Source organism: Leptolyngbya sp. PCC 6406, assembly GCF_000332095.2.
GTDB lineage: Bacteria > Cyanobacteriota > Cyanobacteriia > Phormidesmidales > Phormidesmidaceae > PCC-6406.
The window spans coordinates 2,324,094-2,381,764 of record NZ_KI913949.1 but is presented as its reverse complement, the minus strand read 5'-3'; the positions used below and the strand labels follow the sequence as shown (position 1 = coordinate 2,381,764).

The 57,671-nt window shown below is 55.6% G+C and carries 49 protein-coding genes (2 of these 49 cut by a window edge); 34 read left to right on the top strand and 15 right to left on the bottom strand.

Translation table 11 applies throughout. The features are described from left to right. Both LEP6406_RS0210640 and htpG read left to right on the top strand, forming a co-directional pair. Positions 1-272 carry the 3' portion of a hypothetical protein gene (locus tag LEP6406_RS0210640; RefSeq protein ID WP_008310360.1) on the top strand. It extends 208 nt beyond the left edge of the window, so the window shows 272 of its 480 coding nt (coding positions 209-480); its start codon lies off the left edge, out of view; it ends in the stop codon at positions 270-272. Between the two features lie 121 nt (positions 273-393). Next, positions 394-2,382: a molecular chaperone HtpG gene (htpG, locus tag LEP6406_RS0210635; RefSeq protein ID WP_008310359.1), complete on the top strand. Its 1,989-nt coding sequence runs from the start codon at positions 394-396 to the stop codon at positions 2,380-2,382. Between the two features lie 172 nt (positions 2,383-2,554). On the opposite strand, the gene LEP6406_RS0210630 is transcribed toward htpG, so the two are convergent. Together LEP6406_RS0210630 and LEP6406_RS0210625 are read right to left on the bottom strand one after the other, a co-directional pair. Then, on the bottom strand, positions 2,555-3,040 hold the full coding sequence (locus LEP6406_RS0210630) for a YraN family protein (protein ID WP_008314355.1): 486 nt from the start codon (positions 3,038-3,040) through the stop codon (positions 2,555-2,557). A 95-nt stretch (positions 3,041-3,135) separates the two neighbouring features. Then, the gene (locus tag LEP6406_RS0210625; RefSeq protein ID WP_155834672.1) at positions 3,136-3,921 is read right to left on the bottom strand and encodes a hypothetical protein; all 786 of its coding nucleotides are present in this window, start codon (positions 3,919-3,921) and stop codon (positions 3,136-3,138) included. A 748-nt stretch (positions 3,922-4,669) separates the two neighbouring features. Here LEP6406_RS0210625 and LEP6406_RS0210620 point away from each other — a divergent pair. The 3 genes from LEP6406_RS0210620 to LEP6406_RS0210610 are packed head-to-tail and all read left to right on the top strand — an operon-like array spanning position 4,670 to position 8,582. After that, on the top strand, positions 4,670-5,680 hold the full coding sequence (locus tag LEP6406_RS0210620) for an iron ABC transporter substrate-binding protein (protein ID WP_008314359.1): 1,011 nt from the start codon (positions 4,670-4,672) through the stop codon (positions 5,678-5,680). A 44-nt stretch (positions 5,681-5,724) separates the two neighbouring features. Further along, positions 5,725-7,422 (top strand): ABC transporter permease, encoded by a 1,698-nt coding sequence (locus tag LEP6406_RS0210615; protein WP_008314361.1) that lies wholly within the window; start codon positions 5,725-5,727, stop codon positions 7,420-7,422. A 5-nt stretch (positions 7,423-7,427) separates the two neighbouring features. Continuing rightward, positions 7,428-8,582, top strand: a complete 1,155-nt coding sequence (locus tag LEP6406_RS0210610; protein WP_008314363.1) for an ABC transporter ATP-binding protein — start codon at positions 7,428-7,430, stop codon at positions 8,580-8,582. Between the two features lie 72 nt (positions 8,583-8,654). On the opposite strand, the gene LEP6406_RS0210605 is transcribed toward LEP6406_RS0210610, so the two are convergent. After that, positions 8,655-8,891 carry a DUF6737 family protein gene (locus LEP6406_RS0210605; RefSeq protein WP_008314365.1) on the bottom strand — a complete coding sequence of 79 codons (237 nt, stop codon included), beginning with the start codon at positions 8,889-8,891 and terminating at the stop codon, positions 8,655-8,657. Between the two features lie 351 nt (positions 8,892-9,242). On the opposite strand from LEP6406_RS0210605, the gene LEP6406_RS0210600 reads away from it, so the two are divergent. From LEP6406_RS0210600 to LEP6406_RS0210590, 3 genes are all read left to right on the top strand, one after another. Further along, positions 9,243-10,001 carry a MinD/ParA family ATP-binding protein gene (locus LEP6406_RS0210600; RefSeq protein WP_008314367.1) on the top strand — a complete coding sequence of 253 codons (759 nt, stop codon included), beginning with the start codon at positions 9,243-9,245 and terminating at the stop codon, positions 9,999-10,001. Positions 10,002-10,007: 6 nt separating this feature from the next. Beyond that, positions 10,008-11,039: a glutaminase A gene (gene glsA, locus LEP6406_RS0210595; protein WP_008314369.1), complete on the top strand. Its 1,032-nt coding sequence runs from the start codon at positions 10,008-10,010 to the stop codon at positions 11,037-11,039. 119 nt (positions 11,040-11,158) lie between these two features. Then, complete coding sequence (locus tag LEP6406_RS0210590) at positions 11,159-12,322, top strand: HAMP domain-containing protein (RefSeq protein WP_008314372.1); 1,164 nt, start codon at positions 11,159-11,161, stop codon at positions 12,320-12,322. A 355-nt stretch (positions 12,323-12,677) separates the two neighbouring features. On the opposite strand, the gene LEP6406_RS0210585 is transcribed toward LEP6406_RS0210590, so the two are convergent. The 3 genes from LEP6406_RS0210585 to LEP6406_RS0210575 form a co-directional block, all read right to left on the bottom strand. Beyond that, a complete protein-coding gene (locus LEP6406_RS0210585; RefSeq protein WP_008314374.1) occupies positions 12,678-13,295 on the bottom strand; it encodes a PEP-CTERM sorting domain-containing protein in 618 nt (205 codons plus the stop codon). 516 nt (positions 13,296-13,811) lie between these two features. Next, positions 13,812-14,984 carry a hypothetical protein gene (locus tag LEP6406_RS0210580; RefSeq protein ID WP_008314376.1) on the bottom strand — a complete coding sequence of 391 codons (1,173 nt, stop codon included), beginning with the start codon at positions 14,982-14,984 and terminating at the stop codon, positions 13,812-13,814. A 91-nt stretch (positions 14,985-15,075) separates the two neighbouring features. After that, the gene (locus LEP6406_RS0210575) at positions 15,076-15,855 is read right to left on the bottom strand and encodes a precorrin-2 C(20)-methyltransferase (protein WP_008314378.1); all 780 of its coding nucleotides are present in this window, start codon (positions 15,853-15,855) and stop codon (positions 15,076-15,078) included. A gap of 145 nt (positions 15,856-16,000) precedes the next feature. Here LEP6406_RS0210575 and LEP6406_RS0210570 point away from each other — a divergent pair, with 145 nt between their 5' ends. Further along, positions 16,001-16,699: an esterase/lipase family protein gene (locus LEP6406_RS0210570; protein ID WP_008314380.1), complete on the top strand. Its 699-nt coding sequence runs from the start codon at positions 16,001-16,003 to the stop codon at positions 16,697-16,699. A 100-nt stretch (positions 16,700-16,799) separates the two neighbouring features. On the opposite strand, the gene LEP6406_RS33570 is transcribed toward LEP6406_RS0210570, so the two are convergent. The 6 genes from LEP6406_RS33570 to mfd all read right to left on the bottom strand — a co-directional run bounded on the left by LEP6406_RS33570 (position 16,800) and on the right by mfd (position 28,617). After that, the gene (locus LEP6406_RS33570) at positions 16,800-18,599 is read right to left on the bottom strand and encodes a hypothetical protein (RefSeq protein WP_008314382.1); all 1,800 of its coding nucleotides are present in this window, start codon (positions 18,597-18,599) and stop codon (positions 16,800-16,802) included. Between the two features lie 148 nt (positions 18,600-18,747). Further along, positions 18,748-20,628 (bottom strand): iron uptake porin, encoded by a 1,881-nt coding sequence (locus LEP6406_RS0210560; protein ID WP_008314384.1) that lies wholly within the window; start codon positions 20,626-20,628, stop codon positions 18,748-18,750. Between the two features lie 416 nt (positions 20,629-21,044). Beyond that, on the bottom strand, positions 21,045-22,625 hold the full coding sequence (locus LEP6406_RS27485; RefSeq protein ID WP_008314385.1) for a hypothetical protein: 1,581 nt from the start codon (positions 22,623-22,625) through the stop codon (positions 21,045-21,047). Beyond that, on the bottom strand, positions 22,615-23,361 hold the full coding sequence (locus LEP6406_RS0210550; protein ID WP_008314386.1) for a TIGR03943 family putative permease subunit: 747 nt from the start codon (positions 23,359-23,361) through the stop codon (positions 22,615-22,617). The genes LEP6406_RS27485 and LEP6406_RS0210550 overlap by 11 nt, the downstream gene beginning before the upstream one ends. A 237-nt stretch (positions 23,362-23,598) precedes the next feature. Continuing rightward, positions 23,599-24,615, bottom strand: a complete 1,017-nt coding sequence (locus LEP6406_RS0210545) for a permease (RefSeq protein WP_008314388.1) — start codon at positions 24,613-24,615, stop codon at positions 23,599-23,601. Between the two features lie 414 nt (positions 24,616-25,029). Continuing rightward, positions 25,030-28,617, bottom strand: coding sequence for a transcription-repair coupling factor (gene mfd, locus LEP6406_RS0210540; protein WP_008314390.1), 3,588 nt, complete (start codon positions 28,615-28,617; stop codon positions 25,030-25,032). A 651-nt stretch (positions 28,618-29,268) separates the two neighbouring features. Here mfd and LEP6406_RS0210530 point away from each other — a divergent pair. The 14 genes from LEP6406_RS0210530 to LEP6406_RS0210465 all read left to right on the top strand — a co-directional run bounded on the left by LEP6406_RS0210530 (position 29,269) and on the right by LEP6406_RS0210465 (position 43,582). Beyond that, a complete protein-coding gene (locus tag LEP6406_RS0210530) occupies positions 29,269-30,543 on the top strand; it encodes an esterase-like activity of phytase family protein (protein ID WP_051463665.1) in 1,275 nt (424 codons plus the stop codon). A 239-nt stretch (positions 30,544-30,782) separates the two neighbouring features. After that, on the top strand, positions 30,783-31,934 hold the full coding sequence (locus LEP6406_RS0210525) for an NAD-dependent epimerase/dehydratase family protein (RefSeq protein WP_008314393.1): 1,152 nt from the start codon (positions 30,783-30,785) through the stop codon (positions 31,932-31,934). Between the two features lie 97 nt (positions 31,935-32,031). Continuing rightward, on the top strand, positions 32,032-33,165 hold the full coding sequence (locus LEP6406_RS0210520; RefSeq protein ID WP_008314395.1) for a glycosyltransferase family 4 protein: 1,134 nt from the start codon (positions 32,032-32,034) through the stop codon (positions 33,163-33,165). 225 nt (positions 33,166-33,390) lie between these two features. Next, positions 33,391-35,118 (top strand): mechanosensitive ion channel family protein, encoded by a 1,728-nt coding sequence (locus tag LEP6406_RS0210515; RefSeq protein ID WP_008314396.1) that lies wholly within the window; start codon positions 33,391-33,393, stop codon positions 35,116-35,118. A 512-nt stretch (positions 35,119-35,630) separates the two neighbouring features. Continuing rightward, on the top strand, positions 35,631-36,101 hold the full coding sequence (locus tag LEP6406_RS0210510; RefSeq protein ID WP_008314399.1) for a Rieske 2Fe-2S domain-containing protein: 471 nt from the start codon (positions 35,631-35,633) through the stop codon (positions 36,099-36,101). Between the two features lie 244 nt (positions 36,102-36,345). Continuing rightward, positions 36,346-36,537, top strand: coding sequence for a heavy-metal-associated domain-containing protein (locus LEP6406_RS0210505; protein ID WP_008314401.1), 192 nt, complete (start codon positions 36,346-36,348; stop codon positions 36,535-36,537). 131 nt (positions 36,538-36,668) lie between these two features. Continuing rightward, the gene (locus LEP6406_RS30200; protein ID WP_008314403.1) at positions 36,669-37,166 is read left to right on the top strand and encodes a type IV pilin-like G/H family protein; all 498 of its coding nucleotides are present in this window, start codon (positions 36,669-36,671) and stop codon (positions 37,164-37,166) included. A 324-nt stretch (positions 37,167-37,490) separates the two neighbouring features. Further along, positions 37,491-37,856, top strand: coding sequence for a translation initiation factor (locus LEP6406_RS0210495; protein ID WP_008314404.1), 366 nt, complete (start codon positions 37,491-37,493; stop codon positions 37,854-37,856). Beyond that, entirely contained in the window at positions 37,856-39,799 is a 1,944-nt protein-coding gene (locus LEP6406_RS27475) for a glycoside hydrolase family 10-like protein (protein ID WP_008314406.1), read from the top strand. Before LEP6406_RS0210495 ends, LEP6406_RS27475 begins: the two co-directional genes overlap by 1 nt. An 822-nt stretch (positions 39,800-40,621) precedes the next feature. Then, positions 40,622-42,019, top strand: a complete 1,398-nt coding sequence (locus tag LEP6406_RS0210485) for an ammonium transporter (protein ID WP_008308721.1) — start codon at positions 40,622-40,624, stop codon at positions 42,017-42,019. Positions 42,020-42,368: 349 nt separating this feature from the next. Next, entirely contained in the window at positions 42,369-42,803 is a 435-nt protein-coding gene (locus tag LEP6406_RS0210480) for a hypothetical protein (RefSeq protein WP_008308720.1), read from the top strand. A 19-nt stretch (positions 42,804-42,822) separates the two neighbouring features. Further along, on the top strand, positions 42,823-43,089 hold the full coding sequence (locus LEP6406_RS31095; RefSeq protein WP_081748057.1) for a DUF433 domain-containing protein: 267 nt from the start codon (positions 42,823-42,825) through the stop codon (positions 43,087-43,089). Next, the gene (locus LEP6406_RS27465; RefSeq protein ID WP_008308719.1) at positions 43,076-43,258 is read left to right on the top strand and encodes a DUF4160 domain-containing protein; all 183 of its coding nucleotides are present in this window, start codon (positions 43,076-43,078) and stop codon (positions 43,256-43,258) included. The genes LEP6406_RS31095 and LEP6406_RS27465 overlap by 14 nt, the downstream gene beginning before the upstream one ends. 27 nt (positions 43,259-43,285) lie before the next feature. Next, a complete protein-coding gene (locus LEP6406_RS0210465; RefSeq protein WP_008308718.1) occupies positions 43,286-43,582 on the top strand; it encodes a DUF2442 domain-containing protein in 297 nt (98 codons plus the stop codon). A 119-nt stretch (positions 43,583-43,701) separates the two neighbouring features. Here the strand turns inward: LEP6406_RS0210465 and LEP6406_RS0210460 are convergent, their stop codons facing one another. Both LEP6406_RS0210460 and LEP6406_RS0210455 read right to left on the bottom strand, forming a co-directional pair. Further along, positions 43,702-44,385 carry an urease accessory protein UreF gene (locus tag LEP6406_RS0210460; protein ID WP_008308717.1) on the bottom strand — a complete coding sequence of 228 codons (684 nt, stop codon included), beginning with the start codon at positions 44,383-44,385 and terminating at the stop codon, positions 43,702-43,704. A 91-nt stretch (positions 44,386-44,476) separates the two neighbouring features. Continuing rightward, entirely contained in the window at positions 44,477-44,908 is a 432-nt protein-coding gene (locus tag LEP6406_RS0210455; RefSeq protein ID WP_008308716.1) for an acyl-CoA thioesterase, read from the bottom strand. 116 nt (positions 44,909-45,024) lie between these two features. On the opposite strand from LEP6406_RS0210455, the gene LEP6406_RS32805 reads away from it, so the two are divergent. The 5 genes from LEP6406_RS32805 to LEP6406_RS0210435 all read left to right on the top strand — a co-directional run bounded on the left by LEP6406_RS32805 (position 45,025) and on the right by LEP6406_RS0210435 (position 49,292). After that, positions 45,025-45,306, top strand: a complete 282-nt coding sequence (locus LEP6406_RS32805) for a hypothetical protein (RefSeq protein ID WP_008308715.1) — start codon at positions 45,025-45,027, stop codon at positions 45,304-45,306. Between the two features lie 196 nt (positions 45,307-45,502). Then, positions 45,503-46,357 carry a universal stress protein gene (locus tag LEP6406_RS0210450; RefSeq protein ID WP_008308714.1) on the top strand — a complete coding sequence of 285 codons (855 nt, stop codon included), beginning with the start codon at positions 45,503-45,505 and terminating at the stop codon, positions 46,355-46,357. Beyond that, positions 46,358-46,717 (top strand): nucleotidyltransferase family protein, encoded by a 360-nt coding sequence (locus LEP6406_RS0210445; RefSeq protein WP_008308713.1) that lies wholly within the window; start codon positions 46,358-46,360, stop codon positions 46,715-46,717. Continuing rightward, on the top strand, positions 46,690-47,157 hold the full coding sequence (locus tag LEP6406_RS0210440) for a ribonuclease toxin HepT-like protein (RefSeq protein ID WP_008308712.1): 468 nt from the start codon (positions 46,690-46,692) through the stop codon (positions 47,155-47,157). The genes LEP6406_RS0210445 and LEP6406_RS0210440 overlap by 28 nt, the downstream gene beginning before the upstream one ends. Positions 47,158-47,402: 245 nt before the next feature. Continuing rightward, on the top strand, positions 47,403-49,292 hold the full coding sequence (locus tag LEP6406_RS0210435) for an ABC transporter ATP-binding protein (RefSeq protein ID WP_008308711.1): 1,890 nt from the start codon (positions 47,403-47,405) through the stop codon (positions 49,290-49,292). Positions 49,293-49,299: 7 nt separating this feature from the next. Here the strand turns inward: LEP6406_RS0210435 and LEP6406_RS27455 are convergent, their stop codons facing one another. Beyond that, positions 49,300-50,958 (bottom strand): L-lactate permease, encoded by a 1,659-nt coding sequence (locus tag LEP6406_RS27455; protein ID WP_008308710.1) that lies wholly within the window; start codon positions 50,956-50,958, stop codon positions 49,300-49,302. A 200-nt stretch (positions 50,959-51,158) separates the two neighbouring features. On the opposite strand from LEP6406_RS27455, the gene LEP6406_RS0210425 reads away from it, so the two are divergent. From LEP6406_RS0210425 to LEP6406_RS27445, 6 genes are all read left to right on the top strand, one after another. Continuing rightward, a complete protein-coding gene (locus LEP6406_RS0210425; protein WP_027268720.1) occupies positions 51,159-51,737 on the top strand; it encodes a helix-turn-helix domain-containing protein in 579 nt (192 codons plus the stop codon). 17 nt (positions 51,738-51,754) lie between these two features. Next, entirely contained in the window at positions 51,755-52,360 is a 606-nt protein-coding gene (locus tag LEP6406_RS0210420; protein ID WP_027269029.1) for a transposase, read from the top strand. Positions 52,361-52,653: 293 nt separating this feature from the next. Then, on the top strand, positions 52,654-53,367 hold the full coding sequence (locus LEP6406_RS30195) for a hypothetical protein (RefSeq protein WP_155834670.1): 714 nt from the start codon (positions 52,654-52,656) through the stop codon (positions 53,365-53,367). Further along, positions 53,354-54,418, top strand: coding sequence for a DUF1822 family protein (locus tag LEP6406_RS0210410; protein ID WP_081748056.1), 1,065 nt, complete (start codon positions 53,354-53,356; stop codon positions 54,416-54,418). Before LEP6406_RS30195 ends, LEP6406_RS0210410 begins: the two co-directional genes overlap by 14 nt. 49 nt (positions 54,419-54,467) lie before the next feature. Then, a complete protein-coding gene (locus LEP6406_RS0210405) occupies positions 54,468-56,909 on the top strand; it encodes a CHASE2 domain-containing protein (RefSeq protein WP_008308670.1) in 2,442 nt (813 codons plus the stop codon). A gap of 304 nt (positions 56,910-57,213) precedes the next feature. Continuing rightward, positions 57,214-57,671, top strand: partial view of a DUF928 domain-containing protein gene (locus LEP6406_RS27445; RefSeq protein ID WP_162160861.1) — the 5' portion only. 112 nt of this gene lie beyond the right edge of the window; only the first 458 of its 570 coding nucleotides appear in the window; its start codon is at positions 57,214-57,216; its stop codon lies beyond the right edge, outside the window.

Below are 57,671 nucleotides of genomic sequence, written 5' to 3'. Positions count from 1 at the left end.
ACCCCAGCATTAATCGCGAAGGGGATATCGTCCGCTTCACCCTACTGTCGCGCCGCACCCCCATCAGCGACAACGGCACCGCTGCCGGAGTTTTCGACTACATTGCCAACTGCGAAGCCCTCAGCTACGCCGTAGAGCAAATGACCTTCCTAGATACGGCGGATCAGCCCCTCCAGAGCCAAACCCAGCAAACCCCTCTGCGGGACGCAGAGGCAAGCAACCCCCTCTATCCCCATCTTCAGGATATCTGTGCCGGGGTTTACGGATCCTAGAATCAAATGGCAGGGTGGGGTAAACCGCACCTGCCAAGCCTAGGTTCTTCTATTGTAGGAACCCCCATTGATCGTCGAGCATAGAGCTGACAAGCGCACAGTTTATGCACGGGTCTTGACTATGGCAACGATTCTGGAAAAGGGCAACATCAGTATTCATACTGAGAATATTTTCCCCATCATCAAAAAGTGGCTCTACTCAGAGCACGAAATTTTTCTCAGAGAGTTGGTGTCCAATGCCGTAGACGCCATCCAAAAACTCTCCCTCCTGACCCGTTCCGGCGAATATTCAGGTGATGTTAGCAACCCAGAAATCACCATCGCCATCGACAAAGAGGCCAAAACCCTCAGTATTTCTGATACGGGCTTGGGCATGACCGCCGAAGAGGTCAAAAAGTACATCAACCAAGTTGCCTTCTCCAGCGCCGAAGAATTCATCACTAAATTTAAAGATAGCGGCGACGCCAATATCATCGGTCACTTCGGCCTAGGCTTTTACTCCTCCTTCATGGTGTCCAGCCAAGTGGAGATCGACACCCTCTCCTACCAGGCGGGTGCAGAGGCTGTCCACTGGAGTTGCGACGGTACCACAGAATTTGAACTCTCCCCCTCCGAACGCGCCACCGTCGGCACCACCATCACACTGCATCTGCTGGAGGAGGAGCATGAGTACCTAGAAACAGCCCGTGTTCAGCAGTTGGTGAAAACCTACTGTGACTTCATGCCCGTCCCCATCAAGCTAGACGATGAGGTCATCAACAAACACGAAGCGCCTTGGAAGCAGCCTCCCAACAGCCTTTCGGACGAGGACTACCTGGAGTTCTACCGCTACCTCTACCCCTTCCAGGAAGAACCCTTGCTGTGGGTGCATTTGAACACAGACTATCCCTTTGTGGTCAATGGCATTCTCTATTTCCCTAAGCTGAAGCCGGATATTGATGTCACTAAGAGCCACATCAAGCTTTTCTGCAATCAGGTCTTTGTCAGTGATAACTGCGAGGAAGTCATTCCTCGCTTCCTGATGCCGCTGCGGGGGGTGATCGATAGTACCGATATTCCCCTCAACGTGTCCCGCAGTTTTTTGCAGAACGACCGCACCGTTCGTAAGATCGCCGACTATATCGCCCGCAAGGTGGGAGATAGCCTCAAGGGACTGTATCGAGAAGACCGGGCTAAATACATTGCTTCCTGGCAAGACCTGGGTACCTTCATCAAGTTTGGCTCCCTCAACGACGATAAGTTCAAAGAACAGGTCAAGGATTTTGTCATCTTCCGCACTACGGCTAAGTTGGGGTCCGCCAGTGACAGCGACGCTGCCAAGGTGGAGGTGCAGGCCGACGGTGAAGATGCTTGGTCTCAAGTAGAGCACCCGCCCGAATCCGCCACAGATGCCGATGGCTATTCCTACACCACCCTGAAGGAGTATTTGGAGCGTAATCAAGAACACCACGAAAACCGCGTGTTCTACGCCACCGATGCTGTTTCCCAGGCAACCTACATTGCCCTACACGAATCCCAGGGGCTAGAGGTGCTGTTCCTCGATACCTTCATCGATACCCACTTTGTCTCTTTCCTGGAGCAGGAGTATACCGATGTCAAGTTCTCTCGGGTGGATGCGGATCTAGATGACACGCTACTGGACAAGGAAAAGCCCAGCGAGATCGTTGACCCTACCACTAACCAGACCCGCAGCGACCAGATCAAGGCGCTGTTTGAAAAGGCGCTGAACAAGCCCCAGGTCAATATCCGTACCGAGGCTCTAAAGGCAGACAGCCCGGATACGCCCCCCGCCATGGTGCTCTTGCCGGAAGCCACTCGCCGAATGCAAGAAATGATGGCCATGATGCAGCAACAGACAATGGAGTTTCCCGAAGCCCATGTGCTGTTGGTGAATACGGCCCATCCTATGATTCAAAATCTGGTGGGCCTGAGTCAAAGCAGTATTGTCCAAGCGGATGGTTCTAGCTCTCCTGCTGGGGAAATGGCGACGCTGATTTGCCAGCATGTCTACGATCTGGCGTTGATGGCCCAGAAGGGCTTTGACGCTGAGGGGATGAAGTCCTTTGTGACCCGATCTAACCACCTGCTAACTCAGCTTACGGAGCGTTAGATACTAAGGGACTTGCAGGAAAATTAAGGTACCCATTGCCACCTTGCCTATTGGTGCATTGCTGCGCGTTTCGCAAGCGACATAAAAGGCGAAGCCGCGCCTTAGCGCTATGCACCCTACAGTGATCAACGCTTCCGGTACTTTATTTAGACGCAAGTCCCTAACTACCAGCCTAACTCCCATCAAAGGCGTTGACGATGTAGTCTACCAACGTCAGGGTATAGCCTCCATCTGCGATCGCACGTTGCATTAACCCAGTGGATCGCCCTAGTGGGCCTTGCTCCACCAGGGCCACATCAAACCGACAGGGCAATTCGGCATATTGGGGCATCTGAGCCAAAAAGACCTCGGCACTACGCCAGAGCTTTTGCTGCTTCTGCGGGGTAATTGCTAGTCTGCCTATGCGGTCCAGGCTACCTTGACGGCGACTTTTAACCTCTACAAAGGCAAGATTAGGATCGGGATCGGACGCGATGGTCTCCGACCGGCCAAAGGCCATCGCAATAATGTCCAATTCTCCCCAGCGGCAATGCCAGCGCTGGGCGACTACGCGCCAACCCTGCTGCCGCAGCCAATCCGCGACCAATGCTTCCCCCAATTCTCCGAGACGCTGGGCGGCTTCTAGACGGTCGTTGGAGTCGGCGTTACGGCGAGCCATGGATGGAGCAATCCTGAAGGAATACGGGCGATGGAGATTGAGAACTCCGTATTTTTATAGTACCTCTGTTCAGAAACCGAGTGCCCATTACAGCGCTACAGCGGGAATTCGCGCCAAATCGTGATGAGAACCTGATTGCGATTGCGCACCGGATCCAGCGTCAATAATCTCTCTTCCCCCGTCGTCGTCGTGACCTTGAAGCGGTATGACTGAGGCAGATTATCTCGTGTCTGGCGTGCCCCTCTAGGAATCGAGTCTGTAATGCCGAGTTCATTAGCAAAGTGCTCCACTACATCCCGTGGATCTTCATTCGCCGCTAACGCCACGAGAAACTGCCCCTCAATATTCGGATCCGTATTTCCATCCCGGCGATAGCGGTCCAAGTGCGCTCCCGACAGAATATCCGTCGGGTCATTCACCATTTCTCCCCCCGACGGCAGCGTTAGCCCTCCAACACGTTGAGGGTCAGGGTCAGGGAGCGATTCGGCGATCGGGTCAGGGGGCACCGGATCGGGATTCTGAGCATCCTCTGCGTCTGCCTGTGCCTCAGGTGCAGAGGGAGCAGAGGGGGCTGGAGCGGTGGCCTCCGGTCTCACTGGAGCTTGGGGCTTGGGGGCTGGAGGATCTGATGGCGTCGGGGGCGAAACCTCTTCAGCCAGATCCGGCTGGGGCAGCTCCCTAGGGACAGGCAAAACCGCCACATCCATCACATCTACCACCGCTTCTTCTTCGACGACAACCTCGTCCGGGGGAGCGGTTTCCACCATGGGCAACGACAAGACAATGCCATGGAGCAGCACCGATACCAGCAGCATACTCCCCATCTTGATCCCGCCCCGGTTCCAGGGACGGCGTTTTTGGGTGACTGAGGCTGTCGCCACAGAGCGAGGGCGAGAAGGCTGGGGCCTTTCTCTAGAATCCTGAAGGCAAGACTCTGGCTGAGATCTCGGCTGCTCCCCAATTTGGCTATCACCTGAGGCAACGACAAGATCAGCATCCGGCTCACCAAGAGGGGCAGAATTCAACCTGGGGTGATAGAAGCCTTGCAGAAAAGGGGCAGCCTTGCCGATCGGATCGCACTCGAGGGTCATCCCAAAATATTGCTAATAGTTTTTAGTAAGCTAACAAATTCATAGTACGCCATGGACCCGAACCCACGCTAATTAGTCTTATTTACCCTCAGGGTAAAACCATGCCCTCGACAGCTCTGGAGGCAGGCTGACCGACTGGGGAATGGCGATGTAAAGGGAATGACCCCAGCCCGATTCACCCTGTTAGTGACCCTATTCACCCATGCTAGTTACGTTACCAGCGCTGAAAAGTGAGGTTCTGAAGGAGAAAGGATAGCGCCTGTGATTACCCCTTCGAGATCGCCTACAGAGGGCTAAAGACTTGCTCTAGAAACTGATTTGGCAGATAGCGATGGCCTTTGGCCGGTCGGAGCCATTGCGCCCATAGGGACAAACGGAGCACTAGTTTATCGGGAATCCTTCTTGTCTGGGATCAGCTCCAGTGTTATATTCACCTCTAGAGTATTGCGAATAGTTCTTGATAACTGCCACAGGTGTATTGTGACAGAGGTTCGCAGTCCAAATTTAATTTGAGTTCGATTTAGGAGAGCAATTATCCATGGTTAAGCGTCGGTATTTTCTGGCTGGGGCCGCCGCCCTCGCCCTCAGTATGGGTGCGGGTTTAACCTTTACCAGCAACGCCCAGTCCAATACCCTCACCATCTACTCGGGACGCGGGGAATCTCTGATTGGTCCCCTGATCGAGCAGGCAGAACAGGAATTGGGCTTGGATATCCGGGTCCGCTACGGTGACACCGCTGAACTTGCGATCGCCATCATTGAAGAAGGCCGCAACAGTCCCGCCGACATCTACTTTGGTCAAGACGCCGGAGCCCTGGGAGCCCTTGCCGATGCTCGCCGCACCCGCACGATTCCGGCTCGCCTGATTGCCCGTGTAGACCGGCGGTTCCGCTCCAATTCCGCTCAGTGGATTGGAATCACCGGACGGGCTCGAGTCATCGCCTACAACACGAATATGGTCCAAGCAAACGAGCTTCCCAGCTCTATGTGGGCGTTGACGGAAGCCCAATGGCGCGGCAAGGTAGGCTGGGCTCCCACCAACGGTTCCTTCCAATCCTTCGTCACCGCCATGCGGTTGTTGGAGGGAAATGACCGCACCCTGGAGTGGCTAGAGGCTATGAAAGCCAATGGCACCGTCGTCTACCGCAACAACAGCACCATCGTCGAAGCAGTGGGACGCGGTGAGGTCGAACTGGGTCTAACCAACAACTACTACCTCTATCGCTTCCTTGCTGAGGATCCCAACTTCCCCGTAGCCCACCACTACACTCGAGGGAATGTGGGCTCCTTGATCAACATCGCTGGGGTGGCGATCATCAACACCGCCGCCAACCGCACCGGTGCTGAGCGGTTCGTCGAATTTCTCCTCAGCGATACGGCCCAAAACTTCTTTGCGGAGGAAACTAAGGAGTATCCCTTGGTTGAGGGGATTGCTGCCCCCGAGGAGCAGTTGCCCATCGAGGATATTAACCCCCCCAATATCGACCTTGGAGATCTTGCCGACCTCCAAGGCACCATCGAACTCCTACAGCGGGCGGGCTTGTTGTAGTAGCGTTGAATAAGGGCTAGGGGCGAGTAGATCTCCTAGCCCCGATGCGAACCTCCTCCTTTGTGACAAAACACCCTTCTCCTTCCCTACCCACCCATGCCCTGAAATGGCTCGGGGGCTCGGGGCGCTCGGCCCGCCCCCCCTGGTTCTTGGTGCTGATGGCACTAGTGACCGCCGCCGCCATGGTGCTGCCCCTAAGCCACTTGGTGGTGCGTGCTGCTGGGGCCGGGGTACTAGAACTGTGGGCCATCATTGCTCGCCCCCTTACCCTAGAGGTCATCTTCAACACCTTGGGTCTAGGGCTAGCAGCAACTTTCTTTTCGGCTCTAATTGCTATCCCCTTAGCCTTTTTGACGGTGCGGACAGACCTGCCGGGGCGACGATTTTGGCTGATTGCCACAACCCTCCCCCTAGCGGTGCCCACCTATGTCGGTAGCTTTGCCCTGATTTCTGCCTTTGGCCCCCGAGGCAGCATTGTCCAAATGCTATTGCAGCCCTTGGGCATAGAGAGACTTCCCTCGATCTACGGTTGGTTTGGCGTTATTACTGCCACCACCCTGTTTACCTTTCCCTACCTACTGTTGAGTGTGCGTGCGGGTCTCATCGGCATGGATCCCAGCACCGAGGAAGCCGCCCGTAGCCTGGGCCATAGTCCCTATTCCACCTTTTTGCGGGTGACGCTGCCTCAGTTGCGACCCTCGATTGCTGCTGGGTCACTGCTAGTAGCCCTCTACGCGATTCAAGACTTTGGCACCCCGGCTCTGATGCAATTTGACTCCTTCACGAGGGTCATTTTTACCCAGTATCGATCTGGCTTTAACCGCAATTTGGCGGCAGCTCTCGCCCTGGTACTGGTGGCCATTGTGCTGGGAATTCTGTGGCTGGAGTATCGCACCCGCACCCGCGCCGCTTACTATACCCGCCGCAGTGGCAGTGGCTTGTTAACGCCCCCCGTTGCTCTGGGGCGGTGGCGGTGGCCTGCCCTGTTTTTTTGTACCATTGTGGTGCTGTTGAGCTTGGTCATGCCCGTGGGGGTGATTTTATTCTGGCTGTTTCGCAGTACCCTCTTTGGCGGCTTGGGCTACACCACCTATCAATCCGTTCCCCTATGGCAAATTTGCCTAAACTCGCTCTACGGGGCGGGGTTGGCGGCCCTAGTGGCGACGGTGTTTGCCCTCCCCATCGCGATTTTGTCGGTTCGGTTTCCGGGGCGATGGACCACCCTATTGGAGCGGTGTTCCTACATTGGCTTTGGCACACCGGGAATTGTGGTGGCCTTGGCTTTGGTGTTTTTCGGAGCCAACTATACCCCCTGGATTTATCAACAAATGCCGATGCTGGTGTTTGCCTACATGGTGCTGTTTCTCCCCCAGGCGGTGGGGACGGTACGGGGATCGCTGTTGCAGGTGAACCCCAATCTAGAGGAGTCGGCCCGCAGTTTGGGCCGCACCCCCTGGCAAACCCTGAGGCAAATTACCTTGCCCTTGGTGCAACCGGGGGTGTTAAGTGGAGCAATGCTGATCTTTTTGACCGCGATTAAGGAGCTGCCCGCAACATTGCTCCTAGCCCCCATTGGCTTTCGGACCCTGGCGATGCAGATCTGGCAGGCGACGGCGGAGGATGCGGCCTTTGCGGATGCGGCGGCGGCGGCACTGCTGATTTTGCTGGTATCGGCGGGGTCTACGCTGATCATTCTGTCCCAAGAGCGGCGGACTGTGACCCAGGCCCGTCCTAACTCCTGAAATTTATGGTTGAGGCGATGCATTCGGCTCCAGTTCTACGGCTCCAAGACGTGACAAAACAATACCCCCACACTTCTGCCCCAGCGGTGGCAGGGGTAAGCCTATCTTTGGTAGCGGGGGAAATCCTGGGACTTTTGGGGCCATCGGGTTGTGGCAAGACAACCCTACTGCGGCTGATTGGCGGCTTTGAACGGCCCGATGGCGGTGAGATTCACCTTGCAACGCAGCCCATAGCGACGGCCCACCGTTGGGTGCCACCAGAGCAGCGGTCCATTGGCATGGTATTTCAGGATTTTGCCCTGTTTCCCCACCTGACGGTGAGACAGAATGTGGCCTTTGGCTTGCAATCGTTACAGCGGCAAGATCCTAAATCCAGTCGCGATGGCCAGAGACCGACCCACCAAGGCAGCCGCACCCAGGAAGCCTTGGCCCTGGTAGGGCTAGCGAAGTTTGCTGACCGCTATCCCCACGAACTTTCTGGGGGACAACAGCAGCGGGTGGCCTTGGCGCGGGCGCTAGCGCCCCGGCCCACAATTATTTTGCTGGATGAGCCTCTGAGTAACCTGGATGTGCAAGTGCGCCTTTATCTCCGCCAGGAGGTGAGAGAGATTCTGAAGCGCACAGGTATTTCGGCGGTTTTTGTCACCCACGATCAAGAGGAAGCGCTGTCGATCTCTGACAAGGTAGCGGTGATGCGCCGGGGTCATCTGGAGCAGGTGGGGGCTCCAGAGGAGATTTATGCCAATCCGGCCTCTCAGTTTGTGGCGGAATTTGTCACCCAAGCTAATTTTCTCACGGCCCAGCGCCGGGGGGAGAGCTGGGAGACGGAGGCGGGGACGTTTTATCTGCCAATGGCGAACGCTCTAGGTACCCTGGAGGGGGGAATGCTGATGATTCGTCAGGAAGATTTGCTGCTGGAACCGGACGAGGCGGGAACGGTGTGGATTCGCGATCGCCAGTTTCTAGGACGGGAATATAACTACTGTTTGCAAACGCCGTCGGGGCAAACCCTCCATGCCCGGATGGCAACGGGGGCAACTCTCCCTACGGGCAGCCGGGTCCGCCTCAAGGTAGACCCTCAAGCTTTGAGGATTTTTCCCGGTCATGATGAGGCCGGTCATGATACGGAAGAAGTCATGAGATCAACCCTAGTGATCTGAGGCTATGTTCCATCCCTGCCCTGGATAGAATGCCGAGCTGAGAGCTGAGATGGGGCCGATATGAAGTTCCTGTTACTTTTGCGGCGATTGCTGATGTTGCATGGCATCGGCATACTGACGGGGGGCGAGATACAAAAATAGCGTCCACCAGCCCAAAACAACCCCTACCACAGGCAGGGTGAGCCAAAGGCGATGGGTGAAGCCCCACGCGATCGCGGGCAGGGCCAGCCCCGTCAGCACAATAGACCAAGGCTGGCACCACCAGGGTTTGTGCTGCCATAGGGAATTGGAATCAGCAGGATCGGTCATGGAAAAAGTAGAAGCCTGTGAGGTGTTCCGAGCTCGATTTTATCCATGTAACGACGATATATCCACCTAGAGCTTTGCGAGAAGCCCATAACCGCTAAATTTGATGCTATGCCAGGGGAGTTCATCGGCTATACCCACCATATTTGATCGGCTATACTCACCATATTTGATGGAGGCGGCACCATTAATACCAATTCTCTGAATTGCCGCTACACATCCTAGCTTCGACTCCGCTCAGCTAGCGTCCCCTGAGCGAAGTCGTTGACTTTGCCGTCCCAGCGGGCTAGGTGACATCTGTAGTCTTATTTCGGGGAATTGGCATAACTCAGGGTTGAGATGAGGTCATAGCGTATGCCCAGGGTCATTTCCATTCACTCCTATCGGGGAGGAACAGGAAAATCTAATTTCACCGCCAACATCGCTGCCGCCATAGCACTCCAGGGTCACCGAGTTGCAGTGGTGGATACTGATGTGCCTTCCCCCGGTATTCATAATATTTTCGGTCTAGAGCCCGACATGACCACCCATACCCTCAACAGCTATCTGTGGGGTGAATGTCCCATTGAAGCGGCGGCCTACGATATTGGGGAATCCCTTGGGGTCAGTGCTCAAGGGGGGCAGCTTTTTCTCGTGCCCGCCAGTATTAAAACCGATGATATCGCTCGCATCTTGAGGGATAGCTACGATGTACGCCTACTCAACGATGGGTTTCGCAAACTGGTCAAGGCTCTGGAACTAGATTATTTGTTCATTGACACCCATCCCGGTCTATCCAAACAAGCCTTTTTAACCATTGCCATTTCCCATCACCTACTCTTGATTCTGCGCCCAGATAAGCAGGACTACCAGGGCACGGCGGTCACGATGGATGTGGCCCGTCAACTGAATGTGCGTAATGTGTTGTTGGTGATCAACAAAGCCCTGTCCACCATGAATCTAGACCTACTGCGGAAAAAGGTGGAGGAAACCTATGAGACCCCTGTGGCGGGGGTGTTTCCGCTCTCGGAGGATATTGCGGCGCTGGCCAGTGAAGGGGTATTTTGTGTGAACTATCCCGATCATGCCATTGCTCAGGAGTTCAAAGCTGTTGCCCATCGGATTATGGAGTAGGCGACCATGGCAAATACTGGGGATTTGAAGTCATTAGCGGACTCCATTTCATCGGTCACGTCTCCGTTTCGCAACTACCTGAGTGATCTGCACGAGAAGTATCAATCCCTCACGGAGGGAGCGGTTGCTGATTACATTCCAGAACTGGCTTTGGCGGATCCTAACTGGTTTGGCATTTGTGTGGCCACTGTGGATGGTCAGGTCTTTGAGGTGGGTAACTGCACCCAGACCTTTACGATTCAGTCTATTTCTAAAGCCTTTGTCTATGGATTGGCTTTGGAGGATCGGGGTCGGGACTACGTCAATAGCAAGGTGGGGGTGGAACCGACGGGGGAGGCGTTTAATGCCATTGTGTTGGATGAAGGCACGAATCGCCCCTATAACCCCATGGTTAATGCGGGCGCGATCGCAACTGCTGACCTAATTTCTGGCCAGGACGGGACGGAACGCCTGAAGCGGATGCTGGATATGTTTCAGCGCTACACCGGGAGAGGGCACGATATCAGCGTTCCCGTCTTTATGTCGGAAAAATCTACGGGCAATCGCAACCGGGCGATCGCCTACCTGATGCTCAACTTTGGCATGGTCGGGGAAAAGCTGGAGGAGACCCTGGATTTGTACTTTCAGCAATGTTCGATCTTGGTCAATGCCCGTGACCTAGCAATGATGGCGGCGACGTTGGCCAATGGCGGTGTCAATCCCTGTACCGGCGATCGCGCTTTAGATGAGCGCTATGTGCAGGATGTCATCAGCGTCATGCTCACCTGTGGCATGTATGACTACTCGGGGGAATGGGCCTATAGGGTAGGTATGCCCGCTAAAAGTGGTGTTGGGGGCGGCATTACTGCCGTCTCACCGGGCAAGCTGGGGATTGGGATCTTTTCGCCCCCCCTGGATGCCAAGGGAAACAGTGTACGCGGCGTTAAGGTGTGCGAAGAATTGTCTAGCGAGTTTGGGCTGCACCCCTTTAGTGTGGGCAAGGCCAAGCGAGACTTGGCAGAGTGGATCGCGGGGAGTGCAGATATCGACAGTTGGTGATTCGGGGGAACCAGGGTTATTTGCTGCTGAGTGCAGGATGAACCTTGGTTCCCTAAGCTTTTATTTAGCCCATTCTCATCTACTGCTTTTAGGATTGCCGAAAGTACAGAGATTTTGAGATGGTCAAGCATCTATCGACCCGATTTTCCACCAAGATGAAAGAAGGGAAGCGGTTGTTCAAATCGCCCCTTTCCCTCCGCATTGTTCTGGGTATCTTTGTCAGCCTTGTGGTGATTGAAGGCATTGTCCTCGTGCCTTCGGTGCAACGGCGTAAGCAGGAAATCCTGAGCCAAATCGAGGAGGTGTCCTTCGGGAAGATTAACTGGATTTTGATGACCTACCCTACTGCATCGGGGCCAGAACTCTTGGCACAACTAGAGCAGTTGCAACGGGAGCCGATGATGCAGATCATCCTCGGCGGGGCGGTTTACGAGGCTAACGGCAGGGTGGTGGGCACCTTTGGGGAAGTGCCTGCCCTACCGCCCGAGGAGGCCCGTCAAGGCAATCAACGCTATCTGGAAACGGATCAGGGGAGTCGTTACGATGTTGCTTGGCTGGCATCGCAATCGGACGGTGGCGATGAATATGTGTTGCTGCTGCGCCATGATGCCGACGGGACGCGGATGGCGCTAGTCTTTTACATTCTTAGAATTACCGGCATTGTCTTGTTAATTTCCGCTTTTATCACCTTGGTGATGATGGTGCTCCTGAGTCGGCAACTGATTACCCCGGTGTTGATCCTACGGCGAGATTTAATCCTGGCGGGGGATGCGTTAGCGAAGCTCACCGAAGGTATTGCAACTGACCAACCCGCTCCCCCCTTTCAGTCCGATCAGTTTCAGCGCCGTGATGAGCTGGGGGAGGTAATTGCGGCCTTTCAACAGATGTATCAACAAATCTGTCAGGCCATCCGCGATCGCAAACAGGCTGAAGCCGAACTGCGCCACAGCAACGAACAAATGCAGAAATACCTTCAACAGGTAGACCGTGTCACCGATGCCGCCACCGCCGTTGATGAAGGCACCTTTATCCCGGAGAGTTTAGACGAGGTAGCGGCCCGCTCGGATGAACTGGGGAAGCTAGCCCAGATGTTTCAAATGATGGCCTCCCACGTGAAACAGCGAGAAGCCCGATTGCAACAGCAATTAGCAGACCTCACCATCGAAATTGACCAAGCCAAGCGCCTGAAACAGGTGGCCCAAATCACCAAAAGCGATTACTTTCAGGAAGTGCAGAAAGAGCTTCAAACCTATCAAGCTGACCAATTCTGGGGTGAACTCTAAGCTCCACCACCCGGCATGACCTTTGAGCAAGCATCTTCGTGGGTTTTCTCCTAGAGCGTGTGGACAATTAACGAGGAAACCCTTGCGGGGTAGGCATGACCACGCCCGCCCTACGGAATCAAGCTAGGGGCTGTAACCGCCCCATAGCAAGGAATCTGGCTTTGATTGTCCACAGCCCCTAGTGGAGACACCGCGCGAACGCGGCTCAACCCACGCTACGACGGTCTTCTGTAATCAAGTGAGATCGTTAGATTTAATTAGATACTGCTTGAAATGACCCCGCATTGGGTACACAATTGCACAATGAATGCGGGATATTGCTAGGCTAGGTGAAAGTTCCTGCGGCAGAAATCACCTATGCTTCCTGCTCCGTCCGCCGCCGTTGTGCCAGCATCCCTAAGCCCAGCAATCCCAATCCCAGCAGCGCCGTTGGTTCTGGTACATCAACGTGGTCAGACACTAACTTAAAGGTGGCATGGATCTTAGCACCATGCTTTTCCCCTTCATTGAGACCGAAGAGTCCTTTATTAAAGATCGTATCCGATAGGGTAACCTCCAAAAGGCCACCGTTGCCAAAGGCAAACACCGACGGACCATCCCAGATTACTTGGCCTCCTTGGATCACCCCAAAAAGAGATCGAAAGCCCTTAGTTTCACCACCGACAGTGCCTCCAAATACTTTGGGTAGGGAGAAAGTGAAATCCACAGAGATAGGCTTGGAGGCAAGATCATCCAGGTTGACCGCAGTTTCATCGGTCCAGAGGGTGAACAACTTGGTAGAGGTTGACTCCCCAACCTCTAGATCTGCTGTCGCTGGTGTACCCAGAATAGGTGCCCAATCTAAAACCAAGCCGGGATCCTGATCATTTAGGTTGACGTTGTAGCTATCTAGCTTAAAGGTCGTTGCTTCAGCAACGGTACCCATTACCAAGACAGCAGCTCCGGCAGTACAGGTCGCAAGTAAGGCTTTCATAACCATTGGCTCCTGAAGGATATTGCAGATATCTTGTGGCACCAGCGGTTGATCAATAACTGGCAGCCACAGAGACGATGCATTCCCCCTATCTGCCCCTTCCTCAACTTGGTATATACGAGGATATCCTTAATATCGAAAATGGCAGTTATAGGGAATCTCTCTGGTAGTAAGACTACTGGAGTGCAAGTGAAGCCTTATGCAATTTGGCCGGGATTTACTGAAGCTTGACAGTAGTGTGAGGTCAAGATAAAGCTTTGGCAGCAAAGAATTCATAATGGGGTAAACGGGTTTACCTTAACTTTACAAATCAGTTTTAGGGCATCTTGATGTATTGCCTTGTAGGGCATATTGATGGCTGAAACCCGTGGAATTACGTTGCTGTTTGAAGGTGAATCCGCTTTTTTGAGATGTTCCTTACAAACTTAATACATTGAGGAAAAAATTTTCAAGCTAAGTTGAACCGTTAGAAGCGGCCCTATCCCTACCCAAATTTTGGCGAAATGCGACCAAATGTTATTCCAATGTATTTTCAGCAGATGGTGTCTCTTCTTTATCGACAGGGGTTGAGGTTTCGGGAGCAGGGGAATTGGCTTTGAGATTCACACAGATTTCTTTCCGGTATTCCACCTGCACCACAAACTGATAGGCGGTAGTCTGCTGCACGCTGCCAAAATTGAGGGCCTTGACCCGATCAATGGCGCGATGGTTGAGAAATGGGTAGCCCGTGCTAATCAGAACCTGTGGATCCCGAGTTAATTTACCATCGGCACCTACGAGGGCGGCTATGAGACCCTCGTGGGGCTCGGGGGACAAACAGGGCTGTTGACCATTAATCAGAGCGAGTAGGGGAAAGTTCACTTGCTCAAGGGGTAACGCGGCGACTTCCGCTAGATCCTTACTCTCTGCCAGCCAGATTTCTTGAGCTGCGGTTGCCTCCTCTTCCGAGGTGCCGCCGTCGTAGGTGAGTGCCTGTTGCTGAGCTGCGGATAGGGCAATAGGGCTATCGGTCCCCGCCGCTGGGGCAGGATTTTGGGGCTGGCGTTCTAACTCCGATGCCGTAGGGGAGTCTGTTTCTGTTGGGGAGGAGGGCTGTGTCCCTTGAGTTGGGGCACCAGCATTACCGCTGTTGCGAGTGCCTCTGTCGGAGGATGAACTAGGGGAATTTCCATTGGCTGAGGTGCCGGTATTGCCCGTGGCTCTGTTGCCAGTGCCACTATTGGCCGTGCCACTAGTGCTGCCCCGAGAGCGATTGGCGGTATTACCACCGGGAATTACGGTGCCGGGGAGTTGATAGGGAACAACGTAGCCTTGACGGGGGGAAGTGTTAGGTTTGGGATTGGCGTTGCCCCCGGAGGCGATGGGGGGCAGTAGACCATTATTAGGAATGGGCTCGATGCTGCCCAGGTTGCCGAGGGGGTCGTCTAGGGGTGAAAGACTATAGAAGGAGTTGGAAAAGTCCGGTAGACGCTGCCGCTCTGCCGGAGTGAGTTCCACTAAGGGGACTCGACGGGCTTCGGCCCCGAGGTCCGGCTCCGTGAGGGCATTTAGGTTCAAATTAGACAGGGTGGGGCTGGCGGCAAAAAGCACCCCATGGAATCCTACTGAAATGGCTCCTGCCAACCAAGTGGGCTGGAGTAGCCAGGTCCGCCATTGGGGCGACAGTTTTGGAAATCGAGGGGAAGCCATAGGAGAACTGCGGTGATGAAAGATGGTGTTGGGTATCCTCTAGCCCCAGACGTTTGTCAGGTTTTAGGGTGCCCCGAGGGCTGGCTATAGCCTAGCTGATGCCCGTGGATCTGTGGATAATCATCAGGGAGAAATAGGGCAGTTGCAGGTGGGGATGATCGGATAGGTCAGGGTACAGGCGTTGATCGGGGCGGCTGGCATGGACGACAACGGCGCTGTGGGCTAGGAGTCCCCGTTGTTTCAGGATGGTCCAGACTTGATGATAGACGGCGGCGACTTTCATTAATACCACGACCTCGGCTTGATCCAGGGCTCTTTCTAAATCGTCTAGGGTGTGCATGGCGGGGAGGATGGTGAGGCGCTGGTCTTGGATGGTGAGGGGTTGACCGAGGGCCGCGATCGCGGCTAGGGGTGAGCAGATGCCGGGAATGGTGTGGAGGGTTAAATCCGGTAGTTGCTGCTGGAGGGTTTGGGCTAGATAGGTAAAGGTGCTGTAGAAGCTGGCGTCTCCCTCGGTGGCAAATACGACGTCTTGTCCTTGCTGAAGATGGGGGATGACGGCGGCGGCGGCGGCTTGCCAAGCTGTCTCTAGGGTGGCGGTATCTTGGACGTAGGGAAAGTACAGGGGCAGTAAGGTTTGCTCCGGTTGTAGCCAAGGGGCCAGGATTTGCTGAGCCATACCGGGTTGGCCATTGCGGCCAGCGGGGAAGGCGACAACGGGGCACTGTCGTAATCGATTCAGGGCTTTGACGGTGATCAGCTCTGGATCTCCTGGCCCCACACCGATGCCCCAAAGGTGACCGAGGGCAGGGGACTCGATGGCCCCTTGGGGTCGATCTAGCGCCTTGGGGGCGGCTACGCCCATGACCATCGCATTTATCACGCCAGACCTCTATCTATACAATCCTGATAATCCTGGACTTTGGGAGGGGATAAGACCGGATAATAGGTACTGTTATCCAGCTCAGGAATTCCAACCTGGAGTTCCAATCTGGGATTCAGAGCCTTGGGAGTCTATGCCTCTACCGACGGTGATCATACCGGGTTATCTGGCTGGAGCCGCCCCCTATCGTCCCCTAGAAACCTATCTTCAGCAGCAGGGCATCCCCGCGATGACGGTGCCCCTGATTCGCCGGGATTGGATACCGACCCTGGGGGGGCGATCGGTACAGCCGATCTTGACCGCGATCGCGGCTACGGTGACCCGTCTTCAGTCAGAAACAGGGTGTGATGGTGTCAATATTGTGGGCCACTCCGCTGGTGGCTGGATTGCCCGTATCTATCTGGGGGAGCAGCCCTATGCGGTGCATAACTGCGATCGCGATCGCCCCAACTGCTGGAGCGGCCACAAACAGGTTCACACGTTACTGACCCTCGGCACTCCCCATATAAGCCAGGAGCGCTGGACCCGCCGCAATCTCGACTTTGTGAACCAGACCTACCCCGGCGCGTTCTACAATTCGGTGCGCTATGTCTGTGTGGCGGGCAAGGCGATCTACGGTAAGCGCTGGGGTACTTGGTTTACCTACAACAGTTACCAACTCACCTGTGGTCAGGGAGACTGTTGGGGTGACGGCATCACCCCCATTACCGCAGCGCATTTGGACAACGCCCAAAATCTATTGCTGGAGAATGTTTACCACTCTCCCCGACCTGATGGGGATTGGTATGGCAATGCCGCGATCGCGGCCCAATGGTTGCCCTACCTGACCTAATACCCAGGCTGGATAGATGCCCATAATGGGCGCAGCACAAAAAAAGGGCGGAGGCATGATGCCTCCCGCCCTTTTTGAGCTATCCCCGCTTCAGGTGAGCCTAGTCAGTTGCTTGGGAGATGCGGGTGAGTTCCCCCGTGGGGTCAGCCTCCAAGGCCCGCATTTCAAAGCTAGCGGTATCAGTATTGAAGTCCAGTTGCAGTGGGAAAGCCACTGGATTCAAGGTGTTCACCGCCGGATTGATCTCGCTAATGGTGAACTTGCGGACACCCCCATTCACCAGCAGATCCCCAATCTGGTCGCGGTAGTCGCTGAACCGCAGGGTATCACCAGGGCCAAAGCGACCCAGGATGCGCCCTTCCACCGACACCACGAAAGAGTCATCCACATCCACACCCGTGGGGAAGCCACTGATGCGGGTGAAGACGGAATCATCCGCTTGACCCACGCCAGTCATACCAGGGAAGACGCGACTAGCCACACCCACTGGGACATTGCGGGGAGTCATCTCATACTCGAAACCATCGGCAGAGGGGGGATCAACCCAGCGGCCAGAGGGCACGTTGTTGAAGATAAAGATGCCAATAAACACGAAGCGAGGCAGGATAGGCCGGAACTGGCTACCACCATCATTGGGATTGGCAACAACACCGTTACCACCACCAGCACTGCCGTCATCGTCATCGTCGTCGTCACCGTCATCATCATCGCTGTCATCACTGCCATCGTCGTCGTTGTCGTCGCCGCTATCAGCAGTGTCGTCACCCGGTGTGTCTGTACCACCATCGCCAGCATCGGGCAAGGCACCAATTAAGCCGCCATCACCGCCGCCCGCAGTGTCATCGTCGTCGTCATCATCATCGTCGTCATCATCGTTGTCGGCGACATCGTCGTTGTCGTCATCATCGTCGTCGTCGTCGGCAGTATCATCCCCAGGGGTATCTGTATCGTCATCCCCTGCATCAGGGATTGCCCCGATGAGACCATCGTCATCAGTGGCATCATCACCGGCAGTGGCATCATCATCAACGTCAAAAATGATGTCGTCGAAGGAGGGTAGGTTGATAATTGCGACCCGATTGAAAATGCTGATGGCCGAAACCTGGCTCACACCCTGCCGGAATTGGCGGATAATCACGCCAGGACCCTGCCCTTGGCCTTGGCCGGGTTGGGGTGTGCCCAAGGCGAACCCCGGCGGTGTAAACACCGTGCCACTGTTAAAACTCAGATCGATACCAGGAACAATGGTAGTGTTACCATCCCGTGTCTGAGTGAATGCACTAGCTGGTACAGCAGTTCCTAAGACGTTGATTCCCGTAGCCCCAGTCCCCACAGGCTGCTGATATTGAACCACCGTGACGGGGGTCTGTCGCTGAACGACTCCAACGCCCTGGGCTCCAGCCACAAACCCAGTTTCTTGCAGAATGTAGCCAACCGCCCGATGCTCTGTGGTGTTAGCAGCACCACCAACAGCAACAGGGTTGGGGTTGCTAACGGTGAAATTAATCGTTGTCGGAATATTAAAGAAGCGGGCTCCGAGAGGGCCGACGCTACGGAAAGATACAGTTCCTAAAACCGTTCCAGTTGCGTTCTGCAGATTGCCACCAAGGGTTGTCCCGTTATTAATAGTGGGCAAGGTGTTAGCCCGAAAAATAGCGGAACTGGGCAGATTACCCTGGTTCGTTTCAATCGTGACGGAGTTGAACTGGCCACCAGTAATCACCGCCCGAGTGTCATTGGTGGTACCTGCTCCACCTGGAACAAAGACACTAGCGTCATTAATGGTGGCACCGCCCCCGGTGACATTCAGTTGAGCCTGGGCTGGCGCTGCGAGCATGGATAGGGCCAGACTGCTCGTCAAGCCGATCAGGGTGTACCTGTTCTTCAAAAAGGAAGTCATAGGGTCGTTGCTCCTCGATTGATTGAGACTAAGAATGCCCGTAGGGGGGGTAGCTACTGATCACTGAAGACGGGGAGATTCCGGACGGGTTCCCCGTTTTTTAACCAAAAATCACACGAAAATCATCAGGATTTCATATCACAGCCGTCTAGAAGGTAAAGGTGGTCCGTAGAGCACCGATGCCGATGGTGTCACTGCCGGGGGTATTGGCGGGGTTAAAGATCACAATGAAACCGGGGGTGATGCTGATGGAGTCGCTGATCTGGTGACGGTAGAACGCCTCTAGATGAATGGTTCGCCCTGGTTGTCCGCCTGGGTCACCCAATCCTCCTGCCAGAGCATTGGGCACGTTTTGCCCCTGGCGCAGATTACTGCTAACGATACGGGGCGGCTGACCAATATAGATACCTCCGAGGTTCCCCGGCCTAAATAAATCAGGGAAGTTGGCAAAGAGCATCCAGTTAACCGTGTTCACATTTCCCGATTCTCCAGGAATGGCGGAGATGGTGTAGCCTCCCCAAGTCCCTAGCGTCAACCTGGGATTCACATCCCAGGTGACGGTGGCACCAAAGGCATTGGTTTTTGCGGGGGTTCCCAACCCGGTGATCTGGTCGCCAATCGTCAACTGATCATCCCCAATCCCCGTCCCTAGACTGCCAATAGAGGAGTAGCTGTGGAGGTAATTCAAGGCTAGGTTGAGGCTGTCGTTGGGGGCAGAGGTAAGTTGAAAGCCTAGAACATAGTCATTGGCGAGGGGAGAGATTGGCCCTGGGCCATTGGGGTTTCTGCGATCTGCGAGGGAATACACCCCTTGAAGACTGAGGCGATCGCTGATTTGCCAGTCAAAGCCCACGCCACTACGGCCATTACCCACGCTGGTCACAGGGTTACGCTGGGCAAACAGGGATAGGGGGCCTTGGCCTGCACTTTCATAGCGATTCGGTCCCCGGAAGACGCCGACCGGATCTACGCCGGAGGCTCCTACAATCAGGGCCAAATTATCCCCTACGAGGTGGCGGTAGGTGAGATCGCTCAGGCGAACACTAAAGTTGGTGTCGGACTCGTAGGCAAGGCGAATGTTATTGGTGAGACCCAGAACACTGTTACTAGCGGTATCAAATAGACTATTGCCGGATCCAGATTGGAGCCCAAAGAGGAGCAAGCTCCGGGGGCTGAGTTGAGTGAGAAAGCTTAACTGGGCATTGGAGTAGAAGGTGGTCAAACCGCCGCCCGGATCGTTGGTTTCAGCGACTCCATCCACCGGGAAAAAGTCGGCTCGGTTAACACTACGGGCCTGGAGGCCAAAGATGACTTGGCCAAAAAGGCGAGTGTTGCTGGAGAACTGATTGCCCCGAAGTTCTTCGACGCGGGCTTCGAGGGCTTCGACACTGGTGGTGAGTTCAGCGGCGAACTCGCGCTGGAGGCGGGAGATAGTGCCGATATCGTTGGGGCTGACGTTGACGCTGGTGATCACGTCGAGGCAGGCGGAGAGGCCAGCGGCAAACTCAAAGCGGGAGACGGGGCGATCGCCCCGGAAGGTGCCGTCGGGAAAGCCGCTGAGACACCCGTAGTTGTCGATCAGGTTTCGCAAGGCTTGGAAGGCCCAGTCGGTGGGCTGGACATCGGATAGGCCCACTACCGACGGGGTTTGGGCAAGCTGGTCGGTATCGGGAAGGCTGGGTTGACCGCCGAGGTCGGCATCTGCGAGGGGTTCAAATTCTAGAAGAGAATTGGGATCTGAAGGTTGGGCATTGGCTACTGAAACGGAGTCTGGGGCTGGGTCTGAATCTGTGATGGCCCCTTTGGGCAGGTCTCTGACTATCGCATCCCCTGTCCCCTCTGCTTCGGTAGCCTCTGGGGCGGGAGGTACAGTTTCAGTAGCCTGATCTGTCTCTACGGGGATTAAAGCCTGACTTGGATTAGCGCTATTGGTAACGCTAGTTTCAGAATCTTGCGCCCAGGCCGGCAAGCCGATGGCATTCACTGCCGCTAGGGTCGCTAGCACCGTCCAGCGATATTGAAAGTTCACAGTAGATCTCCTCACACATCAACCACATACCAGAGGCTTGGAAGACAATAACCCCTCTGACTAAGAGGGGGAATTCGCAAAAAATTGTTCCCGGAGAAGTCTCGATTGCGGTCTCTAAGAGCGCTTCAGCCTCTGGATAAACCTATTGACTAGATTTATGCGCTTTTTAAGCAGTTTGTAAAGCCAAAGGCGCTAAATCAAGGTTTCTAACCCCCAAACTCCAAGCTCCCCTGTCGTTGCGCAGGATAGGAGAGAACCTATAGCGATCCTGCATAAGCTTTGAGTAAGCCTTTTCGTGGGTTACGCTTTGCTTCACCCACGCTACGACGGCCTTCAGGAATCAAATAGGATTGCTGCATTGGGGCATCAGGTTTTACACTCTTTGCAGAGTTGGGGGGAATCAACCGAACATCCTCTTAGGGCAACCAAGTTAGGGCTAGCCCCTGGTAGGGCAAAGGTTCTGGATTTAGGGGAGTGGGGGTGGCGGCTTGGCGCTGGGCAGCGGTGGAAAACACCGGTAACAGCCAAGTTTGGGGTACTTGAGGAGTAGTGCCTTGGCCGTCCTCGGGAGTGAGCACCGCCGACAGGAGTAGGGCCAATCCATCGGGGGCAACGCTCATGGTGACCTGGGCTTGGGGCGGAAACGTCACCAGGGGTTGGGGCGTTTGGGATTCGAGATTGATGGCGGTGATGGTGGGTTGCTCTTGATAGATCTCCCCCGGCAACACGTCGCTGGAGAGGACATAGAGAATGCGATCGCTGGGGTCAAACTGGGCATCCAGGATCGATCCGGGCACATTCAGCAGTTCCACTTCATCCCCTCGGCTGCTGACCAACACCAGGGATTGGGTGAAGCGCAGGTCGGGATTATTTTGGTTGAAATCCACCATAGCGGCGGAGAGTCCGTTACGGGTGAGGCCAAAGACCCGCCCGTATTCCGGCAAGAAGTCCAAGGGTTCCCTAGTCTCTGTGCCCTCTGCATCTAGGGGAATGATGGCGGTGCCCTGGCCCTGGAGCATCAGCAGGGTGGCATTGTCTGGCGCAATTAGAAACTCGCCTCCCGGTTCCGTATCCAGGGGGGTGGCCTCTTGCCCCTGCCGCAGGACCCAAGGCCCAAAGTCAGCGGGGTTGGTGGTGTTAACCCGCTGTATCACGATGGTACGGCCATCGGACGAGAGGTCAAAGGCCAGATTCTGGAAGGTATCTCCCGCCAATACTTCGGTCACTGTGCCCGCTGTATCTGGAGCCAAGGAGGGGGTGGGCATTTCCCCCAAGGCTACTTCTGGCGGTTGGGGAGCCAGTCCGGTAGTCACGGTGTAGAGGGTAGGGTTGAGACTCGTGTTGAGGCTGTCGCTGGAGGTGCGATCTAGAGCGGAGAATAGCAGGCGATCGCCGAGGGGATAGGGCTGAAAATCCAGCACGGTCAGGTTGGGGGGGGTCAGCAGGGTGACGTCAGCGTTCTGGGACAGGTTGACCAAGACCAAGCGCCCCTCTTCTTCCCCCTGGGTGCCCAGGTAAACAAAGGCGCGATCGCGGCTGCGAAAGTTGGCCTGAAAGGGTTCAAAGCGGGACTCTTCATCCTCCTGAGCCATGCGATCGCGGGCCGACGAGAGGGTTATCTCAAAGGATTCGCCGTAGGGAATGGGGACATCCAGGGTGTAGGCCAGACGGCGACCCGCCCAACTGATGCGCCCCGGCAAGGGGGGTGACAGAGTGAGATTGGCCTCCACGCTCTGGGTATCCACCGGGCGATTGAAGGTGAGGAGAAAGGCCCGATCCTCCGCTCCCACAGCGGCCCCCTGCCAAGAGAATTTCTGGACCCGCAGGGTGGCGTGGTCCCCCAGCAGGATCAGCGTCGCCGCCGCGATCGCAAGAATGACCATGAGCCCTTGGGCCACCCGATCCAGGGGATGGCGCGGGGGCCGATCTTTTCGCTGATCTTTCCGAGGGAAGACTTTAGGATTGGGGTGAGCGGAATCCACGGACTTAAAACTCATAGGGATTGGCAGGTTCGGGCACCGTTTCCAGGGTATCGGCCTGAATTATCAGTCGCCGCTGATCCTGAATCGTATCTGTGGCCATTGTGCCAGTGATGGCGATCCAACTGTCGGGAGCATAGTCGCTGCGGCTGCCCACAACTTGCACCGGCAGACCAATGGGGTAGGCATCCGCCGCACAACAGGTCATCACAAAGCGGGCCACCATGAAGTAGTCGTCTGCCCAATCGGGGGGATGGATGACAAACCCTGTCACATTCACCGGGTCACCGCTGTAGGCGTCTGGCTCCGGATACACGTTCAGGGTGCGGTACCAATCCGTCAGGGTCCGAGACTCCGGCGGTGTATTGCGCTGGAAGCGCTGGGGTTGCGATCGCGTCATTCCCACCGGCTCCGCAATCCCCCGTGCCAGGGCCGTATCGCTAGTAAAGGGCCGGGGCACATAGACCAGCCCCAGCACCGCTACCCCCAGCAAAATCGCCACGCTCCACTGACGGGGCAGGAGGGCAATGTGCTGTCCGGAGTTAAGCTCCTGGGTGGCCCTGACTAGGTCTATCACCCGTCCCAGGGCCATCGCCAGCAACACCCACCCTGCCCCAATGGCCAGCCAGTGGTAGTCCGGGTGCAGCAAGACCGCCAGTCGCCCTGTCCACTGGTAGCGCAGCAGCATCAACCCCCACAGCAACAGAGCGAGGGTATCGATAATCAAGGGCCAAGGTAAGGTGGAACGCTTCATAGGTCTTGGAACATTTCAAAAAAATTTCATCCCCGGATTCACCGGCACCGGGCGGGGCGAGGCGGATTTTGAGCGGTTGTATCGGAATTCCCCAGCAGACACGAGCTAAACCCGCACCAATATCCCAACACGGATCATCCGGCGACAAGGGCAACCACAAGGGATTGCCCCTACACCTCCCCCACACCCCCACACCCCAATACCCCAATACCCCCACTCCCCCACTCCCCCACTCCCCTACCAACTCGTATACAAACTCACCCCCAGCGTCAGAACAAAGGTCAACTGGGCCGCCAATATAAAGAGATACATCACCGTGCGTCCTTTGAAGGTGGTCAGCAGCAGGGAAATGTTTTTCAAGTCGATCATGGGGCCAAAGACGAGGAAGGCGAGTAGGGAGCCGCTGGTAAACACTGAGGCAAAGGAGAGGGCAAAGAAGGAATCCACCGTGGAGCAAATGGACACGACCCAGGCTAGGGTCATCATCGCCAGGATGGAGGTAATCGGTCCCTGGCCCAGGGTCAGGATCCATTCCCGAGGGATGGCGACTTGGACGGTGGCCGCGATCGCACTTCCCAGCACCAGCACCGCCCCCAGTTCTCGGAACTCCTGCAACATCATGGCTAGGACGGCGCGGAACTTGGTGTTCCAGGGTGCTTTCTCTAGGGCGGCGGCGCTTAGGGTTTCAAACATGGGCACATCCAGGCGTAGGGCTCCCTCCGACTGCAACAGATAGGTGCCCCCCGCCAGGAGATTACTGTCGGAGGTCGCCAAGGCTGGCTCAGGGGTGGGGCTGGGCAAATAGCGGGCCACCGTCGGTTGTAAAAAGGGCCGCAGATCCTTTTGGGCACTAAAGACCCAGCCGATCACCACCGCAATCAAGACCGTCAAGCCCACGCGCCAAAACACCATGGCGGGCTGGTCGCGAAAGGCTACCCAGGTCGCCCAAAATACAATCGGGTTCACCGTGGGAGCCGCTAGCAAAAAGCCGATTGCCAGTGCTGATGGAGCCCCCTGCATGAGCAGCCGCCGCGCCACGGGCACATTACCGCATTCACACACCGGGAACAGGCAACCAAAAAGGCTCCCCGCTAAGGCGGCGAGGGCGGGGTGTTTGGGCATCCGCTGTACCAAGGCCCGCTCGTCCACCAGTACTGCCAGGGCGCTGGAGAAAATTACTCCCAGGAGCAAAAATGGCGTGGCTTCAACCAACAGGCTGAGGAAGAGGGTGAGGGCTTGGTTGAGTTGGGACATTGGGTAGGGGGGTGATGGGGTAGGGGGGTGTATAGCCTAACGGCATTCAAGAAAGGCGTTGGTGAAGCCACTCCCAGGGAGTTAGCCTGCCCGGAGGGCTTTGGGGTGGGGGAGGTGATAGGAGTTTTGAGTTTTGAGTTTTGAATTAAATATCCCGTAGGGTGCATAACGCTAAGGCGTGGCTTCGCCCACGCGAAGCAATGCACCGCAGAGGTGCCGCGCCAGATGCAGGGTTTTGGGGTAGGGGCGCGGTTTCCGCGCCCAATGCAGGATGTCTCTGTAGGGGCGGGGTTTTTGTGCCCAATGCAGGATGTGGGGTAGGGGCGGGGTTTCTGCGCCCTAGGGAGGGACGGGGGTTCCGCGCCCTGGGGAGGGGGGAGTTCTGTGGTCAATGGCGATGGATGCATGGGGATTTTATGCGATCGCAGTTGTTTCTGGAATGGCTGACCGCATGTGTTGGAACCACTCCATGAGATTGTCCACCTGCTTTTCTGGCTTCAGCACCCCGAGTCCGCGCACTGTCACCCGACCTGGAGCATAGACAAACCGGGGTTTGAGGTGGCTGGGAATATTGTCCTGGAGGCGCTTCCAGGCGGGTTCTTCCATGGGCGTTTCTAGAATAATGTGTTGTTTGCCCTCTGGTTTGATGCGGGCAAAGCCCAGTTGCTTGGCGATTTGCTTCAGCTCTAGCACGCGCAGTAACTGCTCTGTGGCGTAGGGAATTGGACCGTAGCGATCGTTGAGATCCGCTGCAATTTGGGTCAGTTCCCGCTTGCTGTTGGCGGTGCCCAAGGCCCGGTAAACGCTCATCTTTTGCTCCACATCTGAGATGTAGTCGTTGGGGATAAAGGCGGTCACCTTCAGGTCCATCTGGGTGTTGTCCACCTTGGGAATTTCCTGGCCCCGAATGTCGGCAATTTCCTCCTCTAGCATGTCCATGTAGAGATCAAAGCCTACCGCATCCATCTGCCCCGACTGCTCCATCCCTAGCAGGTTCCCGACGCCGCGAATCTCCATATCCCGCATGGCGAGCTGGTAGCCCGACCCTAGCTGGGCAAATTCCTGAATCGCCCGCAGCCGTTGGCGGGCCTGGGGGGTGAGGCTCTGCTGGCGGGGGTAAAACAGCCACGCATGGGCTTGGATGCCTGAGCGCCCCACCCGCCCCCGCAGTTGGTAGAGCTGGGAGAGGCCAAAGCGGTGGGCATCTTCGATCAGGATGGTATTCACCCGAGGGATATCCAGCCCCGACTCGATGATGGTGGTACAGACGAGGATGTCTGCCTCGCCGCTGCTGAAGGTGAGCATCGTGGACTCCAGTTCTCCCTCCTGCATTTGGCCGTGGGCCACCATAATTCGGGCTCCGATCACCCATTCCCGCAATCGGCCTGAGATTTCTTCAATGCCCTCGACGCGGGGCACGACGTAGAAGATCTGGCCTCCCCGATCCAATTCCTGGCGGATGGCGCTGCGGATGGCTTCGGGGTCGTAGGGGGAGAGGTGGGTTTTGATGGCCCGACGGGAGGGGGGCGGTGTGGTGATCAGACTCATTTCCCGCACGCCAGAAAGGGCCATGTAGAGGGTGCGAGGGATGGGGGTAGCGCTGAGGGTGAGAACATCCACCTCGGCTTTGAGGGCTTTGATTTTTTCCTTTTGGTTCACGCCAAATCGCTGCTCTTCATCCACCACCAGCAATCCCAGGTCTTGGAACTGGACGCCTTTGCCCAGGAGTTGGTGGGTGCCTACCACCACATCCAGTTCTCCGGTTTTGAGGCGCTGGAGGATGTCCTTTTTTTCCTCGGCACTGCGGAAGCGGTTCAGCAGCCCGATCTGGATCGGGTAGGGGGCAAAGCGTTCCTTTAGGGTGTGGTAATGCTGCTGAGTCAGGATGGTGGTAGGGGCTAGGAGAGCCACCTGTTTGTGGGCCGTAATGGCCTTGAAGATGGAGCGCACCGCTACTTCTGTTTTGCCAAAGCCCACGTCGCCGCAGACGAGGCGATCCATGGGGCGATCGCTTTCCATGTCTCGCTTCACATCCTGCACGGCTTTGAGCTGATCGGGGGTGGGCTGGTAGGGAAAGGAATCCTCTAGTTCCTGTTGCCAGGGCATATCAGCGGGGTAGGTAAAGCCCTGGAGCTTGGCCCGCTGGGCGTAGAGCTTGAGCAGGTCTACCGCCACCTTTTGCACCGCTTTGCGGGCGCGGCCCTTGGTTTTTTCCCAGGCTTTGCCCGACATCTTGTTGAGTTCGGGGGCGCGCTCGGTGGTGGAGCGATAGCGAGACAGGGTGCTGACTTGGTCCGCTGCGACCCGCAGCAGGCCATCGGCGTACTGGATTACCAGGTATTCCCGTGTTTCCCGATCCACCGTCAGGCTTTCTAGTTTCAGAAACCGTCCAATGCCGTGGTTGCGGTGGACGACAAAGTCCCCCGGCTTCATTTTGTTGGGGTCTACCTGCTTGGAGGTGGCCCGCCGTCGCTTCCGCACATAGCCCGGAGTGGCGAGGCTGTGTTGACCAAAGAATTCTCGGTCTGTCACCACCACCAGCCGCAGGGTGGGCAGGACAAAGCCCTCTAGTTCCGCCAGACCGGAGTATTTCACCGCTACGGGAATGTGCTGGATCTGGAGTTTGTCAATGGCGGGATAGTCCCGTGGATTGGGGATGAACTGGGCGGGGCAGTCATGCTCCTGCAACAGGGCCACCGACCGGGAGGGCTGGGCCGATACTAACCACACGGCAAAGTTGCGATCGCGCTCTGCCCGAATTGTTTCCGCCAACTTGGCAAACTGGTGGGGAATCGCGGGCACCGGACGGCTGGCCAGATTCAATCCCCCCGCATTTTCCTCCGACAGTTCTGCGAGATCGATGCGCTGGAAGGCTTCTAGGTCTTGGAGTGCCTGGGTAAATGAGCGGTGGATTTGGGGGAGTGGGGGAGTGGGGGAGTGGGGGAGTGGAATGGAATCCGTAGGGGCAATCCCTTGTGGTTGCCCTTGTTGCCGGGTGACCGATGTTGGAGGAATGAGAGGGAGTGGGGGGGTGGGCTGTTCTATCCCGGCGTTCACCTCTCGCCAGTGATCCGCGACATGTTCGACCCAGCGATCGCTGTGGGCGTGGCACTGGTTGGGCTCATCCAGTGCCACCACCGCATTCTCCGGCAGATAGTCCAGTAGGGAGGCGGGGTGGGGAAAGGCCAGACCCAGCCAACGACGGACCCCTTCGGGCTGGGTGCCGTTATCTAGGGCTTCCAGGTCACTGTCGGCAAATAGGCTCTCTAGGTGCCCCTGCTCCCGCAGGATGTCCAGAATTAGGGGGCTGTAGTCCGTGGGGGTGAGGACGAGGCGTTGCACCTCATCTAGCGATCGCTGACTGGTGGGGTCAAATTCCCGCATCCGGTCTAGCTCATCGCCAAATAACTCCAGCCGCAGGGGTAGCTCGGAGGACACGGGATATACATCCACAATGTCTCCCCGCTGCGCCCATTGCCCCTCGGTTTCCACTAGGGCCACCCGTTCGTAGCCCAGACGGGCAAGGCGCTGTCCCAGGGTCTTGAGGTTGATCTCCAGTCCTTTGGTCAGGGTGAGACAGTAATCCGTCAGGGCGGAGACGGGGGGCAGGTGGGGCTGGAGGGCGCGTTCGGTGGTAACAATTGCGGTGCGTTCTAGGGGCAGGCCGCTGGTGAGGTCCGCTAGCACTTGGAGTTGGCCCCAGGTCATCTCCGATTCCTGATCAAAGGGTTCGTAGGGGGAGGTTTCGGAGGTGGGGTAGACATGCACCGTGGTCCACCCCATGAGATCCAGTTGGGCGGCCCACCGACTGGCTTCCTCTAGGGTGGCGGTGATGACCAGCAGGGGCGCAGACTGCTGTTGGGCCAGGGTAGAGGCCACTAGCCCCTTGGGCAATCGGGCGGCTCCGTTGAGAATGATTCGTCCCTGCTGCTGGAGCTTGCCCAGGAGGTCTGCGATCAGGGGCGACCGCCCTAGGGTCCGAACGATAGAAGAGAATGCCATTGCTTTACCCAACACCACAGCCAAAGCGCCCCCGATGACGATACATCGGGGTTTCTATTCATGATTTGCGGAGGACGTGTGGTAGTCAGTAGCGTGGCCACCCCCCAGGGACTAGACCGGCCCTTTAGGGCCACCGCACCCCTCCCAATCGCTTTCAATTGTAGATGCTAAGAAAGGTTACAGCAGACCCAACGCAATCCCACCTAGGTGGGAGGAAGCTCCATGCTGGCGATGAGGTCAGGCAATACCCCTGTGCCACAGAATACTGGATTGCCGACTATCAAGGACTGGGCGGTGAATTCTTCATTGGTCGTCCTAAGCAACCCACATTAACCGTCTGTAGCTTGAATTCTGTTTGAATACAGAGGGGCGTTACAACCGGCAATTGCTGCGCGGCGACCAGCGCATTACCTCTTCTGTCTTTCCCAACTTGAATCTGACCGCCCAAGCCATCCTCGGGGTTTGATGAGATTGCTCCCCAGCAGCTATTGATCCCTAGCCGGTATGAATGCCGGTCTTCAGCATTCTCAGCCCTCCGAGGTTTTGAAAACCTCGGAGGGCTACACTCCTCGAAAGAGGTCTGAACATCATAGCGGAGGTCTCAGGAACAGGATGAACCAGCACTGGCAGCGGGTAAGACGGGGAATCGCGATGGCCCCTTGGGTCCGGTCCTTAACCATCGCGCTACTGTTTCTGACGAGTCTGATCGGTCTCCTCGGGCTGGGGGGCTGCACCCTGCCCCAAGTTCAGGCGGAGGATCGGTTATTTTTACCCCTGGCGGTGGACTTTTTAGATGTCGTTACCCTGCCCCCCCAGTCCGTAGAGGATACCCCCGTCGGGGGACTGTCGGCTTTGGCCTATGACCCGCGCCAGAGCCGCTTCTATGCCCTATCGGACGATCGCGGCAATTTAGCCCCGCCCCGGATCTATACCCTGGACCTGCCCCTAGTCCCTACGGGGGATGGAGGAGCCCAGATTGGCACTGCCCAGGTCACAGGGGTCATTCTCTTACGGGATAGTCAGGGACAACCCTATGCCCCTAATCTCTTAGATCCTGAGGGCTTGGCCCTGTCTCCCCGCAACTCCTGGTTTGTGAGCAGTGAAGGGGTGCCCAGCAGCGGTAGCCCTCCGGCCCTGAATGAGTACGACCTGACCAGCGGCCAGTTACGAACCCAACTGCGGCTGCCAGATCGCTATCTGCCCAACGATCCGGCTGTGGATCCGGATCTGGCTACAGATTCCGCGATGGCCAAAGGCCGGTCGAAGACCATCGCACCTGATGCCACTGCTCCCCGCCGGGGTACCCGCAATAATCTCGGCCTAGAGGGACTGACCCTAAGCCCCACCGCCGCTAGTGGGGATTTCGAGCCTTTTCGCCTTTTTACTGCCCTGGAATCGGCCTTAGCCCAGGACTTTGATCCTGACCCGGCCCAGCCCCTCGTGAGTCGGTTTCTGCATTATTTAATTGGGCCAAATCAGTCCACCCTGATTTCCGAACATGCCTATGGTCTATCCCTGGAGCCCCTGGGTAGCATCGTCCATGGTCTGTCGGAGATTTTGGCCCTAGACCAAGCAGGGCACTTTCTCGGCCTAGAGCGGGCCTACGGTTTGCGGGGCTTTGACGTGAAACTGTGGCAACTGGCCACGGGCGGAGCCACAGATACCACTGGCATTACCACCCTCTCCTCCCTGTCTGAGGGCATCAACCCCATTCGCAAGCAACTGGTCCTGAATTTTGCGGACTTGGGGGAACCCAGTGGGGGTGCAGATAACCTGGTGGATAACCCAGTGGACAACCTAGAGGGGATGGCCCTGGGACCACCTCTCCCCGACGGTTCCCCCAGTCTATGGCTGATTAGCGACGACAATTTTTCTTCGGAGCAGGTTACCCAGGTGTGGCTGTTTCGCCTGCGCGGACTCCAATAGGGGCATCCTATCGTCACGACTTTTACTCGAAGTATGCCATCCCCAAAATCATTCCGTGGATTGATTCAGCCTGCGGCCCTAGGGATGGTATACCCTAGCTCGTTGATGAACATGTTAATGAACATTCTGGACTAGTCTTGGGCTGGAATCCTCTCAGTCAGATTTTGAATGGATTGCCTACAGAGCACCCTAACCTGATAATCTGAGCGAGTATCAGCATTAGTGTTTTACGAATTGACATGAGAGTCTTAGTCATTGGCGGTGACGGATATTGTGGTTGGGCGACGGCTCTTTACCTGTCTAACCATGGTTACGAAGTGGCGATTCTAGACAGTTTGGTGCGGCGTCACTGGGATGCCCAACTCTGTACGGATACCCTGACCCCCATCGCCCCGATCCAGACTCGCCTCCAGCGCTGGAAGGATCTGACGGGCAAGACTATTGATCTCTTCATCGGCGACCTCAACGACTATCCCTTCCTAGAGAAGTCGTTGCTCCAATTCCAGCCTGAGGCCGTGGTTCACTTTGGGGAACAGCGCTCTGCCCCCTTCTCTATGATTGACCGGGAGCACGCGGTGCTGACCCAGGCCAATAATGTGATTGGCAACCTAAATCTGCTCTATGCCCTGCGGGATCACTTCCCCGACTGTCATCTGGTGAAGCTGGGCACCATGGGCGAGTATGGCACCCCCAACATCGACATCGAAGAGGGGTATATCACCATTGAGCACAACGGACGCAAGGACACTCTGCCCTATCCCAAGCAGCCCGGATCCTTTTATCACCTCTCCAAGGTCCACGATTCCCACAACATTCATTTTGCCTGCAAAATTTGGGGTCTACGGGCTACAGACTTGAATCAGGGGGTGGTCTATGGGGTACTGACGGAAGAAACTGGGATGGACGAGTTGCTGATTAACCGTCTTGACTACGATGGGGTGTTTGGCACTGCCCTCAATCGCTTCTGTATTCAGGCTGCTATCGGCCATCCCCTCACGGTCTATGGCAAGGGGGGCCAGACCCGTGCATTCCTGGACATCCGCGATACTGTGCGTTGTGTGGAAATTGCGATCGCAAATCCCGCCAAGTCCGGTGAGTTCCGCGTCTTCAACCAATTCACCGAGATGTTCAGTGTTGGCGAGCTCGCCAACATGGTGAAAAAGGCAGGCATTACCCTGGGTATGAACATCGACATTCAAAACCTGGAGAATCCTCGGGTGGAGATGGAAGACCACTATTTCAATGCCAAGAACACCAATCTCCTTGATTTAGGGCTACAACCCCACTATCTCTCTGACTCATTGCTAGATTCTCTTCTGAACTTTGCCGAGAAGTATAAGAGTCGGGTAGACAAGCAGCAGATTATGCCCAAGGTGCAGTGGCGTCGGTAGGCAGACAACAGTAGGTAGAAACGAGGGGGGAATAAGTCCCCCCTCTGGGACGGGTTTTCTTGGGTCTTTAGGTCTATCCAGTTCGGCTCCGAGAGTTATGCGTATTGCCCTGTTTACTGAGACATTTTTGCCCAAGGTAGATGGCATCGTCACCCGTCTAAAACACACGGTAGAGCAGCTTCAACGCCTGGGGGATCAGGTGTTGGTCTTCTCTCCCGACGGAGGACTAACAGAGTACCAGGGGGCACAGATTCATGGGGTTTCGGGGTTAGCCTTTCCCCTTTATCCCGAACTGAAACTGGCGTTGCCTCGCCCTTCCATTGGCGAAGCATTGGAGCAATTCAAGCCAGACCTAATCCATGTGGTGAACCCGGCGGTACTGGGGCTGGCGGGGATCTACTATGCCAAAACCCTAGACATTCCCCTGATGGCGTCTTACCATACCCACCTGCCCAAGTATCTGGAGCACTATGGGTTAGGGATGCTGGAGGGACTGATGTGGGAGTTGCTGAAGGCGATGCATAATCAGGCCCGCATTAATCTAGCCACCTCAACGGCGATGCAGCAGGAGCTGACGGAACACGGCATTGAGCGGGTGCAGGTGTGGCAGCGGGGGGTAGATACGGACCTGTTCCGCCCAGAATTGGCCAGTCGGGCCATGCGCGATCGCTTATCCCAGGGCCACCCCGATGCACCCCTGCTGCTCTATATCGGTCGCCTCTCGGCGGAGAAGGAAATCGATTGCATCAAGCCAGTGCTGGAGTCGATTCCCGGTGCGCGGCTAGCCCTCGTGGGGGATGGCCCCTATCGGGAGGAACTAGAAAAGCATTTTGACGGTACGAATACGAATTTTGTCGGGTATTTGGCGGGGGAAGAACTGGCCTCTGCCTATGCCTCGGCGGATGTGTTCGTATTCCCGTCCCGGACGGAAACCCTAGGGCTGGTGCTGCTAGAGGCAATGGCGGCGGGATGTCCAGTGGTGGCAGCGAATTCTGGGGGCATCCCCGACATCGTCACCAATGGGGAAAATGGCTATATGTTTGACCCCCAGGATGAGAATGGCGCGATCGCGGCTACCCAGCGTATTTTTGCCACGGATGCCCTGCGGGAGACCCTACGCCTCAATGCCCGTGCCGAGGCCGAGCGTTGGGGCTGGCGCGGCGCGACCCAGCAACTCCAGAAGTTTTACCAAGAGATTTTGACGGAAACCCGTCTCCCCTTTGCTGCCTAGGACTCAGTCACTTCAGCCAGCAGTCAACGGGCTCGGTTCTCTGTAATCTTCCAAGTCGTGACAGGCAAGGGGCTTAAGCCCCTTGTTCCCCGAAGTGTCATTAAGTTGAGGAGTACCTCATCCATTAGGGAACCGCTATGGCAGTCACCCGGACGGGCTTAGGCTAGACCGCGTAAAATTTCGTCAACCGGGAAAGATACTCTACGACGGCACGAAGGATATCTTGTGGGTCATTCTGTGCATCGCCATTCTGTGAGTAGCCCTTTGGGTTGGGTACATCATTGTTTCCGTCATGGGTGGAGCTGGCTGCTGCTGGGATTAGCCACCTGGGGGCTGGTGCTGAGTTTGGCGGGACCAGTCTACCCGCAAGTCTCTCCCCAGCCCCCGACCCCAGAGCAGACAGAGGAATCGCCCCCCAACTCGGCCTCGGTGGTGCTGGACGGACGCACCTTGTTTTCCGTTGCGAATACTCGCCAGATCACCTCCCTAGAGCGGGCCAGCTATATTAGCCAGGAACTCGCGCAACTGGTGAGAACCCAGGATCTGTTTCAAGTGAGATGGGTCGAGCGAGATCAGGTGCCCGTGATTTTGGTCAATGGGGGCTACCTGATGACCGTTACCCAGGCCGATGCCGCCCTGGCCCAAGTTGATAGCGCTGAGATCCAGGCGGAAATCTGGGTGGAGCTGATTACTCAGGAACTGCGGATGGCTCAGACAGAGCGGAGTCAGGAGGTGCGTCTGAGGCGATTGGCCTTTGCGATCGCAGTTTTTTGTCTGGCTCTCCTGCTCCACCGTCTGATCGGTGAACTTTGGCGGCGATCGCTGCGACCTGTTCTAGAACAAATCACCACCCACCAGGATGGCGACCCAGAGGATCCCCACAGCCCGCCTACAGGACTAAACCTCCTGCTCAATCTCCTGTTAACGGTGGTACGGGGCGGACTCTGGTTTGGGGTTAGTGTTTACATCACTAATCTCTTTCCCGTTACCCGCCGCTGGAGCTATTTTGTTCAACAGCAGACCTGGAGGAGCCTTAGTCAGCCCAATTTGCGCCTGGGTCAGCGAGATTTTTCCATCCTCAGCCTGTTGATTTTGATGGGGCTTCTGCTGGGACTGGTGGTGCTGGCGGGCATCTGTACTAACTTTCTGCGATCGCGTATTCTCCACCTGGCTGGCTTCGATCGCGGCTCCCGAGAAGCAGTGGCCATTCTGATCAAGTACAGCCTTATCTTCGTCGGCACCGTGGTACTGTTGCAAATTTGGGGGCTAGACCTCAGTTCCCTGGCCCTGCTTGCCAGTGCCCTAGGGGTCGGGATTGGCCTCGGGTTGCAAAACATCACCAAGGACTTCGGCAGCGGCATTGTCCTAGTCTTTGAACGCCCCATCCAAGTGGGGGACTTCGTCGAGTTTGGCGAATTTCAGGGCACCGTGGAGCGTATTGGAGCCCGTAGCACAGAGATTAAAACCCTGGATCAAGTGTCCATCATCGTCCCCAACTCCCGTTTCCTAGAGCAAGAGGTGATCAACTGGAGTCACCGTAACCCCGTCTCCCGCATTCGCATTCCCATCGGCGTAGCCTACAGCGCCGACCCATCCCAAGTGCGGGAAGTGTTGATAGCAGTGAGTCAACACCATAGCAAGGTGCTGTCCATGCCCTCTCCCCAGGTATTCTTCAAGGGATTTGGGGAAAGTGCCCTCAACTTTGATCTGCTGGTGTGGATTGCGGAACCGCACCAGCAACCCGTGATCAAAAGTGATTTATATTTTTCTGTAGAAGCAGAGCTGCGGGATTGTGGCATTGAAATTCCCTTTCCCCAACGAGATCTGCATATTCGCAGTGGCCAGTTGCCCATTAGCCTATCCCCTAGAGACCGTCAGAACTTAGGTTCTAAGCCCCAGATGGGTCATAGTCGGCCTGCCCCGGACCCAGAAGAATGTCCACCCTCTCCATAACAGTATCTCCATCTACCTCGTACCAGGTACTTCAGCGATGGTATGCACCCGTAGGCGGAATCCCTTGTCTGCCCTATGCCCTCCGAGCAGGCTCCGCCAGACTCCGCTCAGGACAAGTCCTGTTCGCATAGCAACTTCATCGAAACATCTCGGTCTAACGGCCAAGATCGAGATTCCTCTCTCCGTTTCACTGCGCTCGGAATGACAGGCCCATTGTCATGTTGAAGCGCACTTGTCATGTTGTTCGCGAAGCGACTCCGAAAGGAGTAACGCAGCGCAGCGGAGTCGTAGACGCGAAGCGGCTTCTCTGGGAGTAACATCTCCGTCTAACAGCCAGACCAGGATCCCTCCCTGTGCTCGGAATGAAAGGCTTCCTTCTGTTTCTTCCGGGCATTATCTACCATTTTGGGTTGGCTCCGTTGCCCGGTGGGCGAGAAGACACTCAAAACTCCAGCGCCTAAGATGGACAAAGTTTACATCATTCGCTGAGACGTTTCAGAGACAAAATTGCCATGAGTTTTCACCGTCGTCGTTTCCTTCAGTACAGTGCTGGCAGTGCCCTGGGTACCATTGCCCTGGGGTGGCTGGCGGGCTGCACACCAGAGTCCTCCTCTACGGCTGGTACTGACACACCCCCATCCGATGGCGGCGTTGTCGCCACAGATGAGGGCGGCACTCCCTATGCGCCAGAGACAGTTTTGGCGGCAGCGACAGCAGGCGATCGCATTTTGGCCCAGGGATTAGAAAACCCCGCGTTTTTGGTCATCACCGATGGACCCGCTTTCGCGGACTATGGCATCAGTTCTGTCTGTCCCCATCGCCAATGCGTGGTGGATTGGGACCCGGCGGCTGAGTTGTTTATCTGTCCCTGCCACGATTCTCGCTTTGACGCAGAGGGCAAAGTCACCCAGGGGCCTGCCACAACGCATCTAGAAACGGTAGCGGTCACCGCAGACGGGGAGCAGGTACTGCTCTCGAATTAGGTTTACCCAGTATGGAGCAGGCAGGTTTTGAGCCGCCCATGAGGCAGAGCCTCCGGCAGAGGTACCCAGGCAGAGCCAGGGCACCAGACACAAATTCCATAGGCGGCATCCTGCATTGGGCGCGGAAACCGCGCCCCTACGGGAAATTTAATTCAAAATTCAAAATTCAAAACTTAAAATTCCTACCACCTTTCACCCCCACACCCCCACACCCCCACACCCATACCCCACACCCCACACCCCCATGCTCACCCTCACCATCCCCGACATGGCCTGCTCAGCCTGTGCCGATACCATCACCCAGGCGGTGCAAGCCCTAGACCCTACCGCCACCGTGACCGCCGACCCTGCGACCAAACAGGTCACGATTGATACGGCGGTGGATTCCACCCAGGTTACTCAAGCGATCGCGGCAGCGGGTTATACCGTCCAATAGGGCCAAACTCTAGCGGAGACTACGGAAATTCCCTGAATTTTGGGAGCAGGTGATATGGAATGAATCTGAGCCGGGTAGTCTACTCACAGGAGCTAGACAAAGCTACCCGCTTCCCAAGGAGAGACTTCCCCATGACGACTAACTTCAAAACTCGGTTTCTGAATCATTTGATCGCTAAGAAAGAAGAGGGTGGCTTTACCCTAATTGAATTGCTGGTGGTTATCATCATCATCGGCATCCTGGCCGCGATCGCTCTGCCTTCCTTCCTCAACCAAGCCAACCGCGCCCGTGAATCTGAAGCCAACACCTACGCTGGTTCTGTAAATCGGGGTCAGCAAGCCTATCGTCTAGAACAACCTAGATTCGCTACAGCATTTAGTGAGCTAGAGGTCGGTATTGGGACGGCAGCGGGAGATGGAACAATCTCAACTAAGTTCTATAAGTATGCTGTTGGAACAGGCACGACTGGAAATGCTGCAACTAGCGCTAGCATTACGGCAACTCCTCTGGATGTAAACCTACACGGTTTCAGAGGCTGTGTTGACGCTGTTGCCGGTCAGAGCAGCGCTAAGCTTTCTAAATCTAGTGCCGTTAATACCGTACCTAGTGCTGCTGACTGTGGCTTGTAATTCGACATGGTTTTGTAGGATGGGTAAAATAGAACGTGCCTATCCTATCCCCTGAAATTGGGCGGTGGGCATTGCCCAGCTTCAGTGGGTTCTAATACCGAACAATGTGAGAGTCAAAAGGGGGCGTGCAGTTGCACGCCCCCTTTTTCATTGGGCCTCTACTTGGCTTTTTCCTGGCCGGGACAAAGGCCGAAAGGCAGTGCCCATCAAGGCAGATTTGCACAAGGGACACGTACCGGAGTGAGGGGTTTTGTCCTGTCGTCCCAGGGGCCGTGGCATACTGGGGCAGCAGTGATGAGGAGTTACGGGAGGGAGAATGCCACCATGGCCAAGCGTAAGGGAGCCAGTGCTCAGGGAACCGATGCTCCCCGCGATCGCGTCGTGTATTCAGAATTCAGCACCGCCCGTCCCGCCGCCCTACAGCGGGGGGTACAGGATTTGCCCCCGGCCCAGCAGTCCCTGAAGGTAGAAGTCAGCCGCAAAGGCCGAGGGGGCAAGACCGTCACCATCGTCAGTGGCTTTCAACATCGTCCCGAAACCCTGGCCACCCTCTTGAAGAAGCTCAAGGCCCAGTGTGGCAGTGGCGGCACCGTCAAGGAGGCTACCGTCGAGATTCAGGGAGATCATGCCCAGACGCTGCTGACGGTGCTGCAAAAACAGGGCTATTCCGTAAAGCGTAGTGGTGGTTAATGGCATCGTTTATATATCGGCTGTTGAGTCAGCGGACAAATCGAGAAGTTTCACGAGCTGTCCGCCGTTTATCAACCGGGCAACGGCTGGCAACGGGCATTCTCCTGGGGTTGATCTGGGCCATTCTGCTGGGGGCCATGGTGCCCTTGATGGCTCAGACCTTGCCCCAAGCACCCAATGCGGTCCTGTCCCAGGTGGTCACCCCCAGCAATCCACCAGGGAACCGGGGGTCTGAGCCCCCGCGTCCCCCTAGAGCTGTGGATATCCAAAATCACTGGGCCGCAGACTGTTTGCAAGCCCTGAGCGATCGCCAGTTGCTGCCCCTGGACCGCGACCAACGGTTTCACCCAGAAGCCGCCGCCACCTGGGCTGACCTCGCCACCCTGCTGACCCAGGGACTCCCCGCCGCAGGGGTGCCCTACCAGGGGGCCAATGCCGCCGAACGGGCGCTGGGCTTGGCCTCTCCCGTCAACCCGCTCCACACCTATCCCGATCGCTACTACGATGCCAACCGCACCATTACCAGGGCGGAGGCCCTTACCGCCTTGGCAGCGCGGGCAGGACTGCCCTACGTGGCCCGCCCCGGCGACCTGCTGCGGACAGGGCTGACGGATGGAGCCAGAGTGCCCCTTTATGGTCGGGAGGGAGTTGCTGCCGCCCTCAGTGCAGGACGGCTGGTGAACCAAGCGGCCCCCCAGACCCTGAGCCCCAATCAGGTAGCAACGCGGGCGGAGGTGGCGGCTTTGGTGTGCAAAGCTAGCCCAGAGTCCGCTCTGCAAGCCACGATTCCCCCGGCCTGGGTCACCCCGTTACCGGAACTGCCGCCTCAGATCCAGCCCCTCCAGGAGGTGCGGGGAGTTTGGATGACCAATATCGACAGCACGGTTCTCTTTTCCCAGGCCAATCTGGCAGCGGGGGTGGCGCGGCTCAAGGCGCTGAATTTCAATACCCTCTATCCCGTGGTGTGGAATGGGGGCTATACGCTGCACCCAAGTGCGATCGCAGAACGGATGTTGGGCCGTGCCAAGCGCCTGTACCCAAACGAAAGTCCTGCCCTTGAAGCGGCCCAGGGCGATCGCGACATGCTGCGGGAGCTCATTGACTTGGCCCACGCCGAGGGCATGGCGGTGGTGCCCTGGTTTGAGTTTGGCTTTATGGCCCCTGCTGAAGCCAGCTATCCCCTGCGCCGGGAGCATCCCGACTGGTTTACCCAGCGTCGAGATGGCACCCAGGATGATGTCCAGGGGGCGGAAACCTTTGTCTGGATGAATCCCTTCCATCCCCAGGTGCAGCGGTTGCTGCTGCTCTTGGTGGATGAGGTGTTGCAAAACTATGACGTGGAGGGCATCCAGTTCGACGACCATTTGGGCCTGCCGGTGGCCATGGGCTACGACCCCTACACCGTCAATCTCTACCGCCAAGACCACGGCGGCACCGCCCCCTCCGATGACGAGTCCGATGCCGAGTGGGTTCGCTGGCGGGCGGAGAAGATCACCACCTTTGTGGAGGGTCTCCATCGCCTAGTGAAAAATCGGCAACCCCAGGCCATCGTCTCGATCTCCCCCAATCCCTATCCCTTTTCCTACGGGCGCTATCTCCAGGATTGGCCCACTTGGGAGCAGCGGGGGTTTGTGGAAGAATTGGTGGTGCAGGTCTACCGCAATGAGCTCGATCGCTTTGCTTGGGAACTGAATAAACCCAGTATCGAGCAGGCCCGCCGCCATATCTCCACCAGTATCGGTCTGCTCAGTGGTCTGCGGGGGCGTCCCACGGATGGGGCGCTACTGACGGAACAGTTGGCCGCAACCCGCGATCGCGCCTACGCTGGAGTTTCCTATTTCTTCTATGAAACCCTGTGGGTGGCGGGGGCGGAAACCGCTGAGGAACGGCTGCACCAGTTCCAATCCGGGTTCGCCCTCCCGGTTCCCCGTCCCGGCGGATAAATACAGTCCTTCCAAATTGCGCTTGCCCCCCCTTGGTAACTGCTGTGTACACATAATTTCTGGAAGGGTGCTTATGCCCCTTGCAACCCTTAATCCCCCCTTTACAAGGGGGGAAACTCTAGTCCTCCCCCTTTACAAGGCTGCTGTGTACACATATTTCTGGAAGGGTGCTGATGCCCCTTGCAAACCCCCCTTAATCCCCCCTTGTAAAGGGGGGAAACTCTAGTCCTCCCCCTTTACAAGGGGGAGTTAGAGGGGGTCAGGCCGGGATGCCCATCAAACAGTGACTTATGTGTACACCGTACCCTTGGCAAGGAGGAGTTAGAGGGGGTGAGATCCGTTGCACCACCAGTCAGGAATTGTGGTGCAACATCCTAGTACCCGTACCTGCGGCGTAAATCTTCTGACTACTGCGCAAGCCTCTGGCTTGCCGCAAGCTTAGGAACAGGTATCAACCTCATCCGGAACAACACCCTAAATCCAGCGCTGCAATGGGGTTCCGTATCGCTCACTACAGCTCCTAAAGGGTTTGCAATGCAAACTCTTGACATAACAACCTATCCAGGTAAATTCAATCCCTCAGCGATGTAATTCCACCGTGTTTCTGGAATCGTAGACTGCCCTTTGGTGAGGACGTATTTGATTTTCAGAAAATCAGATCCCACCTCATCAGAACCTTGTCTATAAACATGAGCCTTGGTCAGCAGAGGCTATGGAAAATTTTGCGACGAGAAATCAAAGCTCTGGTTTTCCTGATGTACGTTTCTTAGTCCACCTTTGACCCTTTTGTTCACCCCCATCTGACACCTAGGAGTATGACCTATGTCTCCTGAATCACAAGAGTTTCTAGCAACTTTTGTATCAGAGTCCTACTACTATTGGGCCTCTGTACTGATGTTGCTTATTCACGTGGGCTTCCTCGCCTACGAAGGAGGCGCGGCCCGGACCAAAAATGTTCTGGCCACGATGGTCAAGAACCTGCTGACCCTATCCATTGTCGGTCTTACCTTCTTCTTTTTTGGTTGGTGGGTTTACAACGCCTTCTCCCTCTTTCCCTTTCAGGGAGGTATCGTCGGCCCCTGGACCGATCCCGCTTCAGAAGGCACCGTAGGTGAAGTCCTGGGGCTCGTCCAAGCCTCCTATCCCTGGTCCCCCGCCCTAGGGCCAAACGTTGCCGACAACCTCACAGGTGTTTTCTGGTTTGCCTTTGCCCTCTTTGCCATGACCACCGCCTCCATTCTCTCAGGGGCAGTGATTGAGCGTATTAAAATCGGAGCCTACGCCATCCTCGCCATGGTTCTAGGCTCCTTTACCTGGGTGGTCGCCGCCTCATGGGGCTGGAATCCCTACGGTTGGCTCTTTACCCAATTGGGTTACCACGATTTTGGTTGCTCGGGACTACTCCACGCCGTTGCAGGCTTCTTCGCCTTGGGCGTCTTGATCAATTTGGGGCCACGGGTCGGCAAATTTGACGCCCAGGGCAAACCCCGTGTGATCATGCCCCATAACCTGCCCCTAACCATGGTGGGCTTGATGCTGATTTTTGTCGGCTTCTATGCCTTCTTGGCCGCCTGTGTCATCTTCGTACCGGGGCAGTCCATGGAGATCACCATCTATGGCACACCGATGACCTTGGCCTCCGTAGGGGTTAGCACTACCCTGGCCCTCTCCGCTGGCTTTATTGGAGCCTATATCGGCTCTAAAGCTGACCCCTTCTACACCATTTCCGGGGGCCTTGCAGGCATTATTTCCGCTGCTGCCGCCATGGATGTGTACAGCCCTCCCATTGTGATTTTGCTGGCCTTCGTCGGGGCTTATACCATGCCCTTTGTGGGCAACGCTGTGGAAAGGGCAGGTATTGATGATGCTGTAGGAGCCTTTGCGGTCCATGGCTACTGCGGTGTGTTTGGTTCCCTCATGGTGGGCATCTTTGCGGCGGGCTATCCCCAGCTTGATGGCATTCCAACAACAAATTTATGGGCGCAAGTGATTGGGGTTAGTATCTGTGCCCTACTTCTCGGATTTCTTCCCGGCTATGGCGTCAGCTTTGTGCTGAATAAGTTTGGTCTTCTGCGGGTTTCGGAAGAAGAGGAAATCGCTGGTCTAGACCTAGTGGATTTCGGCATCGAAGGCTACCCAGAATATTCCATTTTGTCAGAGCAGAATGGCTATACTTCGCAGAAGAATGTTCCCATGGCTCAAGCTAGCCCCAAGGCTTAGTCAATACACTAAGTGTTCCGTCAGGAAAATTTTGAGGGTCTTCGACCCTCAAAATTCAACCCCAACTAAACTCCAGGGTTTCGGTCACCCGTCAATCATTAATTGACTAAGCACTAGTGCTGAAAGGCAAAAGTCTGCCCTCTTCGCATAGGGTCTCCGGAGTAGCAACAAAGTCGTTGGCTTTGCCTGCCCGCTGGCGATGACCCTGCCTTTGACATAGGGCATAGGGGCACAAGCCACAAAGGCAATTCCCTGTCACATTTCCCTGTCACACAAGGTTTCCTGCTTTGGCAAGTAGGTAAATCATTTCTGCCGCAGAGTACTAAAAATCCAGGAGGATAGACCCATTATGTCCAGTCCATTTTCTACGATTGAAGAGTTTGAAGGGGCGATTGATGGCGCTACTGAGGGCGCAATCTACACCTTTTACAACAGCCCAGCGGTGAATATCATTTTCTTGCTGATCGGGGTGGGCTTTTTCTGCTGGTTTATCTTCAAAACCTTCTCCACCCATTACGACTTGCCGGGGGTTGACAAGTCCCTCAATAGCTTAAGTGTATTGCTAGTGGCGGGTCTGCTGTCCTTGACGGGGGCAGAGTATCGGCAAAATCGACAGTCTACCCAAGCCACTGAGGCCATCCCCCAGGCGGTAGCGTTCCATCCCCCTACTCGAACTCCAGTGGGCTTGCTGGGGTTAGTGGGCATCGCCCTCCCCTCTGTCGGGCGCACCAAGGGTCGCTATCGTCAGCGTCTAGCTCGAAACCGAAAATCCTTTAGGCTCTAAAGAGTTTTCCCAGTTTTAGATAGAGGCTCCATCCATAGATTTCAGGGAATGGGTCATCCCTAAAATTGAAAAAACACCGGGTATTTGCGGTAGCGAGGCCCGAATCGCCAAGACCCGCATTCCGGCCTGGGTGCTGGTACAAGCCCGTAACCTGGGTAGTCGTGATGCAGAAATCCTGCAAAATTATCCCACCCTTACCGCAATTGATTTGACCAATGCTTGGCTCTACGCCGCAGCCCATCCTAGGGAAATTGAAGCCGCGATTTTAGCAAATGAAACTGCTTAAACAAGATGCCGTACTGCATCTTGTTTGGGCTAGCCTAGAGAGCCCCATTGAGCGTGACCAAGCGGAGGCCAAGTTTTGGCTAACTCCAGTTCCACTCCACAGCAATAAGGGATTTAGTCGCAAAGAAATCAACCCTATTCAGAAGCAAGTCGAAGAGAATCAAGAGTAATTATTGGAGGGCTGGCATGACTTTTTAATGGTTGACTTAAAGGACATTCCCACCATTCAGTCAGTCGAGATCACTGATGACACCTTATCCATTGATCTTGTAGATGGCCGGACGATTTCTGTGCCGATCGCGTGGTATCCACGGCTGTTGCAGGGGTCTGCCAAAGAGCGCCAGGATTGGCGATTTATTGGTCATGGCGCAGACATTCATTGGAATCAGCTTGATGAAGACATCAGTGTCAAAAATCTGATTCTGGGTCAGCCCTCAAGAGAGAGCCAACCATCATTTCAGCGATGGCTGAGTCAACGTCAAGCAGCAGCCTGAGAAATGGCAAGCCCTGCGTCACTTGGCAGAAGGTGATGCCCTGTGATCGGTTCCATGCCTTATAGCCCCACCTCACCCTCAGCCGCATCTGACTCAATCGGCTTAACCGTGAAGGGAATCTAACTCCTAAACAAGCGGCTGTATTGGGTTTCATGGGTCATGCTGGCTAGGGTGAGCCCCCAGCTACAGGTGGTCAGGTCATGGTCCAGCAGGGTGGGGATCCTCTCAGCAGCTCTACTCAGAGGATCTGCTAAGTGGCCCAGAAGGCGTTGGCCTTCTGTTTGACCCAGGGGCACGAGGCGCACACCAGCGCTGATCAGGTTAGCGGCCCAGCTTTGTAGGTATATCAAGATGGTTTCTTCGATAGGCAATTGCCACAGGGCGGCAGCGATACCAAATGCGATCGCAAAATTACAGGGCTGAGTAGAGAAGGTATCTGGTAAGGGATTAAGGCTACCGGGCTCTAAATCCCGTAACAGCCGCAGGAGAGAGCGCCCCATTTGCCAGCTTTGCTGCCGCAGCTCCTCCGTCTCCCGCACGGCAGATAGCCAATGATTCCAGCGCTCTAGGGCAGCGAGATCTGACTCTTGCCAAGCGACCATAGCCCGCCCCATCACCGCCGCCTCTAAGCGAATCGCCCCCATTTCTAGTTCCTGGATCAGCCAGTGGGCTAGATTCTCGCCGCTGGTAATGCGACCTTGGTGAATTAGGGTCTCTACCCCCTCGGAGTAGCTGTAGGCTCCTACGGGGAGAGCTGGACTGGCAAGTTGGAGTAAGCGCAACAGAGCAGCGGCAGATGTCATCGATGTTCTCCATATCCAGCGAAGCGAGAAGACTCTACTATGCCGCAGAAATCACCCCTCACCCTTGACCCCCTCACCCTTCACCCCTCACCTACTCGGCATACAAGCGATCCAGATCCTGCTGAAACTCGGCTGGCAAGCGGCGCAGTACCCGCCGGGTCTGGCGATCTACTGGGGCCAGCACCACTGTCCCCAGCACACAGGTTTCCCCTGTAGCCTGGTTTTGAATGTCATACTGCCACACCAACCGCACCCCCCGGCGGGGCTCTAACCAAGCCCGCACCATAGCATCCATCCCCATGCCTAGGGATTGGCGGTAGCGCAGGGTCAGTTCCACCACAGGCAGATCCACACCGGCAATGACCCAGTGGGCAAAGTTGAGGCCATGGGCACGCAGGAACGCCACTCGGGCCTCTTCCATCCAGGCCACATAGGTGCCGTGCCAGACGATGCCAGCATAGTCCGTATGGTGGGGGTAGACATGGACCGGATACTCAAACACCGACTTAGGAACAGCGGTCATGGCCATTAAAGATTGTGAATCATGAAGGAGCCCTAGGCTAGAACCCCAGGCTACGGCATCTTGAGAAGAGACCTCCCTAGCCTCAACCCTTACCCTTCGCCATCGGAATAATACCTATGGATCCTGCATTTATCATCGGAGCTTTAATTGGTGGCTTTCTTATTGGAGCCCTATGTGGTCTAGTCCCGTTCTTCTTGGCGAGAAAACAGCGCCGCATGACCCTAGGGCTGATTGCCCTTGTGGTTTGTACCTTCTGTGGCGTCATTCTGGGTATCTTGCTGGCGGGTCCAGTTGCGGCTGTCTTCTCCGTCGTAATTGTGACTACAAACAAGTCTGAATCTGGTGGGTCAGCGGATTCCTCTCCAACTGCTCCCCCTTCGGATCGCGGCACTGAGTAGTGTTGTTGAAAATCATGAAATCGCTTAAACCCCGCTGATCTTCGGTGCGTATGATGAACTAGGGATAGTAAAGTGCCTGACAGTCCAAGGCTTTTCGAGCTTATCTCCTAGATTCAATTGTTCCGTTTCTGTCAAAACATCTCAATTTTTTAATGTTTTTCGGCCCCACCATGAGGGGTCTGCTTAGGAGGTCATCATGATCGAGAAAATTCTACTGGCGGATTCTGGCATTGGGAACACCGAAGCCGCAATGAAGGTACTGATGGAGATCCCGCTAATTCAACGGGCCTCTGTGACGGTGCTGCATGTGGTGCCCTCCCAAATTTCGGCAGAGGATATGACCAGCCGCTGGGAAGCTGGGGGGCGAACTCTGGCCAAGGCCATCAGCAACCTGAACCTCGACCCAACTCGGGTTACCGCGATGCTGCGGGAAGGGGAACCCAAGGATGTCGTGGTGCAGGTGGCGGAGGAAATCGATGCCAGTCTGATCATCATGGGTTCTAGGGGGCTCCAGGGGCTGCGGGCGATTTTAGATAATTCCGTTAGCCAGTATGTGTTCCAACTGTCCTCCCGTCCCATGCTGCTGGTCAAGGACGATCTCTATATGATTCGTCCCATCAAGCGGGTGTTGGTGGCGTTGAATAAGTCTGACTCTGCTCAGCAGGGACTCAAGCTGGCGATCAATCTCCTACGGGATGTCAAGGGGTCAGAGCTGGTGCTAGTGCATTCTATTTCCAACCTCAAGGCTCGTCCCTTTGATGAGACCGATCCTGACCCTCGCAAAGATCCTATTCTTACCGCTGCTGCCGCTGAAGCCAGTCGCTATGACATTGCCTACAAGCTGGTAGCTCCCGAGGGTAAGGCGGGGCAACGGATTTGCCAACTGGCGGAAGATATGAATGTGGATCTGCTGATCCTCGGTTCTCCTGACCGTCGCCCCTCTATCGCTAAGGGCATTCCCGATCTCGATCGCTTAGTGGGTGAATCGCTCTCGGACTATGTGCGGGTGTATACCCCTTGCCCTGTGCTGATGACCCGTATCAGCAGTTAGATGGCTTTTCCTACGCCGATTTTGGATGCAAGGCTGGCCCAGCAACGGCAGCAGCAGGAGCGATCGCGGCAACAGGTTTTGGCTGCTGCCCTGGACTGGCTAGCCCAGCACGGGGGGCACTATGGTATTGACCATGGCTATGTGTTTGGGTCGGTGACCCAACCGGGCCGCTTTTCTGCAACGGCTGATGTGGATGTGGGGGTAGACAGTTTGGGGATAGGAGATCCCTTTGGGTTGAGCAGCTATCTATCTTTGCATCTGGATCGGGATGTGGATGTGGTGCCCCTGGATCAGTGCCACTTTGCCGGGAAGATTCGGGAGCAGGGAACGCCATGGAACGCGATCAACTTGCCGGATTAGGGGCTGAACTCCGTGCCCAACTGCGTCTGTTAGCGCGGGTTCATCAGCGCTTGCAGGATCGGCTGGTGCTGGGCTTGGAGGGGGCAGCCCAGATGGACAGCATTGCCTATCAAATTCATAATCTCTATTGTGCGGCTGAAGATCTTTTGAAACTGGTGGCGACGGCCTGCGAGAACCAGGTTGGCAGTAGCGGAGGATGGCATCGCACGCTGTTGCTACGGATGAGTGAGCCGGTGCCGGGAGTTCGGCCCGCTTTGCTGTCTGAGGAATTATTCGATGGGATGAATCGTCTGCGGGGGTTCCGGCACTTTGTGCGCCATGCCTATGTAACGGAGATCGACCCATCTCAACTGCGGAGTAATTTAACGTTAGCCCTGACGTTGGCCACGGAGTTGCCGCTGGCGGTGCAGCGGTTCATGGCTGAGCTGGAAGGCTTGTAGCGGTCCTCACTCGGTTTACGTACAGGCAAGGGGCTTAAGCCCCTTGTTCACGGAGGTGTCAGATGGAGGCTTAACCGCAGCGGCACAGCACTTATCTGAGAATTTGCCTCCAGTGCCGTTTTTCTGGGGGAGCGCTGCTATGATCCGTTACTAACTCGACTGTGCCACGCTGTGCCACTGGATTAGGTTCTGAGGGCTGGGGTGCGGTTGGGGGTTTTGCCCATCCTCTGAGCACGCTGACTGCTATGACCGCTCCTATTTTGGATGTTCGCCATCTGACGGTGCAGTTTCAGGGCGAGGGTGGCCTGGTAGAGGCGGTGCAAGCGGGATCATTTCAGGTGCAGCGGGGTCAAACCCTAGGCATTGTGGGGGAATCGGGATCGGGCAAATCGGTGACTTCCCTGGCGGTGATGGGGTTGGTGCCCAGCCCCCCTGGACGGGTCACCGCTGGAGAGATTTGGTTTTCCCCGGCGGCGGCGGAACCCGTTGACCTCCGCACGCTGACACCGACCCAGATGCGGCAAATTCGGGGTAATCGGATTTCTATGATTTTCCAGGAACCTATGAGTTCCCTGAACCCCGTCTATACCTGCGGATTTCAACTGATAGAGGCGATTCGTCAGCACCAAAATCTGGAACCGGAGGCGGCGCGGCAATCTGCGATCGCACGTCTACAAGAAGTGCAGCTTCTGCCCCAGGATGATGTGCTTACCGAGCAGATTGCAGCAGCGAATCCCCGATGGCGACCCAGCCAGATCAAACAGGACATTGATCAGCGCCACCAAGCCCTCCTCAATCGCTACCCCCACGAACTGTCTGGCGGACAAATCCAGCGAGTGATGATCGCCATGGCCATCGCCTGTGACCCTGATCTGTTAATTGCGGATGAACCCACGACAGCCCTGGATGTTACCGTCCAGGCCCAGATCCTAGACCTGCTGCGGGAACTGCGCGATCGCAGAGGCATGTCCATGATCTTCATTACCCATGACCTAGGCATCATTGCCGAGATTGCCGACCAAGTGGCCGTGATGTACCAGGGAAAAATCGTAGAAACGGGGCCGGTGTGGGACATTTTTGCCCAGCCCCAGCACCCCTACACCAAGGGTTTGCTGGCCTGCCGCCCCCTCCCCAGTCAACGGCTGCGGCAGTTGCCGACGGTGGCAGACTTTATGGAGCTAGTGCCCAATAAGACCGGAACTCCCACCATTCGGGAACGGGATCAGAATCCAGACCAGGTGGCAGCTTGGGAGCAGGAGATTTCACCTCAAGAGATCCGCGATCGCCTCCAAACCCTAGAGAAAAACGGCCCCCTGCTGCGGGTGGAAAATCTTCAGGTGGGCTACCCAATCCGAGGCATCTTTGGTAATACCCGCCGCTATGTCATGGCGGTGAATGATGTCTCCTTCGACATCTATCAGGGAGAAACCTTTGGTCTTGTAGGGGAATCGGGCTGCGGCAAAACCACCCTGGCCCGCGCCCTAGTCCAGCTCGTATCCGCTAGGGGTGGGCATGTCTGGTTTGACGGGCAAGATGCCCTGACCCTGCGGGGCAAAGCCCTGCGTCACCTTCGCCGTGAAATGCAGATTATTTTCCAGGATCCCTTCAGTTCCCTGGATCCGCGCATGTCCGTTGGAGCTGCGATCGCAGAACCCCTCACCATCCACAAAGTCGCCCGCAATCCCCGTAATCAGCGGGAACGGGTCGCCTACCTACTAGAGCGGGTGGGCCTCGACCCCAACTGTATCAAACGCTTCCCCCACGAATTTTCTGGGGGGCAGCGCCAGCGCATCTGCATTGCCCGTGCCCTAGCCCTCAATCCCAAATTCATCATTTGCGACGAATCGGTGTCGGCCCTAGACGTATCGGTCCAAGCTCAAGTGCTAAACCTGCTCAAGGAACTTCAACAAGAGTTTAACCTCACCTATATCTTCATTTCCCATGACTTAGCGGTAGTGAAGTTCATGAGCGATCGCATTATGGTCATGAACCAGGGCCAAGTGGAGGAAATCGGCCCTGCCGACCGCATCTACTGCGAACCCCAGCAGCCCTACACTCGTCAACTTATCGACGCCATCCCCATCGGCAGCCTCGATCGCATCCAAGAACTCCAAGCCGGACGTGCCATCGCCTGACAGGCGGTTAACGCACCGCCACCAGCCCTAGAATCCCCGCTAGGGTCACATAGTAAATCATTGGCGGCAGCACCTTCTGGATCAAATTCCCCTCCTGGGCATCTAGCCCCACCGTCGCAGAAGCCGCCACCACATTGTGGACACAGATCATATTGCCCGCTGCCCCGCCCACCGCCTGAAGTGCCACCACGATCGCTCCTGAAACACCAATTTGCTGCGCCACCCCAAACTGAAATAGGGAAAACATCATATTGCTGATGGTATTACTGCCCGCAACAAAGGCTCCCAGGGCTCCAATGGTAGGGGCAAACAGGGGCCAAGACTGTCCCGCTAGCAGGGCCACACCCGTCGCCAGGGTCAGGGGCATACTATCTAACCCCGCCGCATTCACATCGGAGTTGATAAATACCCGCGCCATGGGCACCGCAGACAAAAGGGCAATAGAGCTGCCCAATAGGGTTCTGCCTGCCTCCGTCGCCGCCCCCGCAAAGGCAGCAGCCTTCATCCGATGGAGGAAGTAGGTCAGCAACGCCACCACAATCAACACTGTTCCGGGTAGATACAAGGGCCGAGAACTGATGGAAACGTCAGTATTCAGCAGGTTGGCAGCACTAAACTCAGCGGCCTGCAACCACCCCCGCACCGGCAGCACCTCCAGGCGGGTCAGCACTAAGAAAATCCCCACCAGCAGATAGGGAAACCACGCTTTCACCAGGGTCATGCCCCGGCGTTCCGGCTCCACAGTTCCCTTGAGGCGGCCCATCCAGTGGTCGGGCCAGTCCGCCGCTGGGGCAAAATCCCAGCCATCACGGGGCAGCAAAAATCCCCGACGAGCAGCGGGCACCACAATGGCTAGTCCCACCAGTCCCCCCACCAGGGACGGAAACTCTGGCCCCAGTAGGGCAGCAGTGGCCATAGACGGCAGGGTAAAGGCCAGTCCCGCAAATAGGGAAAAGCGCCACAGGGCAAAGCCCTCCCGCCAGCGTTGCCGCCGTCCAAAGTGACGGGTCAGGCAAGCCACCATCAGCAGCGGAATCAGGCTACCCACAATGCCGTGGAACAGCGCTACCCGAGTACCGATGCCCATCAGGTAGCTCTCGTAGGAAATGCCCAAGTCAGCCACTTGGGCCTCCACCGCAGCGGCTCCCGTCAGCCCGGTGTTGACCCCCAGCAAAATCGGTGTTCCCACAGCGCCAAAGGAAACGGAGGTGCTTTGCACAATCAGGGCCACCATCGTAGCTGCCATGGCCGGAAACCCGATCGCCACCAGCAAGGGGCCGCACACCGCTGCGGTGGTACCAAACCCCGACGCGCCTTCAATAAACCCCCCAAACAACCAAGCAATGAGAATGGCCTGTACCCGGCGATCGTGGGAAATGCCCAGCAGTCCCCGGCGGATCGTGCTAACCGCGCCAGAGGCTCGCAGGGTGTTGAGCAACAAAATTGCCCCGAAGACAATGTAGAGAATCTCCAGGGCAATAACGGCACCTTGCAAGGTGGAAGCCAAAATTTGAGGAACGGGAACCCGCCACACCAGCAGCGCGATCGCGACGGTGACCCCATAGGCCAGGGGCATGGCTCGCTTGGCAGGGTAGCGCATCACCACCAGCAGCCCAAACACCACGAGAATAGGCGCTAAGGCCAGTAAAGAATAGAGGAAAATCATGGGTAAGTCTTTCTAACCATAGATAAATACTAAGCATAGAAAATAATGGCGATGCATATTGTTTGCCCTGCGCCTTCAGGAGGGAAAAGCCCCCAGCAGGCACAGAGCAAAGGCACGATGGAGGCTAAAGGAAGAAGCTAGTACTGGGTGGCTGAAATGACCTTACCATTGAGAGGTAGGGTAAAGAGGACTTTTCTACAATGGCTAGACTGACTGCCGCCAGGCTCACTTTGAGCGAAACGGAGCGGAGCGACTTAGAGCAATTGATTCGACGTCAGCGGACGTCACAGCAGCTCGCTTTGCGCGCCAAGATTATCCTCACAGCTGATGAGGGCAAAGGCCATGGCGAAATCGCCCGAGACTTGGGGGTCAGCAAAGAGATGAGTCGCCGCTGGCGGGGGCGTTGGCTGGAGTTGAGTCAACAACAGGTCGCTGTGGAAGAGCGCCTACAGGATGTCCCTCGTCCCGGGGCTCCGGCTACCTTTAGCCTCGAACAAATCACGCAACTCTATGCCCTAGCTTGTGCACCGCCCGAGCAGTATGGCCGCCCCATCAGTCATTGGACCCCTGGAGAACTGGCCGATGAACTGAGCAAGCAGGGAATTGTCGAGAGTATCAGTCCCCGTCATGTGGGCCGACTGTTGGCCGAGGCTGACCTCAAACCCCACCAGAGCCGTTACTGGCTCTCCCCCCCCCCGACCCTAACTTCGAGGACAAAGTCAAAGACATTTGCCAGGTCTACGAACAGGCTGCCACTCGTGCCGAACACGGCGAGCTGACCTTCAGCCTGGATGAGATGACGGGAATCCAGGCTCTGGAACGGACGATGCCTGACATCGCCATGAAGCCGGGACGCTGTACCCGCATTGAGTTTGAGTATATTCGCCATGGCACTCAAACCCTGATTGCCTCATTCAATGTCGCTACCGGACAGGTGGATCAGGCCACCGTGGGAGACACCCGCACCGAGCAAGACCTCGAGAGTCACCTCAGAGCCTTACTGGCCCAAGTTCCAGATGCCTCCAAGATTCATCTGGTCATGGATTGCCTCAACACTCATCAATCGGAATCTCTCGTCCGACTGGTGGCGGAACACGAGGAAAAACCGATTCATCTGGGCCAGAAAGGGAAGACGGGCATTCTCCTGTCTATGGCGACCCGAGCGGCGTTCTTGAGCGACCCCAGCCATCGACTGGTCGTTCACTTCACCCCCAAGCATTGCTCCTGGCTCAATCAAATTGAGCTTTGGTTCTCCATCCTGGTACGTAAGCTACTCCGACGTTCGAGTTTTACCAGTCAAGCCCAACTCAAGGCGAAGATTTTAGCGTTTGTCGATTACTTCAATCGCACCATGGCTAAGCCCTTCAAGTGGAACTACACGGGTAAGCCCTTGGTCGCATAAATGCCTTGGCCACTTCCGCCAAGCAGTACTAGTGCTGGGCGGCGTAAATACCCTAACCGTTCTATCGTAGTACACCTCGGCCCCTCACCCTAGCCCTCTCCCAAGGGGAAAGGGGACCAGAAAATGTTGGGTTGGTACGACAATAGTGGGCTGATTTACGCCCTGCAGTACTACTGTCCCGTTTTGCATAAAATCGGTGGATTTTTAGCGAGATCATCCCAGATGATAAGTTAACGCGATTCGCTCTGAGCCCTATAGGATTTCGTCAGACGAACATGGAAGCACATCCCAGATTGAATGATCAGCTACAAGCGTTAGTCCTCGCCATTCAGGGCTACTCCCCAGAAACGGCAAGACTACAACGCCGCAAGGCTCTCCGGCAATTACTCCAGTTGTTACACCAACATCGGCGGCTGTATCAGCCATCTAAGAGCCGATTGCCCGTATCTCTGCACCATGCCTACGAGGAAATTTGTGATGAAGCCCACACCCTTCTGATGGCGCTGATCTATGAAGAAATCGATCGATATGATCCGAGCCGGGGACCCGTTTTGAATTGGCTCCGGTTTCATATCAATCGTCGTTGCCTGAGTCAGGCCATGAAGACCATTGAAGACCCTATTTTCTCTCGTCATATTCGTGGCTCCGATAAAACTCAAAAGCACTATCTATACAAGCGAGAGTTTTTCCTTCGGGATGGCATCCAGGAAGACGGTCGAGAATTGATATCCACATCCGACATCTCTGAGGAGAATCCTTTGCCCTCCGAGCAAGTTCGTACTGTGTTAGAAACAGATCCCCAAGGAGAATTTAGGGCAACTTGTGTTCGCGGTAATCCCCGTGCCAATTTCCAGGTCATCGCCCTCTGGCGGTTTGAAAATTCCAAGTGGGATGCTCTAGCAACACAACTGGATGAAAAGGTCCCAACCTTAAGCTCGTTCTACCAAAGAAGCCTCAAACGATTTAGCCCTAAAATCCGGGAATATATTCTGGATGGTGCTTTGTAAATTGATTAAACCTAGCTCATACGAGAACATCATGGAATCTCTTGAATCTCTCGCCGTTTCAAAAATTGTTCTGGGCGTAAAGGCTCACCAAGAGGCAACCGTCTTCAGTGGGCAACAGCAGCAACTAGAACAGGCTCAGCAAGTATATCTCAATACATTGGCGGTATACGCCGTGGATTTACACTTGCGATCTCTAGGTATTCAAACCGATTGGCCTAGCAGTGATAGTTATCAAGCTGTGGCCCAGACGTTAATGAATGTGGCTGATCTCACACTCCCTGGTCTAGGGGCTCTGGAATGTCGTCCGGTGCTATTCGACAGCGAGATCATGTACGTTCCCCCTGAGGTCTGGGGCGATCGCATCGGTTATATTGCTGTTCAACTCAATGAGGATCTAAGCGAGGCTACCTTGCTGGGCTTCATGGAAACCGTTGATGTGGAAACAGTTCCCCTCAGAAATCTACAATCCCTAGATACTTTTCTGGAGCACTTAGAAGCGTGGGAAAATTCTGCTCAAAATGTCCCGCAATTCCAAACAGGAAAAAAACCTGTATCGGCAGGAAGACTGTCCACCCAAAGCGATTCAATTGCCCATCTGAGTCGCTGGCTCGATCGTACCGTTGAAGCTGGTTGGCAAATCATAGAAGGTTTGTTAGATGATTGGCATACAGACACTCTGGAACCAGCCATGGCTTTTCGCCAAGTTGTCCCACCATCCAATTTATCGGTGCCAGAAGTCATTCAATGTGGAAAACTGTTAACCCTAGATGATGAGCCTGATTTCAATCAAGTTCGGCTCTTGGTCGGACTACGATCCCAAACCAGTGAAGGCTATGAGATTAGAGTTAAGATCTCACCGACTCAGGATCCCTATCTAATTCCAGGGTTGAAATTACTTCTTCTTGACGATGTTAAGGAGCCGGTCTTCCAAACCCAAACTCGGTCTAAGAATGACTTCTTGCAGTTTACGTTTAATGGCAGTTCCGGCGATCGATTCAGTGTCAAGATTATCTACCAAGATGTTTCTATTGAAGAACAATTTATGATCTGAGTCAGAATCCTCTTGACTTCACCTGTAGGGCACATCACCCCATCTAGATATGGCTAAACTTGTTATTCTCGATCTCCAGCAGGATTCTCCAAATCAGGGAGTGCAAGTCTCGGTGGAGATTGGGGAGGAGGAACGTCGTCCCACCTTTAGAGATAAAGGATTTTTGCCCGCCAATCGCCCTTTGTTTAGAATACTAGACCAGTGGCGTGGGAGCTACCGTGGATTGTCTATATCGTATCGTGAGCTGACGCTTAAAACCGTTCAGCTTAGTGGCTCTATCCAATCGCGAAAGGATGACTGTCGCCAAATCGCGACGGAGCTTCAGGAACAATTTCAAACTTGGCTGCGAACAGACACCTTTAAGCCCATCGGTGATGGTCTACGAGAACAGCTTAATCCTCAAGATCAGATTCGGATTTTGCTGCGTACCGATAGTGCTCAGTTAAGACAGTTGCCTTGGCAAGAGTGGGATTTTCTGGATCGTTATCCAGGGGCTGAAGTTATCCTCAGTGCCTCAGTTTCAGAGCAAGTTTTAACGACGCGAACACAGAGCGTTAATCCACAGGGGAAAGTCAGGATTCTAGCAGTGCTCGGTGGCAGTGAAGGCATTGAGGTAGAGCGCGATCGCACGTTTCTAGAAACCTTCTCTCCTGACGCTGAGATCTGCTTCCTCCCCCAACCCACCCGCGCAGCACTCCACGATGCCCTCTGGGATCAGCCCTGGGATATCTTCTTTTTTGCCGGTCACAGTCACACCGAGGGAGAGCAAGGCGTCATTAGCCTCAATGATCAAGAGAAATTACCTCTCCAGGATCTCAAGGAAGGACTCCAAAAGGCGATTGCCAATAGTCTGGAAATTGCCATTTTCAACTCCTGTGATGGCCTGGGCTTGGCGCGGGATCTGGAGCGGCTCAATATCCCTCAGTTGATCGTCATGCGGGAGCCGGTCCCGGATCAGGTCGCCCAACAGTTTCTGAAAAATCTGCTTCCGGCCTACAGCAGTGGTCTGCCGCTGCACCTGGCGGTGCGCGACGCCCGCAAGAAGCTTCGCATCCTGGAGAATGAGTACCCCTGCGCTAGCAGTCTGCCCATTCTCTGTCAAAACCCCACGGCTCCCCCTCCCCCCACCTGGCACCAACTCCGCACCGGAGGCCGCATCGCGGGCAATGTGTTTGGTGATCAGGCTGCGAGCAATGTGTTTGATCCGGCTGTAAGTCCAGACGTAATACCAAAACCAGAGCCCCCGCCGGTACGAGCTTTTTCTTATCGCAAAGCGGTTTTTAGGGCTGCGTTGATCAGTGTTGTCCTGACTGCAATCCTGACAGGGTTACAATCCCTGGGGCTATTTCAGGCTATGGAGCTGAATGCCTATGACCATTTCATGCGGTTACGACCGGCTGAGGGGCCAGATGGGCGGTTTTTGCTGATCACCGTGAATGAGGCTGATAAGCGGTATCAGGAGTCTTTAAAAATGGATATGCAAGGATCATTGGCCGATGATGCGATCGCGGAAATTATCCGTCAAGCCGGGGACTATCCCCCCAGGGTTTTGGCTACTTCCATCTTTAGGGATCATCAGTTGAGTGAACAACTGTTGACGGCACTGGATTCCATAGACAATGTTTTCATGGTTTGTGAGATGGGTGACACGATTGCCAAAGTCACTGGCACAGCTCCGCCCTCAAATTTTCCTATTGAAAACGTAGGCTTTAGTGATGCCTTTGTTCTAGACCCAGACAACGTAATTCGACGACAGGCTCTGGGTATGAGTCCAAAGCAGATATGTCCAACTAGTCGGTCGCTAGCGCTTCAAGTCGCAACAGCCTATCTGGAACCGGAAGGATACTCATACAATAGTGGTGATCCCTTGGCAAGAATTGTCAGTATTGGTAATGTGCCCATGCCAAAACTGACTCACAATACAGGTGGTTACCAGTTGCCTCTCGACGATGCCTTGGGATATCAACTACTGGTTAATTATCGGGCTCATCCTCCCCGTAGCGTTGAGCTAACGACTGTTCTCAACGGTAGCGCTATCGCTCAGGAACCAAAATTATTTGAGGACAAGATATTAATGATAGGCTTAGCCTCTAGCTCAGAAGACTCTGAGTCTGACTCTACAGATGTCAATTGGACTCCCTATGAATTAGATAGGACTTATGGTAGTCCCGGCATTGCGCTCCATGCTCAAATGGCCAGTCAGATTATTAGTGCTGTCCTAGATGACAGGCCGTTAATACGAGGGGCATCGCCGTTAGTCAAAATACTGTGGACTTTGATCTGGGCTGTGGTGGCAACAGTGTCACTTCTCCTTGACAGAAACACCAAGCAAGGAATGACTTTATTCTTGGTTCAACTCTTGGCGTTTCAGGGGATTTACTATCTGTTGTTCTTACAAGGCATTTGGTTGCCCTATGGACTGATCATGTCGATGTACTTAATCTTAGGATTTAGTATTCCCCTGGGTTTTCACAAGCTGAGACTGAAATAAATCAAAAGGGTGCTTTACCATGCATAGCTCGTCGATACTCTTATCTGGAATTTTGCTGTTTCATGGGCCATTCAGTGTTTTAGGGGAGGTGCAATTCAGTAGCATCCCATTTCTGGATCTGTCCAGCCAAGGGGCTGTAAAGGAGCAATCATTTTCAGATGGCTTAGCGTATAGTACTCACGGTTTACAAGTAAGCCCTGTTCCCCAAGGTTTACGCATTAGTGATCCCTTAAGTGACTCTGGCAATCCCCCTCCTAGAAGCTCCGGTGGGGGGCGGGCTCCGTGTTCTAGCTTGATGGTGGCGATGGTACCTGGCACCGGTACTTTCTCTGAGGGGGAAGACTGTGTTGAGGCATCTGATGCCATCCTGGCCTATGGCAGTGACAGCCGGCCTCAGTTTTGGATCTATGTTCCCGATGGTTACGACCCTGGAATGATCCTGAAGCTTCAGGTGATGCGGAATTATCATCTAGTTGCGGAGCAGGATTTTCCTATGCCCACAGAAGCGGGGCTGATCTCCATAGAACTGGATTATGCTTTGGAGCCCGGTCTCACCTATACCTGGATTGCTGAGGTGATGGTGACTACTGGCCCGGGGCGTTCTGGTAATCCTCGATCTGGGGGCCTGGTGCAGTATCAACCTGTGGAACCTGGGGTTTTGGCGCAAATGGATGGGTTACCTCCATTGGAGAGGGCGCAGCGGTATGGGGAGGAGGGGTTCTGGTATGAGGCGCTGAATGAATTGGCGGTTTTACGCAGGTC

Bases quoted from the DNA above. Each gene is read 5' to 3' on its own strand.
- LEP6406_RS0210530 (WP_051463665.1), top strand. From the start codon at position 29,269: ATGGCCCCTTGGGTCCGGTCCTTAACCATCGCGCTACTGTTTCTGACG.
- LEP6406_RS0210520 (WP_008314395.1), top strand. From the start codon at position 32,032: ATGCGTATTGCCCTGTTTACTGAGACATTTTTGCCCAAGGTAGATGGC.
- htpG (WP_008310359.1), top strand. From the start codon at position 394: ATGGCAACGATTCTGGAAAAGGGCAACATCAGTATTCATACTGAGAAT.
- LEP6406_RS0210410 (WP_081748056.1), top strand. From the start codon at position 53,354: ATGGTGCTTTGTAAATTGATTAAACCTAGCTCATACGAGAACATCATG.
- LEP6406_RS0210630 (WP_008314355.1), bottom strand. From the start codon at position 3,040: ATGGCTCGCCGTAACGCCGACTCCAACGACCGTCTAGAAGCCGCCCAG.
- LEP6406_RS0210480 (WP_008308720.1), top strand. From the start codon at position 42,369: ATGTCCAGTCCATTTTCTACGATTGAAGAGTTTGAAGGGGCGATTGAT.
- LEP6406_RS0210615 (WP_008314361.1), top strand. From the start codon at position 5,725: ATGCGAACCTCCTCCTTTGTGACAAAACACCCTTCTCCTTCCCTACCC.
- LEP6406_RS0210620 (WP_008314359.1), top strand. From the start codon at position 4,670: ATGGTTAAGCGTCGGTATTTTCTGGCTGGGGCCGCCGCCCTCGCCCTC.
- LEP6406_RS0210525 (WP_008314393.1), top strand. From the start codon at position 30,783: ATGAGAGTCTTAGTCATTGGCGGTGACGGATATTGTGGTTGGGCGACG.
- LEP6406_RS27465 (WP_008308719.1), top strand. From the start codon at position 43,076: ATGAAACTGCTTAAACAAGATGCCGTACTGCATCTTGTTTGGGCTAGC.
- LEP6406_RS0210455 (WP_008308716.1), bottom strand. From the start codon at position 44,908: ATGACCGCTGTTCCTAAGTCGGTGTTTGAGTATCCGGTCCATGTCTAC.
- LEP6406_RS0210510 (WP_008314399.1), top strand. From the start codon at position 35,631: ATGAGTTTTCACCGTCGTCGTTTCCTTCAGTACAGTGCTGGCAGTGCC.
- LEP6406_RS0210450 (WP_008308714.1), top strand. From the start codon at position 45,503: ATGATCGAGAAAATTCTACTGGCGGATTCTGGCATTGGGAACACCGAA.
- LEP6406_RS30200 (WP_008314403.1), top strand. From the start codon at position 36,669: ATGACGACTAACTTCAAAACTCGGTTTCTGAATCATTTGATCGCTAAG.
- LEP6406_RS0210610 (WP_008314363.1), top strand. From the start codon at position 7,428: ATGGTTGAGGCGATGCATTCGGCTCCAGTTCTACGGCTCCAAGACGTG.
- LEP6406_RS0210405 (WP_008308670.1), top strand. From the start codon at position 54,468: ATGGCTAAACTTGTTATTCTCGATCTCCAGCAGGATTCTCCAAATCAG.
- LEP6406_RS27455 (WP_008308710.1), bottom strand. From the start codon at position 50,958: ATGATTTTCCTCTATTCTTTACTGGCCTTAGCGCCTATTCTCGTGGTG.
- LEP6406_RS0210435 (WP_008308711.1), top strand. From the start codon at position 47,403: ATGACCGCTCCTATTTTGGATGTTCGCCATCTGACGGTGCAGTTTCAG.
- LEP6406_RS0210420 (WP_027269029.1), top strand. From the start codon at position 51,755: ATGACGGGAATCCAGGCTCTGGAACGGACGATGCCTGACATCGCCATG.
- LEP6406_RS0210460 (WP_008308717.1), bottom strand. From the start codon at position 44,385: ATGACATCTGCCGCTGCTCTGTTGCGCTTACTCCAACTTGCCAGTCCA.
- LEP6406_RS0210550 (WP_008314386.1), bottom strand. From the start codon at position 23,361: ATGAAGCGTTCCACCTTACCTTGGCCCTTGATTATCGATACCCTCGCT.
- LEP6406_RS0210505 (WP_008314401.1), top strand. From the start codon at position 36,346: ATGCTCACCCTCACCATCCCCGACATGGCCTGCTCAGCCTGTGCCGAT.
- LEP6406_RS0210465 (WP_008308718.1), top strand. From the start codon at position 43,286: ATGGTTGACTTAAAGGACATTCCCACCATTCAGTCAGTCGAGATCACT.
- LEP6406_RS0210440 (WP_008308712.1), top strand. From the start codon at position 46,690: ATGGAACGCGATCAACTTGCCGGATTAGGGGCTGAACTCCGTGCCCAA.
- LEP6406_RS0210570 (WP_008314380.1), top strand. From the start codon at position 16,001: ATGCCTCTACCGACGGTGATCATACCGGGTTATCTGGCTGGAGCCGCC.
- LEP6406_RS0210495 (WP_008314404.1), top strand. From the start codon at position 37,491: ATGGCCAAGCGTAAGGGAGCCAGTGCTCAGGGAACCGATGCTCCCCGC.
- LEP6406_RS32805 (WP_008308715.1), top strand. From the start codon at position 45,025: ATGGATCCTGCATTTATCATCGGAGCTTTAATTGGTGGCTTTCTTATT.
- LEP6406_RS0210600 (WP_008314367.1), top strand. From the start codon at position 9,243: ATGCCCAGGGTCATTTCCATTCACTCCTATCGGGGAGGAACAGGAAAA.
- LEP6406_RS27485 (WP_008314385.1), bottom strand. From the start codon at position 22,625: ATGAGTTTTAAGTCCGTGGATTCCGCTCACCCCAATCCTAAAGTCTTC.
- glsA (WP_008314369.1), top strand. From the start codon at position 10,008: ATGGCAAATACTGGGGATTTGAAGTCATTAGCGGACTCCATTTCATCG.
- LEP6406_RS0210575 (WP_008314378.1), bottom strand. From the start codon at position 15,855: ATGGTCATGGGCGTAGCCGCCCCCAAGGCGCTAGATCGACCCCAAGGG.
- LEP6406_RS0210425 (WP_027268720.1), top strand. From the start codon at position 51,159: ATGGCTAGACTGACTGCCGCCAGGCTCACTTTGAGCGAAACGGAGCGG.
- LEP6406_RS0210445 (WP_008308713.1), top strand. From the start codon at position 46,358: ATGGCTTTTCCTACGCCGATTTTGGATGCAAGGCTGGCCCAGCAACGG.
- LEP6406_RS0210605 (WP_008314365.1), bottom strand. From the start codon at position 8,891: ATGACCGATCCTGCTGATTCCAATTCCCTATGGCAGCACAAACCCTGG.
- LEP6406_RS0210580 (WP_008314376.1), bottom strand. From the start codon at position 14,984: ATGGCTTCCCCTCGATTTCCAAAACTGTCGCCCCAATGGCGGACCTGG.
- LEP6406_RS0210485 (WP_008308721.1), top strand. From the start codon at position 40,622: ATGTCTCCTGAATCACAAGAGTTTCTAGCAACTTTTGTATCAGAGTCC.
- LEP6406_RS27475 (WP_008314406.1), top strand. From the start codon at position 37,856: ATGGCATCGTTTATATATCGGCTGTTGAGTCAGCGGACAAATCGAGAA.
- LEP6406_RS33570 (WP_008314382.1), bottom strand. From the start codon at position 18,599: ATGACTTCCTTTTTGAAGAACAGGTACACCCTGATCGGCTTGACGAGC.
- LEP6406_RS0210585 (WP_008314374.1), bottom strand. From the start codon at position 13,295: ATGAAAGCCTTACTTGCGACCTGTACTGCCGGAGCTGCTGTCTTGGTA.
- mfd (WP_008314390.1), bottom strand. From the start codon at position 28,617: ATGGCATTCTCTTCTATCGTTCGGACCCTAGGGCGGTCGCCCCTGATC.
- LEP6406_RS0210545 (WP_008314388.1), bottom strand. From the start codon at position 24,615: ATGTCCCAACTCAACCAAGCCCTCACCCTCTTCCTCAGCCTGTTGGTT.
- LEP6406_RS0210590 (WP_008314372.1), top strand. From the start codon at position 11,159: ATGGTCAAGCATCTATCGACCCGATTTTCCACCAAGATGAAAGAAGGG.